The sequence below is a fragment of the Streptomyces sp. NPDC058758 genome (genome assembly GCF_042746075.1).
Classification (GTDB): domain Bacteria; phylum Actinomycetota; class Actinomycetes; order Streptomycetales; family Streptomycetaceae; genus Streptomyces.
In genome coordinates this window covers 46,586-102,317 of the sequence record NZ_JBHYPS010000021.1, presented here as the reverse complement: position 1 = coordinate 102,317, position 55,732 = coordinate 46,586, and the positions used below count along the sequence as shown (strand labels likewise).

Below are 55,732 nucleotides of genomic sequence, written 5' to 3'. Positions count from 1 at the left end.
TCGTCCGCTACGGCAGCTTCAAGCGGACCGAAGAGACCTCCCGCAAGGCCGAGCAGCTGAGCGAGGAGCTGGTGAAGGCGGGCTACCCCGCCCCCGACCAGGAGACCGCCGAGCGACTGCTCGGCACCGACGGCGGCCAGGTCTGCGAGAACCCGGGCAACGCCCTCAAGAAGGCGCTGTACCGGCTCCAGCAGCTCTCCAACGGCGCCACCGGCCCCGGCAGCCGCCCGGTCATCGCCGACTCCAAGGCCGTCGACGCCGAGCGGATCGTGCTCCAGGTCTACTGCCCCGACCAGGTCGCCGCCTTCGACGAGGCGGTCGAGGACCTCAAGACCGACGACACCGTCAGGCGCTGACGGGGCGCGGCCCCGCGCCCTACGGGGTGTCCGGGGCCGTGCGGACCGGGAAGCTGAAGGTGCGGCCCTGCTCCTTCAGCCAGGGCAGCACCTGCCGCAGCGCCGTGACGGTCTGCGAGCGGTCGCCGCCGCCGTCGTGGAGGAGGATCGTCGGCCCGTTGGACAGCTCGCCCTTGACGGTCGCCACGATGGCGGCGGCGCCCGGCCGCTCGAAGTCCTTGGTGTCCACGTTCCACCCCAGCGGCCGCATCCCCGCGGCGGCGGCTATCTTCCGGCTGTCGGGCGTGAACGCCCCGCCGGGGGCGCGGTAGTACTGCACCTCGACCCCGCCGGCGGCCTCCTCGATCATCTTCCGCGCGTCGAGGATCTGCCGCTTCTGGTACGCCACGGGCTTGCGGTCCATCGTCGTGTCGTGGGTCATGGTGTGGTCGCACAGCCGGTGTCCCTCGGCCACCACCCGCTTCACCAGGTCCGGGTGCTGCTTCGCCTGCGGCCCGATCATGCAGAAGACGGCCTTGACGTCGTTCTGCTTCAGGATGTCGAGCATCTGCGGGGTCCAGCGGGGGTCCGGCCCGTCGTCGATGGTGATGTTGACGGCCCGTCCGCCCGCCTCCGCGGCGTGCGCGATGCCCACCGGCACCCGCGTGGTCGGCTGCGCGGGCCGGCCCTTCCCGTCGGTCCGCAGGCCCGGCTCCTTCGGCGCGCCCGCCCCCCCGGCCCCGGCGGGCGAGTCCTCGTCGCCCCCGCCCACCAGCGCCGTCGCCCCCCACGCGGCCAGGCTGATGCCGACCGCCGACGCCAACACGGCCACGTGCGCGGTGTACTTGCCCATCCGGCGCATGCGCCCTCCGATCCTCGCGTTCCCGTTGCGACCCCGCGCCCTCCGGCGCGTTCCCGGGGGAGAGGACGACGCGGGACCCGAACAGGTTTCACCCGTTCGGCGGATGTGACAGAGCTACCGTTCGGCTTCGATTCCGCTGCTGTTCGGATGGTGCGCGGAACGGCCTTCCGGTGCAGACTGTGCACCACACCTGGTCGAGTTCCCGTCTGGAGGCCGGAAGAGTGAGCGGCGGCAGCGGCGGACGACGCCTGACCGGCAGGGTCTCGGCCGTGCGCGCCTCGGCGGTCCGGCGGTCGGCGGCGCTCCGCACCCGGCGTGACCGCGCCGGGGGGCACGGTCCGTTCGACCGGCCCGACGCCGAGGCCCGGCTCGCCTGGCTCAACGCCGCGAGCACCCGCATCGGCACCACCCTGGACCTGGAGAGCACCGCCCGGGAGCTGACCGAGTTCACCGTGCCCGACTTCGCCGACGGCGCCGCCGTCGACATCATGGAGAGCGTCCTGCACGGCGAGGAGGGCTCCCGCTGGACCGGCCGGGGCGTCCCGCCGATGCGCGCGGTCGCGCTCGCCGCCGTCGACACCATGGAGACGCTGGAGGCGACCCCGGTCGGCGAGACCTTCGTCCGCGACCAGAAGCGGCACGAGACGCTGCTCCACCAGTACTGTCTGCGGCAGGGCAAGCCGGTGCTGGTGGGCCGGATGCGCGAGGAGGACTTCGCCCTCGTCTCCCCCACCGCCAGCGGCGCGGCGAAGATGCGCGCCCTGGGCGTGCACAGCTACCTCGCGGTGCCGCTGATCGCCCGCGGCCTGCTGCTCGGCAGCGCCGACTTCGTCCGCGGCCCCGGCAGCCCGCCCTTCTCCCCCACCGACCTGGCCCTCGCCGAGCAGCTGGCGTCCCGCGCCGCCGTCTTCATCGACAACGCCCGGCTGTACGGCCGCGAGCGCGAGCGCGTCGTGTCGCTCCAGCGCAGCCTGCTGCCCCGCGCCACCCCGGTCACCCCCGGGCTGCGGGTGCACGCCGAGTACGCGCCCTCCTCGGCCCGCCACCCGGTGGGCGGCGACTGGTACGACGTGATGTCGCTGCCCGGCGGGCGTACGGCCCTGATGGCGGGCGACGTCATGGGCCAGGGGCTGCCCGCCGCCGCCACCATGGGCAGGCTGCGGGCCGTGGCCCGCACCCTGATGACCCTCGACATGGCGCCCGAGCGGGTCCTGGCCCGGCTCGACCTCGCCACCCGCGACCTGGAGGACGACCAGGTCGCCACCTTCCTCTGCGCGGTCTACGACCCGGCGGGCTCCCGCTGCACCCTGGCCGGGGCCGGTCTGCTGCCGCCGCTGCTGCTCGACGGGCGGGGCGGGGCCGAGTTCGTCCCGCTCCCGGCCGGGGCGCCGCTGGGCGCGGGGGTGATCCCGTACGACCCGGTGACGGTGACCGTCCCCGAGGGCGGCGGGCTCGTGCTGTACACCGACGGCCTGGTGAAGGAGCGCGGCGCCGACCTGGAGGAGCAGCTGGAGCGGCTGCGGTCGGCGGCGCTCGCCCTGCCGCCCGGCGCCCTGGAGGACGGCGGGCTGATCGCGGCGGCCCCGGCCGGGCCCGGCCGCTTCGACGAGGCGGTGCTGCTGACCGCGCGGGCCGTGCCGCTCGGCGCGGAGACCGGGCTGCGGGTGTGGCCGCTGTCGGCCGACGGGCGGGCCGCGTCCGAGGCGCGGCGGCTGGTCACCCGGCAGCTCGCCGACTGGGGTCTGGACGACCTCGCCGACGTGTGCGAGCTGGTCGTCTCCGAACTCGTCGGCAACGCCCTGCGGTACGGCAACGGGCCGGGCGAGCTGCGGCTGCTGCGCGGCGAGCGGCTGGTCGTCGAGGTCTCGGACACCGGTCCCGACCTGCCGCAGATCCAGCACGCGGACCTCAGCGACGAGGGCGGTCGCGGCCTCCAGCTCGTCAACATGCTGTGCCGCCGCTGGGGCTCCTGCCGCACCTCCGGCGGCAAGGTCGTCTGGGCGGAGCAGGACCTCCCCGTCTGAGCGCCTCCCCTCCCGGGTGCGGGCCCCGGGCCGTACGTCCCGGCCGCCGGGTGACCTCCGGCCCTGCCGACCGGCCCGCGCGGGCGGGCATGCTGGCCGTCGAAGGCCGTCGCGGTCCTCCGCCGCGCGGAAGTCCGACCGAGGAGAGCCCCATGCCCGCGGATCCGACCGCGACCGCGCCGCGGGCCCCCGCGCCCGGGGCCGCGTGCGATTCCCGCCCCGCCCCCGCCCGTCCGGCGCACCGCGCCGGGCCGCGCTACCGGCTCGGGCGGCTGCTGCCGTTCCTGGTGATCGTCCTCGCCGCCCTGGCGGACGTGCTGACCCCGCCGGAGGAACGGTTCGACCGCTTCCTGATCGCGGCCCCCGCGCTCGCCGCGGCGACCTGGACGGCCCGCGGCACGGCGGCGATCGGGGGGCTCGCGATGGCCGCGAGCGCCGCCCTCGCCGCCCTGCGCGGAGACTCCCTGCTCCCCGCGGCCCTCGCCAACCAGGTGGTGCTCGCCGTGGTCGCCCTCGCCGCGGCCGTCTCCAGCCGGGTCCGGCAGCACCGCGAGACCGAGCTGCGCCAGGTCAGCGCCGTCGCCGAGGCCGCCCAGTGGGCCGTCCTGCGCCCCCTGCCGTCCCGCCTCGGCACGGTCGACCTGCGGCTGCTGTACGAGGCGTCCGCCGCCGGCGCGCACGTCGGGGGCGACTTCTACAAGGCGCTCAAGGTCCGCGACGGGGTCCGGATCATGCTGGGCGACGTCCAGGGCAAGGGGCTGCCGGCCGTGGAGGCCGCGTCACTGCTCCTCGGCTCCTTCCGGGAGGCCGCGTACACCGCCCCCGACCTGCCGGCGATCGCCCAGCGGCTGGAGGCCAGCATGGCGCGGTACGCGGAGCGGGCGCCGGAGTCGGAGGCGGCCGACCGCTTCTCGACCGTGCTGCTCGCCGAGATCCCCGACGACCGGCCGGTGATCCGGCTGCTGAGCTGCGGCCACCCGGCCCCGGTGGTGCAGCGGGACGGGACCGTGGAGGCGGTCGAGTTCTCCGCCCCCTCGGTCCCGGTCCACCTGCCGGTGCCGGTGGACGCGCCGTTCACGGTGGAGGAGGTCCCCTTCGGCCCCGGCGACCGGCTGCTGATGTTCACCGACGGCGTCTCGGAGACCCGCGACGCCCACGGCGCGTTCTACCCGCTGGAGGAGCGGCTGGGCGCCTGGGCCGACGAGCCCGCCGACCGGATCCCCGGGCTGCTGAGGGAGGACCTCGACCGGTTCGGCGCCCACGGCCTGGAGGACGACACCACGGCCCTCCTCCTGGTCCGGGGCGGGGCCGGCGGCCCGGCCCCGGCGGTCCCGTCGCGGCCGCGCGCCGTCGCGGCCTGACCGGCGCCCGCCCCGCTCACCCCCCGGCGGCCGTCCAGCCGCGCAGCACGCCGCCGTCGGCGAGCCGCCCGTCGAGGACGACGGTGCCCTCCCCGGGGGCCCGGGCGGCGAGCACCCGGCCGCGCGCGCCGGCCCGCACGGCGCCGCCGGCGGTGATCCCGACGACGTGGCGGCTGCCCGCCGCGAGCAGATAGCGGACGCCGGACGGCGAGGTCCACGGGCCTCCGGCGAGGACGTCCTGGCCGAAGCGTCCGCACGCGGCGGTGTCGGGCACCGAGAGCAGGGGGCGTACGGCTCCGGGGGCGCGGGCCGGGGTCTCCAGGACGACGTCGGCCCGGCCGGTGCCCTCCCAGGTCTCGGCGCGGGCGCACACCCACAGCGCCCGCCCGGCCCGCTCGGGCAGCCGCTGCTCGGCGAACTCCCAGCGGTTGACGGAGCGGACCCCGGCGTCGTGGAGCGGGCCGAGGAGGCAGCCGGACCTGGCCCACGCCGCGAGCCCGAGGGGCCCGGTGGCCTCGCGGGGCTGCCGGGAGGGCACGCCGGGGGCCGGGAGCGGGGTCCAGCCGAGGTGCGCGGGTCCGAGTCCCCCGAGGTCGGCGACGAGGAAGGCGTGGTCCTCGACGATGCGGGCGGAGGAGCGCAGCTGGAGCACGGTGGTCCCGCCGCAGCCGTCCGGCCCGGCGGGCCGGGGGGCCGGCACGGGCGGGGTGACCCCGTCCGGCGCCACGGCCAGTTCCCGGGCCGCGGCGGCCGGGCGGGCCAGGTCCCGTACGCCCGCCTCGGCGATCCACGGGGCGAGGAGGTAGCGGGTGCCGGCGCCGGTGCGGGCCAGCACGACCGAGGCGGCGGTGGTGACGTCGGCGCCGTCCGCGCGGGCCAGGACGAGGACGGGCGCCCCGGCCGGCGGTTCGGTGTAGCGGGCGAGCCGGACGCCGTCGTGGAGGAGCACCACGGCCGCGCCGTCGGTATCGCCCGCGTAGAGCAGGGCGGGGGGACCGGCCGGCGGTGCGGCGGAGGTGCGGGGGGTGGTCTCCTTGCGGACGCCGTCGCCGGTCCACGCGGTGAGCGCGCGGCCGAGGAGGGCCGTGTCGCCGGTGCGGTCGCCGCGGGCGGGCCAGGCGGTGAAGTCCACCCGGGAGGTGTCGGCCCAGCGCTCGGGGTCGGCCCTGAGCAGGGTGGCCGGGTCGGCGGCCGGGTCCGGGGCGGAGGCCGTCGGGGCCGGGGCGGGCGCGTCCGGGCGCAGCGCTCCGGCGGCGGGGAGACCGGCGAGGAGCAGGACCGCCGCGAGGGCCGCGACCCGGCCGCGGCGCCGGCGCCGCAGCAGGTCGGTGGGGCGGAGGTGGACGGTGCAGGGGTCGAACTCGGGACCGCGCAGCAGGGCGGCCGGGTCGCCGGGGACGGTCGCGCGCAGCCGCGCGGCGGCGTCGAGGGCCCGGTCGGGGGCGGTCACCCCGGCCCCGGCCAGCAGGGCGGCGGTCTCCTCGGGGCCGAGCCCTTCGAGGACGGTGAGCGCGAGGGCGGCGCGGACCTCGGGGGCGACGGCGGCGAGGGCCCGGTCGAGGACGAGTTCGTCGCCGCCGCCGGCCCGGGGGAAGAGCCGCAGTCCGGTGACGCGGGGCAGGGCGAGGGCGGCGGGCCGGAGTTCCCGCGTGGTGAGGGCGCCGGCGACGACCCGGGCCCGGAGCCAGGCGTGGGCCTCCTCGCGGGGGCCGCGGGGCCGGGGCAGGGCGCCGGTCCCGGCGGGCCGGCCGCGGGGCAGGGTGCGCTGGACCACGGCGTGCGCGGCGAGGACGCGGCGCTGGCGGCCGAGCGAGGGCGGCAGGACGAGGTGGGCGAGGCGGACCAGGGCGGGATAGTGCTCGACGAGCGCGGCCTCCGCGGCGTCCCGGGAGGGACGCGGGACGGATATGGCGGCCGACGGGCCCTTGCGGGTGATACGGAGCTGCTGCACGCACCGAGAACGAGCGGAGCGGGCGGGGCGTCACTCCCCGGGCACCGGGGCGTCCGTCCGGACCGGGCTCCCTCGTCCCTCCGGACCGGGCCTCCGCGCCGGGACGATCTTCGCCGTGCTAAGAAGACCGGATGACGCTCACACGGGGCCTGCGGGTCCGTCTCGCGGTCGATCTGAGGGTGGCCGGCGCGGTCACGGTGGCCGCCGACCCGGCCGGGGAGCCGGCGGCGGTGGCCGGCGCGCTGCTGCTCGGGGAGGGGACGGAGGGGGTCGTCGAGCGGGTCGACGCGCCGGAGGAGCCCCGGCCGGACCCGGAGGCCGCGGAGTACGAGCGGCTGTCCTCGCTCCTGGAGTCGTTCGGGGCGCAGATGCCGGCGGCGAGCCGGGAGCGGCTGGCGGAGCAGGTGCGCGCGCTCGAACCGGCCTGGGAGGCGTACCGGGACCGGCGGCCGGTGGTCACGGCCCGGGTCCGGCTCGACGGCGGTCTCGTCCTGGAGCGGGTGCGCGGCGACGTGCTGACCCCCGTGTGAGGGGCGGGGGCCGGGCACCATACCAGGACGGACCGTCCGCTTCGGCGAAGTTCGAACACTCTCCACAGCCGGACGACTGCGTACGGTAGTCATGGGGCCAGGGAGGAAACACCTTGGTCTTCAGTCTGATCCGTCGCCGCGCGGTCGCTCCCGCCGGCGCCGCATGCCCCTACTCGGCCGCCGCCGCGGCCCCCGTCCCCGCCCCGGCACCGGCCGCCGCGCGCGAGCCGGACCGCGTGGACCGGCGGCAGGCCGAGGAGTTCGTCCGGCAGTTCCACGACGAGACCCCGGGCACCGGGGACGCGGACGCCCGGGTCCGCCGGGTGCGGGCCGAGATCGCCCGTACAGGCACCTACGAGCACACCCCCGAGGAGCTGGCCTTCGGCGCCCGGGTCGCCTGGCGCAACGCGGCCCGCTGCATCGGGCGGCTCTACTGGAGCAGCCTGGTCGTGCGGGACCTGCGCGGAGTGTCGTCCGCCGACGGGATCGCCGCCGCCTGCGCCGAGCACCTGCGGGCGGCGGGCAACGGGGGCCGGATCCGCCCGGTCCTCACCGTCTTCGCCCCGGACCGGCCGGGCCGCCCGGCGCCCCGGATCGTGAACGACCAGCTGGTCCGGTACGCGGGCCACCGCACCCCTTCGGGCCGCTGGGTCGGCGATCCGCGCGCGGCGGCGGCCACGGCCCTCGCCCGCGAGCTGGGCTGGAAGCGGGAGGAGGAGCCCTTCCAGGTGCTGCCGCTGATGGTGCGGGAGCGGCCCGGCGCGCGCCCGGAGTGGTACGAGCTGCCGGACGGCGCCGTGCACGAGGTGACGCTGCGCCATCCCGAGCACGCCTGGTTCGCCGGGCTCGGACTGCGCTGGTACGCGGTCCCGGCGATCAGCGACATGGTCCTGGAGATCGGCGGGGTGCGGTACCCGGCGGCGCCGTTCAACGGCTGGTACATGGGCACGGAGATAGGCGCCAGGAACCTCGCGGACGCGGACCGCTACGACCTGCTGCCGCTGGTCGCGGAGAAGCTGGGCCTGGACCGCTCGTCGGAGCGGACGCTGTGGCGGGACCGGGCGCTGGTGGAGCTGAACGTGGCGGTCCTGCACTCCTTCCAGGAGGCCGGGGTCACGATGGCGGACCACCACACCGAGTCGGAGCGGTTCCTGAAGCACATCGCGCGGGAGCGGCGGCACGGCCGACCGGTGCCGGCCGACTGGAGCTGGATCGTCCCGCCGTTGTCGGGCGCGGCCACGCCGGTCTTCCACCGCTACTACGACCCGGTCGACCCGGCCCTGCGCCCGGCGTTCGTCCCCCGGCAGGGCTAGGACGCCCGGCCCGGGGCCGCACCGCCGGGGTCAGTACCGTCCGCCGCCGCCCGCGCGGTTCCCGCGCCCGCCCCTGCGGGGGCGGCGGGCCGGGCGGGAGCCCGCGGGGTCGGCGGCGCCGCCCGCGGCCTCCGGGGAGGAGAAGAGCACCGGCACGCCCGGCCCGGAGGCGGCGGGAGCGGCCGGGGGCCCGGTCCGGGGCTCCGGCACCCGCTCCGCCCCCCGGGTTTCGGCCGGACTCGCGGCGCGCGCCACGATCCGGGCGTGGGTGATCAGCGGGGCGCACGCCTCGCAGATCTCGGCGAGCGTCCACACCTCGCCGACCGCCGGGTTGTGGATGAGGACGAGGAGGGTGCGGCCCGAGCACAGGGCCCGGGCCTGGTGGTGACGGCAGCCGGCCCCGCCGCAGGCGCACGCGGCGTGGGGGCGCGGGGTCGCCAGCCGGGCGTGCGCCCGGACGTGCTCGGCGGCGAAGGCGCGCAGCGCGCGCACGTCCTTGGAGCGGTCGGGCATGCGGCAGCCCGCGGTGGTGCAGCTGACCCGCGCCGAGTGGTCGTGGTGGCCGGTGAGGCGAATGGTCCAGGTCCTGCCTGGCACACGGGATCCGAGTGGCATGCTCAACGCGCACAAGTCCGTTCGGGAGAGGAGGCGTTCGGTCTCTGTTTACCCCGAAGTCGGGGCCCCGACGCGTCCGGCCGGGCGTGTCAGCGGGTGGCGTCGTCCTTCTGGTCGCCCCGGGGGGCGGGGACGGCGTCCTCCTTCCGCGTCGGCGCCCTCACCTCCGGGGCCCGGCCTCCGGCGCCGGGGCGGCGGGTCCCTGCGGGCGGACGGCGTCCGGTTCCGCCGCGGCCCGCCGCTCGGCCCAGGCGTCGAGGGCGGCGCGGGAGGCGTGGTCGAGGTGGGTGACGCCGGAGAGGTCGAGCTCGACCCGGCGGTCCCCGGGCAGCGCCTCCAGCGCGTCCAGCATCTGGGGCAGCCTCAGGAAGGTGACCGTGCCGAGCAGTCGGACCCGGACGGCGCCCCCTGCGTCGGTGTGCTCCACCCGGAGCTGCGAGCCCTCCCACGCGGCCTTCGCCACCGACAGGACGAGCCCGACGAGGACCCCCTCGAACATGCCGGCCGCGAGGATCGCCGCCGCCGTGACGACCAGGACCAGCGCCTCGCCGCGATGGCCCCGCCACAGCGTCAGCACGCCCCGGAAGGGGATCAGCTTCCAGCCCGCGTGGACCAGGACGCCGGCGAGGGCGGCGAGCGGGACGAGCGCGAGCACCTCCGGGAACAGCACGGCGAAGAGCAGCAGCCAGCCGCCGTGCAGCACCCGGGACGCCCGGGTCCTGGCGCCCGCCTCGACGTTGGCGGAGCTGCGCACGATGACCGCGGTGAGCGGGAGGGCGCCGAGCAGGCCGCAGACGGCGTTCCCCGCCCCCTGGGCGAGGAGTTCGCGGTCGTAGTCGGTGCGCGGGCCCGGGTGGAGCCGGTCGACGGCCGCCGCGCTGAACAGCGACTCGGCGGAGGCGATCAGGGTGAAGGCGAGCACCGTGCCCAGCACGGCCGGCGACGCGAGGGCGGCGAGCCCGTCCGCGCCCGGCGGGCGGACGGCCTCCAGCACGCCGTCGACCTCGACGGTGGCCACCGGCAGCCCGGTCAGGGCGGTGACGAGGGAGGCCAGGAGGACGGCGACGAGCGCGCCCGGCACGGCCCGCGCGCGCCGGGGCGCACGCCGCCAGGCCACCAGCACCAGAACCGTTCCTGCGGCGAGGGCGAGGGAGGCGAGCGCCTCGGTGCTGCGGACGGCCTGGGCCGCGGCGGCGGGCAGTCCGGTGAGCTTCCCGAGCCCCGAGGCGGGGGCGGGGAGCCCGGCTGCGGCGTACGCCTGGCCGGCGACGAGCAGCAGTCCGATCCCGGCGAGCATGCCCTCGACGACGGAGAGCGAGATGGCCCGGAACCAGCGGCCCCAGCGGAGCAGGCCCATGCAGGCCTGGAGCGCTCCGGTGAGGAGCACGATCACGCCGAGGGTGGCGAGGCCGAAGGCGTGGACGGTCTCCAGGACGAGGACGGTGAGTCCGGCGGCGGGCCCGGAGACCTGGAGGCTGCTGCCGCGCATCATGCCGGTGACGAGACCGCCGACGATGCCGGTGACCAGACCGAGTTCGGCCGGCACCCCGGAGGCGACGGCGACGCCGACGCACAGCGGCAGCGCGACCAGGAAGACCACGAGCGAGGCGGCGAAGTCCTGGCGGAAGTGGGGGAAGGAGCGGGTGGGGGCGAAGGGGACGGAAGGCACGGGCGGTTCCTCACTGGCGCGCGGTGGGGCGCGCGTCGGTCCGACGGGGCGTCACGGGGGCGTCGCCCCGGTCAGCACCGGAAGACCCGGAGGGCCGTCAGGTCGGGCGCGGTGGACGGCCCGGCCCCCGCGCCGGGACTCCCCCGGCAGCCGTCCGGCCCGCCCGCGGCGCGCCGGGCGGCCGGCGCCGGGACGCCCGGCGGACCGGGCGGCCCGGGAGGGGCGGTGCGGCGGTCGCGGTGCGGCACGGGGCCCCGCGCCGCCTCCGTCTCGCCCTCGCCGCGCGGGGCGGGTTCGTAGCCGTACGCGGGGCAGGACTCGGCGGGCGGCTGCGGTGCGGCGGCGCCCGGCGCGGCGGGCGGCCCGAGGGCGCCGCAGACCACGAGGAGCAGGACGACGAGGGTGCGCGCCAGGGCGCGCGGCCGGAAGGGCGACGACGCGGCCACCGTCCTCCTCTCCCTCGGGTTCCCGGCACGCCGGCGCGTGCCGCGTTCGCCCGTGCCACGTTCGCGCTCGGGTCAAGGAAGGGTAAACCGCGCAGGTGGGCGGTGTGGGCCGACAAGCGTGTGTGCGAACGGTTTTCGACGGGAACCGGTCACGGTTCGGCTCAAAGGGAGGCCAGCAGGCCGTCGAGCGGGGCCGGTACGCGGGCCGGGTCCAGGCCCTCGACGAGGACGCGGCCGTAACGGATCTTCCGTCCCGCGGTCGTGCCGAGGAAGCGGCGCATCCGCAGCAGCGGGCTCCGGTCGCGCTGGGCGGGCTGGTTCAGGAAGGTGCGCAGGGCGCGGCCCTCTCCCTCGGCCTCGACGAGTTCCCCGACCCGGTCCACGCCGAGGGCGCGGATCAGCTCGTCCTCCAGGTCGGCGACGCAGACGAAGAAGGCGTCCGGATCGGCTCCGGCGGCCGCCAGGCCGCGGGCGTAGTGGGCGCGTTCGGCCTCGTCGCAGAGGCCGGTGAGGCGCAGGCCGAGGCCGGACGGGCCGAGGAGCCGGGCGTGCCGGGCGGCGTTGGTGGCGCCGTTCATGGAGAGCGCGCAGACGCCCTCGGCGGCGAGGTCCCGGCCCCGGCGGCCGGCCAGCGCCTCGACGGCGGCGACGTCGCTGCGCCCTTCGAGGAGCACCACGGTGCGCACGGGCAGGCGGGCGGCGAGGTCGCGCGCGGTGTCGCCGGGTCCGCCGGCCGCCCAGGCGGCGACGGCGGTCCGGAAGGCGTCCATGTCGGTCATGGGAGGAGTCTGCGGGCCGGCCGGCCCGGAGGGTACCGGTTTTCCGCCGCGCGCGGCGGGGTCAGTAGCGCAGGGCGCTGGTTACCGAGGGGGTGACCGTGCCGGAGAGCTTGTGGGTGCTGCGGGCGGTGCCGTCGCCCGGCTTGCCGGCGGGCACGTCCGAGATCGTGAGGACGACGGCGTCGAGCAGCTTGCCGTCGCCGTCCTCGAACCGCACCTGGATCGCGAAGGACCGCGTCTTGTCGTCCGTGTTCCGCACGGTGACCGGGACGGTGGTGCGTCCGTCGGAGTCGGTGGCGGGGTCGCCGAGCTCCACCTCGTCCTTGGCGTCGACGCCGTCCTTGACCTCCGCCACCTGCCGCTCGGCCTTGTCGGCGGCCTCGGAGGCGGCGTCCGTGACGCCCTCGGCGGCGGAGGCGACCGCGGAGGCGGCCTCGCTGACCGCTCCCGACACGGGGTTGTCGCCGTCGTCGGAGCAGCCCGCCGCGCCCATCAGGACGGCTCCCGCCAGCAGGCCGCCGGCGGCGCCCCGTACCCAGCGTCCGGTCATGTCGTGGTCTCCCTCGGCTCGCCCGTGCTCGTCGGCCCCAGTCAACGGCAGCGCCCGGCGCTCCGCATCCCGGGATCCGCCCTCAGCGGCGGCCGAGGGCGAGGACGGCGATGTCGTCGTCGAGGTGGTGGGTCCAGTCGCGGACGTCGTCGTCGAGGTGGCGGACCAGGTCGTCGGGGGTGTGACGGCCGGCGGCCGCGAGCCGCTCGGCCAGCGGGTAGAACTCGCCGCTGGAGTTCCGCGCCTCGCTGAGGCCGTCGGTGTGGGTGAGCAGGGTGGCGCCGGGACCGAGGGCGACCCGGTGGGCCCGTACGGCTCCGGCCGCGTCCAGCAGGCCGAGGCCGAGCGGGAGGACGGCGGGGACGTCCAGCTCGCGGGTGCGTCCGGGGCCGACCTCCAGCGGGGCGAGGTGGCCGCAGTTCACGACGTGGAGCTCCTGGGAGGGGCCCGCGTGCTGGAGGAGGAGGGCGGTGGCGAAGAGTTCCTCGTCGCCGCGGGCCAGGGCGGCCCGCCGGACCTGGCGGTCCAGGGAGGCGGCGACCTCGCCGAGGTCCTCGGTCTCGTGGGCCCGGCTGCGGAAGCAGCCCAGGAGGTCGGTGACGGTCTGGACGGCCTGGAGCCCCTTGCCGCGCACGTCGCCGATGAGGACGCGGGTGCCGTAGGGGGTGTCGAGGGCTTCGAGGAAGTCGCCGCCGATCGCGGTGCCGGCGGTGGCGGGGCGGTACAGGCCGGCGAGGCGCAGGCCGCCCAGTCGCGGCGGGATGGGGTGGAGCACCGCGCACTGGAGGGCGGTGGCGGTCTCGCGGGTCCGGGTCAGCCGCTCGGTCTGCTCGCGGCGCGACCAGGCGACGGCTCCGGCGGCGGCGCCCACGACGAGGGCGACGACCACCCTCATGGGCTGGCTGGTGCCGGCGTCCACCATCACGTACTGGAGGACCGAGGCGGCGGCCACGACGACGGAGACGACGGGCCGGCCGAGGGCGAGCGCGGCGACCGCGACCACGACCGTGCCGACCCACAGCAGCTCGCGGGCCTCGGCCGGCAGCGGCAGGGGGCTCCGGGCGGAGGTGTAGGGCAGCGCCTGGGCGGCGGCGGTGCCGACGAGGATCGCGCAGGGCAGCAGGGCCGCGTGCACGCCCAGGTGCGGGCGGGGGACGGCGGCGAGGAAGCGGGCCATCTGCGGGGCGGCGGCCAGCATGGTGCCGAAGCCGACGAGGGTGACGACGGCGAAGCCGCCGGCCAGGGCGTGCGAGGCGTGGTCGACCAGGGCGTGCAGCAGGGCGAGCCCGAGGGCGGCGAGCGGCAGCCCGAGGGAGGCCCCGGCCAGCGGGGAGACGTTCCGGTGGCGGATCAGGAGGCAGGCGGCCGCGCCGCCGACGCCGAAGGCGGACAGCACGAGCGCGGTGGTCCCGCCGGAGAGGCCGACGGCGGAGACGAGCGCGGGCACGGCCATCGTGAGGACGACCTGGGTGAAGCCGAGGGCGAGGCCCGCGACGAGCGCCCCGGTCCACACCGCTCCGGGCACCCGTTCGGAGCGGCGGCGCTCGGGGGCGCGCCGCAGCGTCCGGGCCCGGGCCGCCGCGCAGGCGAGCACGGCAACGGTGAGCAGGGCGCCGACCCGGGGGTCCTGCCAGCCCCAGAGCGGGGCGAGCTGGAGGGCGGCCGCGAGGCCGACGGCGCACAGGACCTGGGAGAGCGTGCGGGCGGCGTCCGGCAGCGCCTCGCGGGCGGGCGGCCCGGCCTCGGGGAGGAGCCGGCGGACGAGCACCAGGGCGCCGCCGGCCGCGGCGGCCATGAGGGCGGCGGTGATCCGCCAGCCGGTGAGGGCGGCGGCGTGCGGGGCGAGGTTGACGGCGAGCACGAAGCCGGCGGACATCGCGGCGAGCCAGCCGCCCATGATGCGGCGGATCCGGCCGGGCATGGAGACGGTGGTCAGGAAGGCGAGGCAGGAGACGAAGACGGCGGCGAGGGCGGCGGCGACCACGATCCGGCCGAGCACGTAGGTGGCGGGGCCACAGGAGGCGGCGAGGACGACGGAGCCGAGGCAGAGCACCGCGAGCGAGGCCGAGAGGACGGTCCGGCGGCCCTTGAGGTCGCCGGCCCGGCCGGCTGCCGCGAGGACGCCGATGGCGAGGCAGGCGCCGGCGATCTGGGCGACGGCGCCGTCCTCGGCGGTGACGCCGAGATCGGTGTGGACGAGGGGCGCCACGGCCGCGTTCATGGCGGGGGCGACGACGTACAGGGCGGCGACCAGGGCCAGGACCAGCCCGATCACCCGGGGGGATGCGGCAGGGCCGCTCCCCGGCGCCGGTGCGGCACCCGCCCCGTACGGCGTGGTGGTGCCGGTCATCGACAGGACCTCCTCGTGTTCCCCCGTGGACTTCCCCACCCACGAGGCTCCCAGCGAAGAGATGTGCCGATATAGGGACAAAAGACCTTAAAGTCACATCAATGCCCGCCGGCGCTGTCGTCCGTGTCGGTGTCCGCGTCCGACTCCCACGCCGCCCGGAGCGCGGGCAGCAGGGTGGTGCGGGCCCATTCCAGGAAGGGGCCCTGGTGGTCGCCGCCGATCTGGACGAGCGCGAGGTCGGTGAAGCCGGCCCGGCGGTAGGCGTCGGCGGCCTCGACCACCGCGTCGGGGTCGTCGCCGCAGGGGATCGCCCCGGCCACGTCCTCGGGGCCGAGGTGCTCGGTGGCCTGGGCGAAGCCCTCCGGGAGCGGCAGCTCGGGGTTGACCCGCCAGCCGCCGAGGGACCAGCGGAACTGCGCGTGGGCGCGGGCCACGGCGGCGTCCCGGTCGGTGTCGTAGCAGAGCGGGAGCTGTCCGACCCTCGGCTTTCCGGCGCCGCCGTGCCGGTCGAAGTCCTCGGTGAGCTCCCGGCGCGGTTCGACGGCCACGAGGAGGTCCGCGCGGCGGCCGGCGAGCGCGCAGGAGCGCGGGCCCGAGGCGGCGATGCCGATCGGGGGCGGCCGGTCGGGCAGGTCCCAGAGGCGGGCGGCGGTCACGTCGAAGTACCGCCCGTGGTGGGTGACGTACCCGCCGGCGAAGAGGGCGTCGATGATGTCGACGGCCTCCTCCAGGCGTTCCAGCCGGTCCCGGGCGGTGGGCCAGCCGGCTCCGGTGATGTGCTCGTTGAGGTTCTCGCCGGAGCCGAGGCCCAGCCGGAAGCGGCCCTCGGAGAGCAGCTGCACCGTCGCCGCCTTCTGCGCGATCACGGCCGGGTGGTAGCGGAAGGTCGGGCAGGTCACGTAGGTCATCAGCGGGATGCGGCTGGTGGCCTGGGCGGCCGCCCCCAGCACGCTCCAGGCGTACGGGGAGTGCCCCTGCTCGTCGAGCCAGGGGAAGTAGTGGTCGGACACCACGGAGAAGTCGAAGCCGACCCGTTCCGCCTCGACCACGTGGTCGACCAGCTCACGGGGGCCCGCCTGCTCGGTCATCATCGTGTAGCCGAAATGTGTCATGCGCGGCGCCTTGCCGGGGTCGCCCGCCCGTAAACGGAAGCCGGGCGACCGGACGGCGGCCGGGGCCGCCCGGCCGCCCGGCGGGACGGGCTACTCGCGGAGCGGGGCCGCCGCGACCGTGACCGGGCCGACGACGGTGAGGGGTATGCGGACGTTCTCGCAGAAGCGGCGGACGCGGGAGAGCACGCTCAGGGAGGCGGGCGAGGGGTCGGCGGTGGTGAGCTGGACCCGGACGAGCCGGGGCCGGTGGGCCAGGGCCAGGGCCTCGGCCTCCAGGTCGGCCGCGGATCGGCTGGCGAGGGCGAGGTCGCCGGGGAGCGACAGGTGCAGGACGCCCTCTTCGAAGGCGTGGCCGATGAGCATGACCGCCTCCTTCCGTCGTACGCCGTCCCACCGCACCGAGGCGGTGGGACGGACGGTTTCCGTCAAGGCGTTGTGCCGGGCACGCTGGCACCAGGCTGGCAGACGCGGACCGTGTCCGCACCCGCACGGCCCGCAGCCCCCGGACCGGTCGGCCGGGCGAATCCGCTGGTGGGAGGGGGCGCGCGGGTCAGCGGGACACGGTGGCCCCCGGCCCGGTCCGATCGCCGCCCGCCCCGGCGGCGTCGGCCTCGGCGTCCTCGAGGAAGCCGCCCGACTGGTGGCGCCACAGCTTGGCGTAGGTGCCGTCCGCGGCGAGCAGCTCGTGGTGGCCGCCCTGCTCGACGATCCGGCCGCGGTCGAGGACGACGAGCCGGTCCATGCCGGCGACGGTGGAGAGCCGGTGGGCGACGACGAGCGCGGTGCGGCCCTCCATCAGCCGCCACAGCGCGTCCTGGACGAGGAGCTCGCTCTCGGAGTCGAGGGCGCTGGTCGCCTCGTCGAGCAGCAGGACCGGCGCGTCGCGCAGGATCGCCCGGGCGAGGGCGACCCGCTGCCGCTGTCCGCCGGAGAGCTTCACCCCGCGCTCGCCGACCAGGGTGTCGAAGCCCTCGGGCAGCGCGTCGGCGAACTCCGTGACGTGGGCGGCCTCGGCGGCCCGGCGGACCTCGGCCTCGGTGGCCCCGGGCCGGGCGAAGGCGATGTTCTCCCGGAGGGTGCGGTGGAACATCGCCGGGTCCTGCGGTACGGAGGCGATGAGGCCGCGCAGGTCCGACTGGCGCATGCGGCTGATGTCCTGACCGCCGATCAGGATCCGCCCGCCGTCGACGTCGGTCATCCGCAGCAGCAGCCGGGTCAGGGTCGTCTTGCCGCCGCCGGAGCGGCCGACGAAGCCGACCTTGGTGCCGTCGGGCACGTCCAGGTCGAGCCCTTCGAAGAGCGGTTTCGCCCCCCGGTGGGCGAAGTGCACGCCTTCGAAGCGGACCGCGCCGGACCGGCCCGCGAGGGGTTCGGGGGCGGGCGGGTCGACGACGGTCGGCGGCTCCAGGAGCAGCTCGGTGAACTGGGCGGCCTCCGTCATGGAGCTCTCCAGCCGCCGGTAGATCTGGTTGAACTCGAACATGATCCGGGTGGCGTTGGCGTAGTACGTGAACGCCACGATGATCGCCTCCACGCCCCGGTCCCCCGCGCCGAGCATCAGCGCGAGCACGAGCCCGAGCACGTTGGTGACGACGGAGAGGGGGGCGACGAGGGTGTCGATGCGCAGGTTGCCGTAGTCCCAGGAGCGCAGGGTGATCCGCCGGGACTCGGCGACCCGGGAGCGGTGCTCGGCGGCCTCCCGCCGCTCGGCGGCGAAGGAGCGGACGCTGTCCATGTTGGTGAGCACGTCGGCGACGTGCCCGGACACCCGGGCGATGGCCTGCTCGCGGTCGGCGACGATGCGCTGCCGGCGCCGCACCAGCGGGAAGACGCAGACGCCGGTGAGCGTGATCATGACCAGCAGTCCGACGACGAGCATCGGGTCGTACTGCCAGAGGACCACCGAGGCGAACAGCAGCGGGACGAGGCTGCCCATCACCTGGAAGGTCAGGGTGTCGACGAAGTCCTCGAACCGGGAGGCGAAGCTGATGACCCGCTTGGTGAGGGAGCCGGCGAAGTTGTCGTGGAAGAACGCCGCGTCCTTGGCGAGGAGTTCGTCCATGCCGACGACGTAGAGGTGCTCGATGCCCCGGGCGTCGAGCCGGTTGAGGCAGTGGAAGCCGGCCCGCCACAGCGCCTCGCCGAGCAGCAGGACGCCGGCGAACCCGAGGGCGTAGGGCAGGACCGCGGAGAGGGTGGCGGGGCCGCCGTCGGCGACCCGACCGACGAGTTTGGCGACCACGAGGGGGGCGAGGTACTGGATCCCGATGTTGCCGAGCGCCGGCAGCAGCAGCGCGGGCACGGCCACCCGCCGGAGCCGGAGCAGCTCTCCCCCGTAATGGCGGAGCGCGAGGCGGACGGAGCCCTTGCCCGGTCCGCCGCCGCGTTGTCCTGACGTTCCCATCACGACCTTCCGTCGTCGTGCCGATACGTTCGGTGACGGAGTGTGGCGGAGGGCGGGCGGGCCGGTCCACGGGTTTTCCGGCGGGGCGGAGGGGCCGGGGCCGTGCGGTCAGCGGCGCAGCGCGGCGGCGAAGGCGGCGAGTTCGCGCACGACCCGCTCCGGGTCCTCCCAGTACACGACGTGGCCGGCGCCCTCGTGGACGAGGAGGCGGGAGTCGGGGATCGCGTCGAGGATCAGCTGCTGGTCCGAACGGGTGAGGAGGGGGTCGCGGTCGCCCCAGACGACGAGGGTGGGGACGAGGATCCCGGTGAGCGTGGCCGCGAGGTCGGTCTCCAAGAGGCCGCGCAGGGTCTCCCGCCAGACGCGGGCCGGGGCCTTCAGGCTCTCGTCGACGACGGTCTCCAGGAAGCCGGGCGCCACCCTGCCGACGACCAGCCCGCGGGTGAACTCGGCGGCGAACGCCCGGTCCACGGGATCCTCCAGGGCCTGGACGGCCTCCCGGATCCCGGTGACGCCGGGCTTGTCGGCGAGCAGGGCCGGGACGCCGAGGAGCACGAGCCCGGCGACCCGGTCGGGCCGCCTGCCGGCGACGATCCGGGCCTGGACGCCGCCGCTCGACCCCCCGACCAGGACCGCCCGCTCGATGCCGAGGTGGTCGAGGAAGGCGACCAGGTCGTCGGCGAAGTCCTCCGGGAGGTAGCCCTCCTCGGGTTTGCCGGCGTCGCCGTGGCCGCGCTGGGTGGGCGCGTAGGCGTGCAGGACGGACGGCATGGCCCGCAGCACCGGCTCCCAGGTCCACCAGGAGTCGGCGTAGCCGTGGACGAGAACGAGCGGCGGCCCGCTCCCGGGCCGTCCGGTCTCCGCGTACGGCAGCGTGGGGCGCCCGTCGCCGAGGACGGCGCGGTGCACGGCGACGCCGGCCATCGGCACCTCCTCGTCGCTCGCCCTTTTCCCGAACCGCGGACTTTCCCAGCGTAGGGAGGCGATTCCGGGGGCTCAACAGGAAAGCGCCCGCGGGGGCGGACGGCCGTTCCGGTGATTTCCGCGCGACCCGGCCCTGCGTGTTCGCATGGCCGCGGGCACCCCGGTGCGCGACCATACGGACGCGCCGTCGTGAGAATCCCGGCCGGCGGCGGGAAAGAAGCACGCACACAGGAAGAAGGCCGTACGTGACCGGCAGCGAGAGCGAGAACCCGGTAATTCCCTCCCCCAGCCCCAAGGACACCCGGCCCCGGACCAATCGGGACTGGTGGCCGAACCAGCTGGACCTCTCCGTGCTCCATCGGAACGATCCCCAGGCCGACCCCCTCGACCAGGGCTTCGACTACGCGAAGGAGTTCGCCGGCCTCGACGTCGAGGAACTGCGGCGGGACGTCATCGCCCTGATGAAGGATTCGCAGGAATGGTGGCCCGCGGACTACGGCCACTACGGTCCGCTTTTCATCCGGATGAGCTGGCACGCGGCGGGCACGTACCGCATCGCCGACGGCCGGGGCGGCGGCGGAAGCGGCGCCCAGCGATTCGCGCCGCTGAACAGCTGGCCGGACAACGCGAGCCTGGACAAGGCGCGCCGGCTGCTGTGGCCGGTCAAGCAGAAGTACGGGCAGAAGATCTCCTGGGCCGACCTCCTGGTTTTCGCCGGCAACTGCGCGATGGAATCCATGGGGTTCAAGACCTTCGGATTCGGATTCGGCCGCGAGGACATCTGGGAGCCGGAGGAGATCTTCTGGGGCCCGGAGGACACCTGGCTCGGGGACGAGCGCTACAGCGGCGACCGGGAGCTGTCGGGCCCGCTCGGCGCGGTCCAGATGGGGTTGATCTACGTCAACCCGGAGGGTCCGAACGGCAATCCGGACCCGCTGGCCGCCGCCCGCGACATCCGCGAGACCTTCGCCCGGATGGCGATGGACGACGAGGAGACGGTCGCGCTCATCGTCGGCGGCCACACCTTCGGCAAGTGCCACGGCGCCGTGGGGCCCGAGTACATCGGCCCGGAGCCGGAGGCCGCGCCGATCGAGCAGCAGGGCCTCGGCTGGCGGAACAGCCAGGGCACCGGCACCGGCGCCGACGCCCTCACCAGCGGTCTGGAGGGGGCCTGGACGAACCGTCCGACCGTCTGGGACAACGGCTTCCTCGACAACCTCTTCCGGTACGAGTGGGAGCTGACCACCAGCCCGGCCGGCGCCCGGCAGTGGAAGCCCACCGACCCGGCCGCCCAGGACACCGTCCCGGACGCGCACGACCCGTCGAAGCGGCACGCGCCGATGATGCTGACGACCGACCTGGCGCTGCGCATGGACCCGGTGTACGGCCCGATCGCCCGCCGCTACCACGAGAACCCGGAGCTGCTGGCGGAGGCGTTCGCCAAGGCCTGGTACAAGCTGCTCCACCGCGACATGGGCCCGGTCTCCCGCTACCTCGGCCCGTGGGTGCCCGAGCCGCAGCTCTGGCAGGACCCGGTGCCGCCGGTCGACCACGGCCTCGTCTCCGACGAGGACATCGCCTCCCTCAAGGAGCGGATCCTCTCCTCCGGGCTGACCGTGCCCCAGCTGGTCACCACCGCCTGGGCGTCGGCGGCGAGCTTCCGCGGCACCGACAAGCGCGGGGGCGCCAACGGCGCGCGGATCCGGCTCGCGCCGCAGAAGGACTGGGCGGTCAACGACCTGCCCGAGATCGGCGAGACGCTGGGCGCCCTGGACGCGATCCGCGAGGAGTTCGCCGCCGGGCGGAGCGACGGCACCCGGATCTCGCTGGCCGACCTGATCGTGCTGGGCGGCTGCGCCGCGGTCGAGAAGGCCGCGAAGGACGCCGGCCACCCGGTGACCGTGCCGTTCGCCCCCGGCCGGACGGACGCCACGCAGGAGCAGACGGACGTGGAGTCGTTCGCGGTCCTCGAACCGCGCGCCGACGGCTTCCGCAACTATCTGCGGCCGGGCGAGAAGCTGTCGCCGGAGACGCTGCTGCTCGACCGGGCCGGCATGCTCACCCTCACCGCGCCGGAGATGACGGTGCTCCTCGGCGGGATGCGGGCGCTCGGCACCGGCCACGGCGGCACGCGGCACGGGCTCCTCACCGACCGCCCGGGCGTCCTGACCAACGACTTCTTCGTCAACCTGCTCGACATGGGCACGGAGTGGAAGGTCTCGGAGCGGGACGAGAACGTCTACGAGGGCCGCGACCGGGCCACCGGCGAGCCGCGGTGGACGGGCACCGCCGTCGACCTGGTCTTCGGCTCCCACGCCCAGCTGCGGGCCCTGTCGGAGGTGTACGCCTCGCGGGACGCGGGCGCGAAGTTCGTCCGCGACTTCGTCTCCGCCTGGTCCAAGGTGATGAAGCTGGACCGCTTCGACCTGCGCTGACGGCCTCCGCCGGCACCAAGTCCGGAAGCGGGCCAGGAAGCGGCCCCGGACACGGGCCGGCGCCCGGACGGCCGTGCTGCGGCCGTCCGGGCGCCGGAAGCGCGGTGTGCCCGCGGAGCGGGAGGGGCGTCAGGTGGAGATCTCGGGGAGCAGCCCGGTGACCGGCGCGGCCTGGTCGGTGAGCTGGTGCAGCTGGTGGAGTTCGTTGACCCGGCTCAGGCCGCCGAGCTGCTCGCCGACGCCGGGGTAGCCGGCGCGGGCCTCCTCCGTCATGCCGGTGGTGGCGAGGGCGTCCAGTTCGGCGATCGGGCTGATCGGCGGGCCGAGCGGGCCGGCGGGCGCGGCGACGGCCTGTGAGGCGGCACCGCCGAGGCAGGTGAACGCGGCGGCGACGGCGAGGACCGAGGAGATGCGTCGAGGTGAGGTCACACCCTCACAACGGAACGTTCCGCCGGGGGGACACGCGACCGGCCCCGGCGTCCTCCGAACGGGCCACGCCTCCGCCGGGGCCTCCGGCCCCTCCGGGGGGCCGGAACCGCGCTGTAGGCTGGCCGTTCGAATCGAGGCCGACCCGCGTGCGGAGGACAAGTGGCCGAGCTCGTCCGCGGGACGCCCGGACTCGTGCGGGCGGTCAACGACCGCGCCGCCCTCCACCTGCTGCTCCGTCAGGGGCCGCTCACCCGGCCGGAGATCAGCCGGCTCACCGGCCTCTCCAAGCCCACCGCCTCGCAGGTCCTGGCCCGGCTCGAAGGCGCCGGGCTCGTGGTGGGCAACGGGCTGCGGACCGGCCTGCCCGGCCGCGTCCCGGAGACGTACCGGGTGAACCCCGCGGCGGCCTACGCGACGGCGCTCGACGTGACGCCGGACCGGATCGCGGTGCGGACCGCCGACGTCACCGGCGCGGTGCTCGGCGAGGCGGAGGCGCCCGTGCCGGCCGGGCCGGGCCGGGAGGCGCTGGTGGAGGCGCTGCGGGCGGCGCTCGCCCTGGCGCCGGCCCCCCGGCCGCCGCGGCGGGTCGTGGTGGGCGTGCAGGGGGCGGTGGACCCGACGACCGGCCGGCTCGGCTACGCCAGCGAGGAGGACATGGCCGCCTGGCTCTTCCCCGACGTGGAGCGGACCCTCGGCGAGGCCCTCGGGCTGCCCGTCCGGATCGAGAACGACGTGAACCTCGCCGCCGTCGCCGAGCGCGCCCACGCCGCCGCCGACTGCCCGGACTTCGTCCTCCTGTGGGCCGACGAGGGCCTCGGGGCGGCCCTCGTGTTCGGCGGCCGTCTCCACCGCGGTCACTTCGGCGGGGCCGGCGAGGTCGGCTACCTCCCCCTCCCCGGCGCCCCCACCGCCCGCGAGGCCGGCGGCCGCTACGGCCGCCACGGCTACCAGGAACTCGCCGGCGGCGAGGCGGTGCGGGACCTGCTGCGCGCCCACGGGGTGCCGGGCGAGGACTTCGCCGAGGCGGTCGCGGAGGCCGTGCGGCGGGCGGGGCACGACGAGGCGGCGCGGGCGGGGCTCGGGGTGGTGGCGGGGCGGCTGGCCGCCGGTCTGGCCTCCATCGTGACCGTCGTCGATCCGGGCGTCGTCGTGCTCGCGGGGCGGCTCTGCGCGGCGGGGGGCGAGCCGCTGCGGGCACTGGTCGAGAGCGAGCTGCGGGTGCTCGCGCACTCCCGGGCCCGGATCCGGCTGTCGGCCGTGGCCGGGAACGCGGTGCTCGACGGCGCGCTCGACCTCGCGCTGACGGCGGCCCGCGACGAGGTCTTCGGCGGGCCGCCGCCCGTCACGCACTGCCCCTGACGCCTCCTCAGCGGCCGCGGGAGAGCCAGCCCTTGCGCCCGGCCGGGGGCGGGGTCTGCCAGGGGCTCACCGGGGTGTCGTCCCCGAACAGCGGGCGGGTGCGCGGCTGGACGCGTTTGAGGCGGGCCCGCCACGGCCCGTCCGCCATCTCGAACTGGACGACGAGGGGCCCTTCGGTGAGCGGCACGGTCTCGCGCCGCTTGCCGATCTCGTTGACGACGTTCTCGTCGTCCGGCAGGACGGTGTGGTCGTCGTGGCCGGCCAGCTCGAAGACGTTGACGATGAGGTTGTCGTCGCCCCGGTAGTGGATCGCCAGATCGGCGACCCCGCCGGTGTGCAGCAGCACGTCCGGCCCCTGGAACTGCGCCTCCTCCTCGGTCAGCCGCCGGGCGGTGGCGAGCGGCGAGACCTCCACCCGCCAGTGCCCCTCGGCCTCCAGGCGGAACCGCAGGGTGCCGTGGGAGGGGACGGTGGCGAGGACCCGGCCGAAGTAGTGGTCCTCGGTGCTGTTGACGAGGTTGTCCTTCTCCTTGTTGCGCCGGTCGAGGACCGTGAGCCCGGTGTACCCCGCCTCGGGCACCTCCAGCTGCACGATGACGGGCCCCGGCGGCAGCCCCTCCACCGTGATCACCTCGTTGTCCCGCCCGGTCTCCGTGTACGGGGCGAACACCGGTCCGTACGCCCACGCCTCGTCCCGCCCGGCCGCCGCGGGCACGGGCGCCGGGGCCGGGGCCGGGTGCTGCGGGGGTACGGAGGCGGGGACGGAGACGGGCGCGGGCGGCGCGAACGCGGCGGGCGCCACGGGCGCGGGCCCGGGCCCGGGCGGCGGCGCGAAGGCCGGAGCGGGGGCGGGGGCCGTGAAGGCGGGTGGTGCCGAGAAGGCGGGCGGCATCGGTGCCCGCGGCTCCGCGGCAGCGGGCGGCACCGGCGCCGGCGGCGTCTGCGGCTCCGCACCGGCCACGTGGACGCCGTGGTCGGTGGCCAGGCCCTCCAGACCGTCGGCCCAGCCCTGTCCGACGGCCCGGAACTTCCAGCCGCCGGCCCGCCGGTAGAGCTCGGCGAGGACCATCGCGGTCTCCCCGGCCGCGTCGGTCACCTCGTAGTGGGCGACCGGGGTGCCGTCGGGGGCGAAGGCCTCGACGCCGAGGCCGGGCACGTCGCGCAGGGAGCCGCGGTCCGTGGAGCCGACCACGAGGACCCGGGCGACGTTCGGTTCGAGGGTCGGCAGGCCGAGCTCCAGCCAGTCGGTGCCGTCCTCGGCCCGAAGGAGGCGCACGGCGCCGTTCGGGTGCGCGGGCTGCCCGTGGAAGACCACGTCGGCGTCGCCCCGGACGAGCCCCCGCTCGGTGAGGAGGAGCGCCATCGCGTCCGTCCCCCGGCCGCGTACGGCGATCCGCAGCGGCACCGAGGGCACGAAGCCATTGCCCCCCTTGATCAGCGTCGTCATCGTGCTCGAACCCTTCCCCTCGTCTCCCCACCCGGTCGAACAGGAAAGATCCTCCGCGACACACGCCCCGCCGACAAGTACCGTCCCCCCGGCAGCCGCCCGCCGGAGCCGCCTTCGGCGTTTCGGCCGGTGCGGTTCCCCTTCAGCGCGCCGGCGAACGTGACGTGTCGGCGGGACGCTCCCCGGGCAGTGGGAGGCGCTGTTGTCGAAGCGGTTCCGGGGCGGGCAGGAGCTGTCCGGTGGGCAGTGGGCCAAGGTGGCGGTGGCGCGCGGGCTGTACAAGGACGCGGCGCTGCTCCTGCTCGACGGGCCGACGGGCCGACGGGCCGACGGCGAGCATGGACCCGCCGTCCGAGCACGCGGTGTACGAGGCGGTCCTGCGGGACCGGGGGCGTACCGACCGGATCACGGTGCTGGTCTCCCACCGGCTGGCGAGCGTGGCGGCGTGCGACCGGATCCACGTCTTCGACGGGGGCGCGTCGTCGAGGCCGGCCCCCACGAGGAGCTGCCGGCGCTCGGCGGCACCTACGCGGGGATGTTCGCGCTCCAGGCGGGCGGCTACCGCGGCCGCGGGGACGGCGGGGACGGGGACGGGGACGGGGACGGGGACGGCGTCGGCGGCGGCGGCTGAGGGACGCGGTCCGGGCTTTCGCGAGTGCTCCGCGCGACGCGGGGCACTCGCGGGGGTGTGACCCCGGCTCCGTCCGGGCGCCGAGGAGGTGAGGACGTGCTGCACGACACGATCGGGGTCGACGCGCCGCTGCGGCGGGTGTACGACCAGTGGACGCAGTTCGAGGAGTTCCCCCGCTTCATGCACGGCGTGGTGGCGGTGGAGCAGACCGACGAGCGGCACCTGCGCTGGCGGACGGGGATCGCCGGAATCCGGCGGGAGTTCGACACCGAGATCGTCGACCAGCTGCCGGACGAGCGGATCGCCTGGCGGACCGTGGGCGGCGGGATCTGCCGGCGGGGCGTCGTCACCTTCGCGCCGGTCGACGCCGGCCACACGCGCGTGCGGCTGGCGATGGAGGTGGAACCCGAGGGGCCGGCGGAGCGGGCGGCCACGGCGCTGGGCATCGTGTCGAGCCGGGTCTCCGGTGACCTCCGGCGGTTCAAGGACTTCGTCGAGGACCGTCACGCGGCGACCGGCGCCTGGCGCGGCCGCCTCCGCCCGGCGGACGCGGCCCGGTCACCGGCCCCGGCGACCGGGCCCGTCCCGCCCGGGTCTTCTCCGTCTCCGCCTGCGGGCCCGGCGCCGCCGTCGCCCCCGTAACCGGACTTCCGGTCCGGGCGGCAGTCGCTGCCGCCCCGCCGGCCCGCCCCTCCTGGCACCCGAAAGGCTTCGTCATGGTCCCCCTTCTGCTCGTCCTCCTGCTCATCCTGGTGCTCTTCGGCACCGGCTTCGCCGTCGAGGCGCTCTGGTACATCGCCATCGCTGTGCTGGTGCTGTGGGTGCTGGGCTTCCTGTTCCGCAGCTCGGGCTCGCGGTGGTACCGCTGGTGACCCGCGCCCCCGTCCCCGGAGCCCGTCGCCCCGTCCGGGCGGCGGGCTCCGGCACGCACCCCCCGCTTTAGTTTGATTTTCAACTACCTTTCGGGGGAAGATGACCCCACGCCCCGCCGCACGCGCGGGACGACGGTGAAGGAGCGGACAGTGAGCGACGTCGTGGCGGCATCGGCCGGGCAGCGCATCTTCCTCGACAAGCAGACCCCGGAGGCCTACAAGGCCTTCGTCCGCGCGGCGCAGACGGTCCGGGGGGCCGCCGACGACGCGGGACTCGACCGGATCCTGGTCGAGCTGGTGAACCTGCGGGTGTCCCAGCTGAACGGATGCGCCTACTGCCTCGACACCCACACCCGCGCCGCCCTCCTCGCCGGCGAGACCCCCCGCCGCCTGGGAGTGCTCGCCGCCTGGCGGGACACCGACGTCTTCACCCCGCGCGAGCGGGCCGCGCTGGCCCTCGCCGAGGCCACCACCCACCCGGCCGAGGCCGACGCGCAGGAACGCGCCTACGCCGAGGCCCGCGAGGTCCTGGACGACGCCGAACTCTCCGCCGTCGTCTGGGTGGCCATCACCATCAACGCCTTCAACCGGGTCTCGATCCTCAGCAAGCACCCCGTACGACCGAGCTGAGCGCGGCCCGCCGCACCCGGGAGGTCCGGCCGCGCGGGCCGACCAGGCTGAACGGATCGACCGGGCTGATCTGGCCGACCTGGCCGACCAAACTCTCAGGGTCCGCCGGACCAGCAGGACCGTCCAGATCGATCGGCCGACCGGGCCGACCTGGCCCGAACTCCCGGGGCGGTGGGTGGAGGGGCCGGTGGCCGGGCGAACAGGTGAGCGGGCCGGCGGGGGCGGGCGGGTAAAGTCGACTGGTCTCCCCGGCCCGCCGGGCCATCGCCCGGGCGGCCGCCCTCCCCCGTACGACAGGTCGCCCTTCCTTGCCTTCCCCCGCCGCTTCCACGCCCGCACCCGCCCCCGCTCCGCCGGCTCCGGCCGCGTCCCGGCTCCGCGCCCTGGTGCCCGCCTGGACGCGCGACCCCCGGGTGTGGCGGACGGAGGTGCTGGCGGGGCTCGTCGTCGCCCTGGCGCTGATCCCCGAGGCCATCGCCTTCTCGGTGATCGCCGGTGTCGATCCGGCGCTCGGGCTCTTCGCGTCGTTCACGATGGCCGTCACCACCGCGATCGTCGGCGGCCGACGGGCGATGATCTCGGCCGCCACCGGCGCCGTGGCACTCGTCATCGCGCCGGTGAACCGGGAGCACGGCGTGCAGTTCCTGATCGCCACGGTCATCCTCGCCGGCCTCTTCCAGATCGTGCTGGGGCTCGTGGGGGTGGCGAAGCTGATGCGGTTCGTCCCGCGTCCGGTCCTGGTCGGCTCGGTGAACTCGCTGGCCGCGCTGGTCTTCCTCGCCCAGCTGCCCGAGACCCGGAACGTGCCCGTGGCGGTGTACGGCCTGATCGCGGCCGGGATCGTCCTGCTCGTCCTCTTCCCCCGGGTGACGACGCTGGTGCCCGCGCCGCTCGTCACGATCGCCGTCCTGACCCTGGTCACGGTGGCCGCCGGAATCGCCGTGCCGACCGTCGGCGACCGGGGCGCGCTGCCGTCGGCGCTGCCGGTGCCGGGCCTGCCCGACGTGCCGTTCACGCCACACACGCTGATGACGATCGCCCCGTACGCCTTCGCCGTCGCCCTCGTCGGCCTGGTGGAGTCGCTGCTCACCGCGAAGCTCGTCGACGAACTCACCGACACGCCGTCGAGCAAGACCCGCGAGTCGGTCGGGCAGGGCGTCGCGAACGTCGTCACCGGCCTGTTCGGCGGAATGGGCGGCTGCGCGGTGATCGGCCAGACGATGATGAACGTGAAGGTGGCGGGCGCCAGGACCCGGGTCTCCACCTTCCTGGCCGGCACGTTCCTGATGGGCCTGTGCGTGGCCCTCGGGCCGGTGGTCTCGCGGATACCGATGGCCGCGCTGGTGGCGGTCATGGTCATCGTGTCGGTCGCCGCCTTCGACTGGGAGTCGGTCGCACCGCGCACCCTCCGGCGGACCCCCGTCGGGGAGACCGTCGTCATGCTGGTCACGCTCGCGTGCGTCCTGGTCTCCCACAACCTCGCCCTCGGCGTGATCATCGGCTCCCTCACCGCCGCCGCCGTCCTCGCCCGGCGGTCCGCAGGGCGCACGGCCGCCACCTCGGCCACCGCCCCACGCACCCGCCCGGGCGACGCCCCCGCTCCGGACCCGGCCGCCGCTTCGGCCCCGGCCTCAGCCTCGGCTTCCGCTTCCGCACCCACCTCCGCCGGCTAGGGGGCCGGGGCGTCGCCGTCCGGCAGCGAGCGGGCCGCCACGCGGCGCAGATGGCCGGCGAAGACCTCGGGCGCGTCCGGGGTGAGGGTGCGCAGCGCGACCATGGCGGTGATGACGACGTCGCAGAGTTCGGCCTCGACGTCCTCCCAGCTGTGGCTGGTGCCCTTGCGGGGGTTCTGCCCAGTGGCCCCGATCACCGCCTGGGCCGCCTCCCCGACCTCCTCGGAGAGCTTGAGGACCCGCAGCAGGATCTCCTGCCCCGGCGGCAGGGACTGATGGCGCGCGAGCCAGTCGTGGAGGCGGGTGACGGTGGTCCAGGTCTCTTCGTCGCTCATGCCCGCAGCCTGCCAGGTGCCCCGAGGGGGCGGAGCGGGGGCGGTCCCGGGGACCGTCCCGGCGATCGCGGTACGCGGCGGGTGATCGCGGTACGCGGCGGGCCGTGGGCGCGGGCGGCGCTACTCGGTCTCCGCCGGAAGGTCCTGGGGGTACCAGCGGAGCTCGACGGTGTTGCCGTCCGGGTCCTTCACGTAGACGGACTGGGCCGAACCGCGGGCGCCCCAGCGCGGGACGGGGCCCTCGACGACGTCGAAGGCGCCGGAGCCGATGACCTCCTGCCAGTCGAGCGGGTCGACGACCAGGCAGATGTGGTCCACGTTGGACTCGCCCCGGGGCCGGGAGAAGAGGTCGATGACGGTGCCCTCGTCGATGCGCACGGACGGGAACGGCACCTTCCCCGCCCGCCACTCCTCCACCCGCTCCGGCGCGAGGCCGAGGGGGCCGGTGTAGAAGGCGAGGGACCGCTCGACGTCGGTGACGTTGAGGACGAGGTGGTCGAAGGCTTTCACGCGCATGCGGTGTCTCCCGTGTTTCCGTTCGATGGTGCCGGTCGTACGGGGGCGATGACCGCGGCGGCGTCCGGCCGCGCCCGCCCGCCGGACCCCCGTGCGCGCGTACGCGCCCGTGACCGGCCCGCACCTCCCCCGTGCAGGTAGTGCCTATCACGGCGGACCGACCGCCACCCACCCGTTTCCGGCGGGTCGTCAGGTCGCACCCCGTCATGATCCACCTGCCGCCGTCACGCCCCGGCCCACCCGCCCCCGCCGCTGCGGCAGAAACGCCGCGAACCACTCCCGCACCACCGGAGCCATCCCCCTCGGGCGCCGTCCGACAGGCCGGGTCCCCACCGCTCCAGGGCCTGAGGCCGTAGGGGGTGCGGAGGCCGGATCCCACATTCGAGGTTCCACATCCGAGGTTCCACATCCAAGATCCGAATCCACGATCCGGGAGCCGGGATCCGGCCCCTCCCCCGCGTGAGCAGGCATTCCCTGGGAGCGCTCCCGCACCCTCCCCGCCCCTCCGGGGACCCGCCGCGTTCCAGCCGTGTCCGAAGTCTTGTCAGGTACGCGATCGCACCCCTATCGTCACCCGCCAGAAAGCGCTTTCTAGCGCTTCTTCCCAGGGACGGGACTCACGACGACACGTCACGCGCCGCCACCGAACGGCGCGGACGCCAACGAAAGGGCAGGCGAGCATGGGACGACGCTCCCCCTCCAGGCGACTCCAGGCGGCCACGGCCGCCCTGGCGGTCGCGGCCGCCACCGGCGTGATCCTGACCGTCCCGGAGGCCTCGGCCGCGGTCGCCGGCGGCGCCACCGGCTACGCGAGCCAGAACGGCGGCACCACCGGCGGCGCCGGCGGCCAGACCGTCCGGGCGACCACCGGCACCGAGATCCACGCGGCCCTCTGCGGGCGCGCCTCCAGCAGCACCCCGATCACCATCCAGGTCGAGGGCACCATCAACCACGCCAACACCGCCAAGGTCTCCGGCGACAGCTGCAACACCGCCGCCGGCGTCATCGAGCTCAAGCAGATCAGCAACGTCACGCTCGTCGGCGTCGGCGCGGGTGCCGTCTTCGACCAGGTCGGCATCCACATCCGCGAGTCGAGCAACATCATCATCCAGAACGTCACCGTCAGGAACGTCAAGAAGTCCGGCACGCCGATCTCCAACGGCGGCGACGCCATCGGCATGGAGAGCGACGTCCGCAACGTCTGGGTGGACCACAGCACCCTGGAGGCGTCCGGCGGCGAGTCCGAGGGCTTCGACGGGCTGTTCGACATGAAGGACAACACCCAGTACGTCACGCTCTCCTACAGCGTGCTGCGCAACTCCGGGCGCGGCGGGCTCGTCGGCTCCAGCGAGACCGAGCTGAGCAACGGCTTCATCACCTACCACCACAACCTGTACGAGAACATCGACTCCCGCGCTCCGCTGCTGCGCGGCGGAACCGCCCACATGTACGACAACCACTACCGGCAGCTCAACGAGTCGGGCATCAACTCCCGCGCCGGCGCCCACGCCAAGGTGGAGAACAACTACTTCGAGGACTCCAAGGACGTCCTCGGCACCTTCTACACGGACGCGGCCGGATACTGGCAGGTCGCCGGGAACGTCTTCGACAACGTGACCTGGTCCCCGAAGGGCACCGACTACAACCCCGCCGGTCCGAACCCGACCTCCAACACCACCGTCTCCGTCCCGTACGCCTACACCCTGGACAGCGCCTCCTGCGTCCCGGACGTCGTCGCGCGCACGGCCGGCGCCGGCAAGGGCCTGCTGGTCTCCGACGGCTCCTGCACCCCGCAGACCCCGAGCCCGACGCCCACCGCGACCGCCACCGCGTCGCCCACGCCCACCCCGACCCCCACGGCCACCACCGCCCCGCCGTCCGGCACCAACCTCAGCATCGGCGCCGGTGCGGACGGCTCCAGCAAGGCCGACGGGACGAGCTACGGCAACGTCCGCGACGGCAGCCTCTCCACCTACTGGTCGCCCGCCGGCACCACCGGCTCGGTGTCGGTCAAGTGGGGCTCGCCGACGAAGATCTCGTCGGTCCGCGTCCGCGAGGCGGCCGGGGCGGGCACCGTCACCGGCTGGCGCCTGCTGAACGCCGACACCGGAGCCGTACTCGCCACGGGCGGCGCGGCCGGCACGATCACCTTCCCGGCGACCACGCTGAGCAAGGTCACCTTCGAGATCACGGGCGCCACCGGCACCCCGCGCGTCGCCGAGTTCGAGACGTACGCGTAACGGCACGACGGAAGGGCCCGGCTCCCGCGCGATGCGGGAGCCGGGCCCTTCCGTCGTGGTGGCCCGAATTCACCGGACCGGGACCGGCGGACCGGCGGACCGTGACCGGCGGACCGGAATCAGCGGACCGGGGTCGCGTGGGCCGTCTCGAAGGCGGCGAAGGCGGCCTCCTGGCGCCATTCGAGGGCGGCCTTCGGGCTGCCCTCGACGAGCCGGCGGCAGGCCGCGGAGCGGACCGGGGTGCCGGGGCGCTCACCGCGGCAGGCGGGGACGGTGCGGTAGCCCTCGGCCGTCGGGTTGCCGCGCCACAGGCTGGCGCCCGGGACGAAGGCGTACTCCAGCGAGGCGCGGGCGAGGTCCTTCAGCTCCGGGTACGACAGGCCGTAGGTGCTGGCCGCGTACCGGTACTCGTGGCTGATGTCGATCCGGGACACGCCGGGGTCGTCGGTGGCGAGCACCACCGGCACGCCGTAGGCGCGGTACGTCTCGAAGGGGTGGTCCGCGCCGCGGACGCCGAGGATCTGGGCGTTGCTGGTGAAGGGCACCTCGACGGCGACCTCGCGGGCGGCCATGGTGCGGGCGGTGGCCTGCCAGTCGTCCTCGTGGACCAGGTCCACGCCGTGCCCGACGCGCTCGGTGCGGGCCACGCCGACGGCCTCGGCGATGTGGAAGGCGAGGTCCTCGGGCTTGACCAGGCCGGGCCACAGCTCGCCGGCGTGCAGGGTCACGTGCGCCCCGGGGTGGACCCCGCGCAGGTGGGCGAGCATCCGCATCTGGAGGCCGTAGTTCTTGAGGGAGCTGTCCCAGTCCTCCGGCTGGACCAGGTTGACGGCGACGAAGCGCTCGTCCCGCTCGGCCAGCCGCATGCCGAGCGCCATCTGCGTGAAGACCCGGACGGGCGTGCTGCCGCGCGACACCTGGGAGATCCAGCGGACGGTGAGCCCGCAGGCGGGCCGCTCGCGCTCGGTGCCGCAGCCGGCCGCCTTCCGGAACTCGGCGTCGCCGTCGTCGGCCTCCTTCACCGCCTCGTCGACGAGGGCGTCGAGGCGGCCGCCGGCCGTGAGCTTCTTGTACAGCGCGGCGAGGTCCGGGTCCCAGCCGACGCTGTCGGCGAGCTTGTTGGCGCTCCAGGAGGCCGGGCTGACCATCGTCTCCAGGTACGACTGGTTCTGCGCGGCGACGTCGTCGGCGAACTCGGCGAGCAGCTTGCCCCGGTGACGCCACGTCACCTCGCCGAACTTGCCGAAGGTGTCGAAGAAGTGGTCGTGGCCGTTGCCGTCCGGCGGGAAGTCCTCCATGGACCAGGCGCGGACGAGGGCGTCGTGGAAGGCCCCGTCGCCCGCCGCGTCGGCGGCGGGCCGGGTGCCGGGGCCGCAGGGCGGGACGACCGCCGTCATGGTGGCGGTGTCGACGCAGAGGCCGTCCTCGGCGGCGAGGGTGATCAGGTACTCGGTGGAGACGGCTCCGGAGAGGTGGTTGTGGAGCTCCCCGCCCTTGGGCATCATCCGGAAGAACGCGTCGAGCCGGGCGGGCTGTTCGCGTACGGCCTCCAGGTAGGCGTCGGTACGGGCCTCGGCCGGGGTCGGCACCCGGGGCGCGGCGGCGGGCCCCGCGGCCGGGAGGGCGGCGGTGGCCGCCGGCGCGCCGGCGGGGTGGGCGGAGGCGGGGAGGGCGGCGCTCAGCGGCAGCAGGCCGAGCGCGGCCACGGCGGCCGGGAGGAACCGGCGGCGCGTGGCGGATCGGTGGGGCGTAGTCACCCGGGCATGATCGTGAACTCCGTGCGGTCCTCGGGGCCGTTGAAACGCCGTACCGGACCCGACCACCCGACCGAGTGACCGGTTCCACCTCGAACGAGTGATCCTGGGGAACACGTTCGGGTGCCCGCCTCCGCACACGCTGCCGGGCGGGACAGGTCCGGGCCTCGCCGAACCGGCCCGAACCCTGCCGGGCCGGGGCGGGCAGGGCCGAACCGAGCCCGGGCAAGGCCGAGCCCGGCCGAGCCGGCCGGGCAGGGCCGAACCAGGCAGGACCCAGCCTGGCAGGGCCCGGCCCGGCAGGACCACACAGAGCCGGGCTCGGCCGGGCTCGGCCGTCAGAGGCGTCGCAGGGCGCCCTCCGCTCGCAGGTCGGCCAGGGTCGGGTAGCCGTCCACGGCCATGAGGAGGTCCGCCTCGGCGAGGAGGGAGCGCAGGACGTGCACGATGCCGTCCTCGCCGCCGGCCGCCAGGCCGTACGCGTAGGGGCGGCCGACGCCGACGGCGGTGGCGCCGAGGGCGAGCGCCTTCACGACGTCGGCGCCGGTGCGGACGCCCGAATCGAAGAGGACCGGCAGTCCGTCGGCGGCCTCGACGACGCCGGGGAGCGCGTCGAGGGCGGGCAGGCCGCCGTTGGCCTGCCGGCCGCCGTGGTTGGAGCAGTACACGGCGTCCACCCCGCCGTCGCGGGCGCGGCGCACGTCCTCCGGGTGGCAGAGTCCCTTGAGGATCAGTGGCAGGTCGGTGAGGGAGCGCAGCCACGGGAGGTCGGCCCAGGTCAGGGGGTTGCCGAAGACGCCGACCCATTCGAGGATCGCGGCCCCGGGGTCCTCCTCGGGCGCCTTGGCGAGGCGGGCCCGGAAGACGGGGTCGGACGTGTAGTTGGCGAGGCAGTGGCCGCGCAGCTGCGGGAAGTTGCTCGCGGCGAGGTCGCGGGGGCGCCAGCCGGTGACCCAGGTGTCGAGGGTGACGACGATCCCCTTGAACCCGGCGGCCTCGGCGCGCCGGACCAGGCTCTCCGCGAGGTCCCGGTCGGTGGGCGTGTACAGCTGGAAGAAGCCGGGGGTGTCGCCGAACTCGGCGGCCACCTCCTCCATCGGGTCCACGGTGAGGGTGGAGGCGACCATGGGCACGCCGGTGCGGCGGGCCGCGCGGGCGGTGGCGAGGTCGCCGTGGCCGTCCTGGGCGCAGAGTCCGATGACGCCGACGGGGGCCATGAAGAGCGGTGAGGGGAGCCGGAGTCCGAAGAGGTCGACGCCGAGGTCCCGGGTGGTGGCCCCGACCATCATCCGGGGGACCAGGCCCCACCGCTCGAAGGCGGTCACGTTCGCCCGCTGGGTGAACTCGTCGCCCGCGCCGCCCGCCACGTAGGAGACGACCGACGGGGGCAGCGCGGCGCTCGCCCGGGCCTCCAGTTCGGCGTGGGTCATGGGGAGGCCGGGGAGCACTCCGCCGAGCCCGGCGAGGTAGATCTCGTTCTGGTAGTCGCCGTACCGCCCGCCGAACGCGCCGCTCATCCTGGGCCCCGCCCTTCCGTCGCCGTCCCGGGCCGGGCCCGCCCCGGCCGCCGGTGGCGCCCACGGTGCCAGTCGGCGGGCCGGAACGCCATGGTCGGGAGGGGGATGCGGGGGCCCGGGGCTCCACGGCACCGCCGTTCCCCGCCGTCGCGGGGGTGCGGGGCCGGGCCCGGCGGCCGGACGCGGGCATATTCCGGTGCGTCCGGGGCGGTCCGGTGGTGGAATCGCCGGATGCGCGAGAACGACGAACGGACGACCGTGGTGGACCGGGGCCGGTTCGCCGACTCGGTGACCCCCTGGGACGACGCGGCGTGGCGGAGGGACGTCCTCGGCTGGGCCGAGCGCGCCCTGGCCGGACACGGGCTGGTGGAGAGCGGCGCGCGCGAGGTGCGGGTGCGGCCCTGGTCGGTCCTCGTCCGGTTCCGCACCGGCGCGGGCGAGCGGGACGCGGTGTGGCTGAAGGCCGGCGCCCCGTCGAACGCCTTCGAGGCCGGGCTGTCGGCGGCGCTCGCCGCGTGGACGCCGGAGCACGTGATGACCCCGCTGGCGGTGGACGCCGGGCGCGGCTGGTCGCTGCTGCCCGACGGCGGGCCGCTGTTCCGCGGCGTCCTCGACGCGGGCGCGGCGGGCCCGGAGTCGTGGGCCACGGCGCTGGGCCGGTACGGCGAGATGCAGCGGCGGCTCGTCCCGTACGCCGACCGGCTCGACGGACTGGGGGTGCCGGGCGCCCGAACGCGGGAGCTGCCGGAGGCGTTCGAGGCGCTCGTCACCGGCAACCCCCTCTTCGACGCCGACGAGCGGGCCGCGCTGCTGCGCCGGCGGCCCCGGCTCGTCGAGCTGTGCGCCGAACTCGACGCGTACGGCCTGCCCGACTCGCTCGACCACTGCGACCTGCACGACGGGCAGATCCTCGCCCCCGCCCCCGGCCGCTTCACCTTCTTCGACTGGGGCGACGCCTGCGCCGCGCACCCCTTCGGCAGCCTGCTGGTCCCGGTCCGGGAGGTGCGGCTGCGGTACGGCCCCGAGCACGTGGCCCCGATGGTCGACGCGTACCTGGAGCACTGGACCGGGCTGGGTCCCTCGGCGGCGGAGCTGCGGCGGGCCGCGAGGCTGGCGGTGCGGCTGGCGGCGCTGGGCCGAGCGGGCTCGTGGTTCCGGCTCTTCCCCGGCACGCCGACCGGCGACAGCGAGGAGGCGAGCGCGTACTGGGTGCGGGAGCTCTTCGCCGCCGCCGACGAGCTGTGAGCGGGCCCTGGCCCCGCCGGCCCTGACGGCCGGGGCCCGGCGCCCCGGGCCCGCGGGCCCTCACGGGACTTCGCGCCGGGCCGGTGGGCGCCTGCCTTCTCGGTGTCCGCGCCGGGCGGCCCGGCGACGGTCATGCGGCGGTCCCCCTGGCGCCGAAGCCGAAGCCGAAGCGCCGGGCGCACGGCGTCCCGGGGTACGGGGGCGCCGCCGGGGATCCGGGGGCGGCGGGCGAGGGCTTGGCCGGTGTGGGCGTCCGGGTGACGGAGGCCGGAGTGACGGGAGCCGGGGTGGAGGGGGCCGGGGTGTAGGGGGCCGTGAGGGTCGGGTCGATGGTCAGGGTGCGGACGCCGAGGGGGCGGGCGAGGGCGCGCAGGGCGGACTCGGAGAGCGGTGTCCAGGGCTGGCCGGCGCCGAGGGTGGCGCGGAGCCGTTCGGGGCTGGTGAAGGCGACGGCCGTGCGGGCGCCGACGGGCGTGCGGTAGAGGCGGACGGTGACGCCGCGGGCTCCCGGCCGGACGGGCACGCAGAGGCGTCCGGCCGGGGCGGGTTCGGCGGGTTCCGGGTCCGTGGGACCGGCGGCCGGCCGCGCGGGGTCGCGGTCGTCGGCGAGCGGGGTGCGGGGCATGGGGTCCTCCGGTCGGTCCGGCCCCGGCGACGGTTCGGCGGGGCGCGTCCTCGCAGCCTTGCCCCGCTCGGGGCCGGCCGACCGTCTCCCTGACGCGGTCCTGACGCCGGCCCCGGCGACTCTTGACGCGTTCGTCACGCCCCGGCGGCCGGAGGGGCGTTCGGGAGGCGGGAGCCGTGCCCGGCGAAGGCGGCGAAGGAGGCGAAGAGCGCCTGAGGGACGCCTGGGGATTACCGGGGGAACGCCCGGCGGAGCCGGTCGGGCCGTCGGCGGGGCACCCGGACGCACATTGCTACTAATCCTCTAAGCTGCTTAGTATTCGCGAGCCTTCGCACCCGCGGCCGCACCTCGGCCGCCCCCCGAGGAAGAGGGAGCTCCGCCGTGCCGTCGCACCGCCGCCCGAAGCAGCCGCACCCCCGTTACGCCGGCGTCGCGACCGCCACGGCGGCGGCCGCCGTCGCCCTCTCCGCCCAGCAGGCCACGGCCGACCCGCTGCCCGACCCCACCAAGAAGGGCGTCCAGGCGCAGGTGGACCGGCTGTACGAGGAGGCGACGCAGGCGACGGAGAAGTACAACGGCGCCAAGGAGCGGGCCGACGCGCTCCGCAGGCAGGTCGGCCTCCTCCAGGACGGGGTGGCGCGCAAGCAGGCCGAACTCAACGAACTCCGGGACGGCATCGGCCTGCTGGCGGCGGACCAGTACCGGGCGGGCGGCCTCGATCCCGCGCTGCGGCTCTTCCTCTCCTCCGACCCCGACGCGTACCTCGACCGCGCCACCGCCCTCGACCGGGCCGGCGAGCGGCAGACGGCGGCGCTCCGGCGCTTCCTCGACGAGCAGCGGACGCTGCGGCAGCAGCGCGGCGAGGCGTCGGAGCGGCTGCGCGACCTCGGCGCCGTCCAGCGGGAGCTGGGCGAGCGGAAGGGCGAGATCCAGGGGAAGCTGCGCGAGGCCCAGCGGCTCCTCAACACCCTGTCGGCGAAGGAGCGGGCACGGATCGCCGAGGCGGAGCAGCGGGCGAACCGGGCGAGCGCGCGGGTGGAGCTCGGGAACCAGCCGAGCGCCTCCGGGCGGGCGGCGGCGGCGTTCGCCGCGGCGAAGAGCCGCGTCGGACTGCCGTACGTGTGGGGCGCGAGCGGCCCGTCGTCCTTCGACTGCTCGGGGCTGACCTCCTGGGCGTTCCGCCAGGCGGACGTCGCACTCCCCCGCACCTCGCAGGCGCAGGCGTCGGCGGGGACCCGCGTCGACCGCCTGGCCGACCTGCGGCCCGGGGACCTGATCGTGATGCGGACCGACCTCAGCCACATCGGCTTCTACGCGGGCAACGGCCAGATCCTCCACGCCCCCAAGCCCGGCGCGCAGGTCCGCTACGAGTCGATCGCCCGCAGCGGGATGCCGTTCATGTGGGGCGTGCGGATCGGCTGACACCGGACGGCCCCCTCGCGTGCGCGGGCCGCTCGCGTCCGCGGACCGCTCCCGCGACCGGCGCGGCCGGGGCGGGGGCGTACGGCTCCGAGCAGCGGGATACCCGGCCCCGGGCTGGCACTTCGTGTCTCCGGCCGGTACCGCGGCCCAGCCTCCACGGCCGTCCGTGATACGGGGCGGGGGTATGGGATTCCCCGGGAGGCCGGGGCCGTCGGGGTCCGGCCCGACCGGGCGGGCCGGATGGCACCGCGTGCCTGGTCGGAGGGGACCGGGAAGTCGGCTGGACGGGGGGCCGGGGAAGCTGGAAACCTCGGCGATTGAGGACCCGATCACCGGTCCCGTACGTGCGCCGCCGCGAGGGGAGCGTGGCGCGGGCCCGTGATCGTCGCGTCCTCGAAGGCGCGTCCGCCGCACCCGTACGCGCCGGTACCGCGAGGAGGAGGACCACCGATGACCGCCGCCCGGGAAGAACGGCTGCAGCTCGACGCCGCGAGCGTCGACAACGCGAGGACGACGCTGCTCCAGCTCCTCGCACGGGCGGGGGTGTACTCCGGCGACGCCGAGGAGCTGATCGGCCTCGTCGAGGCCGGTGCCCTCGCCGTCGCGCACGAGGAGCTGTCCGGCACGGGACGGCAGGCCCCGCCGGGCAGCGGCGAGCCGTACGCGGCGGGCTGGCGCGACGGTTCACGGGCCGTCACCGAAGGACTCGCGGGCCTCGCCGACCGGGCGCTGGGCAAGGCCGTCGCCGCGGACGCCGAAGGGGAGCCCGACCCCCGGACGCGGGTCGGGCGGATGGAGGTCGAGCGGGCCAAGGTGGCGGTCGTGCCGCTGTACCTCACCTTCTCCGAGGAGTCCGACCTCGACCCCGAGGTCACCGAACAGGTGCTCGCCTCCGCGCTCGCGACGATGGGGGCCCGGCAGCGGGCCGCCTATCCGGGGCGGCTGACGGCCTTCGCCACCGACCACCGGTCCCATCTGGAGCGGCTGTACGCCACGTACGGACCGGGCAGCGCGATCGCCATCCACGGCCGTTACACCCTGGTCCACTCCCCCACCAGCCTCGCCGTCCTGGAACGGCTCGCCGTCCACCCGGCGGAGCTGCGGGAGGAGTGGGACGCCGCCGAACTCCCCCCGGCCTGGCTGGACGGCCTGACCCGCGCCTGGGACGCGACGGGCTGACCCCGGGCCACCCGCCCTTCACGGGCCGGCGGGCGCGGGCGCGGCGGCCGGCGCGGCGTGCGGGTCGGGGAAGGGGTGGAGGCGTACGGGGTGGGGCCCGGCGGCGGCGTGCCGTTCGGCCCACGCGGTCACCGCGGCGCGGCAGGCGTGGTCGAGGTGGTGCAGCCCCGACAGGTCCACCTCGACGGGCCGGTCTCGCGGCAGCGCCTCCAGGACGTCGAGGAGCTTCGGCAGCCGGAGGAAGGTGGCGCCGCCGCTGAGCCGGACGCGGAGCACGCCCACGGCGGGCGGGCCCGGCTCGCCGTGCGCGAACGGCTCGCCGGAGGCGGGGCGCCGGTCGGACGGGGACGGCTGATCGGGCAGGGACGGCCGGTCGGGCAGGGACGGCCGGGCGGACGGGGACGGCCGGGCGGGCGGGGGCGGTTCGTCGGTGTGGTCGACGCGGAGGTGGGACGCCTCCCAAGCGGCCTTCGCGACGGCGAGACCGAGACCGGCGAGCACCCCTTCGAGCATGCCGACCGCCACGATCGCCGCCGCCGTCGCCCCCAGGACCGCCGCCTCGCCCCGGTGACCGCGCCACAGGGCGACGATCCCCCGGAAGGGGATGAGCTTCCATCCGGCGTGGACGAGGATCCCGGCGAGCGCCGGCAGCGGTACGTACGCGAGCGCGCCCGGCAGCAGCGCGGCGAAGACCAGCAGCCACACGCCGTGCAGCACCCGGGAGACCCGGGTCCGCGCGCCGGCCCGGACGTTCGCCGAGCTGCGGACGATCACGGCGGTCAGCGGCAGGGCGCCGAGCAGGCCGCACAGGGTGTTCCCGGCGCCCTGGGCTAGGAGTTCGCGGTCGTAGTCGGTGGGCGGGCCGTCGTGCAGCCGGTCCACGGCCGCCGCGCTGAACAGGGACTCGGCGGAGGCGATCAGCGCGAAGGCCAGGACGGTCCTGAGGACGGCGGGCTCGGCGAGCAGGAGGAAGGCGGCGGGGTCGGGCGTCCTGACCGCGGCCAGGACGCCGTCGACCCGGACGGTCGCGACGGGCAGCCCGGCGAGGGCGGTGACGAGCCCGGCGAGCAGGACGGCCACCAGGGCACCCGGGAGCGCGCCCGCCCGGCCCGGCAGCCGGGGCCAGCCGACGATCACCAGGACCGTGCCGGCGGCGACGGCCACCGACGCGACGGCACGCGGGTCGGCGAGCGCTCCGGCCAGCGCCGCCGGCAGCGCGGCCAGCCGGGCGACGCCCCCCTCCGGCGCGGGGACGCCGGCGGCCGCGTACAGCTGTCCGGCGACGATCACCAGCCCGATCCCCGCGAGCATGCCCTCCACGACGGAGAGCGAGATGGCCCGGAACCAGCGGCCCCAGCGGAGCAGGCCCAGCGCCGTCTGGACCAGCCCGGCGGCCAGCACGATCACACCGAGCCCGGCCGGGCCGAAGGTCCGCACCGTCTCCAGGACGAGGACGGTGAGTCCGGCGGCGGGCCCGGAGACCTGGAGGCTGCTGCCGCGCATCATGCCGGTGACGAGACCGCCGACGATGCCGGTGACCAGACCGAGTTCGGCCGGCACCCCGGAGGCGACGGCGACGCCGACGCACAGCGGCAGCGCGACCAGGAAGACCACGAGCGAGGCGGCGAAGTCCTGGCGGAAGTGGGAGGGAAGGCGGCGGAGCCGCCCGGGCGGCGGGGAGGACGGCATGCGGAGGAACCCCTCACGGTCGGACGACGGATCGGACGGCGATCAGGCGACGGATCGGACGGCAATCGGACGGCGATCAGGCGACGGATCAGACGGTGATCAGGCGACGGATCGGACGGTGATCAGGCGACGGATCGGACGGTGATCAGGCGACGATCGGGTGTGCGGGCGGCACGACGGGAGTGCGCGGGTGCGCTGCGAGAAGTGCGGGGCACCGGGGGCCTGGTGACGAGGCCGGCGCGGGGCCGCGGGACGGCCCCGGGGCGGGGCGGCGAGGGGCGTTGGCCGCAGGCTAGCGGGGCGAACGGCACGGCCGGCGCGGGTGGGTGGCGGGGGCAGGTTTCCGGCCGGAAGCGAGCGGTACGTGACGCGAACCGCCGTGGGAGCGGCGCGGGGGCGCTCCTGCACGAACGGCGCATCGGCCGCGGGCGCCGCGCACCCGGGCACCGGCGGGGCGCGCGGGGGGGGTGCGGGTACGCGGGGGCGTGCGTACACGGGCGCGTGGGCGCGTGGGTGTGGGCGCGCGGGGCGCGAACGGGTGGGCGTCGACACGGCCGGCGCGGCATGGCCATGCGGCGGCCGACGGGGGCTCACGGTCGGCGCGGGGTGCGGGAGAGAGGGGACAGGGAGGATCAGGGGGGATCAGGCGTGCGAAAAGGGGTGCGGGCAAGGGTTCGAGGAAGTGGGTGCAATGCGTCACACGGCGGGTGACAGGGGGGTGGTCGGGTAGCGCGGGGGGCGGGGGGCGCGCATAGGGTGGCAGCATGCCCAGAACATCTCCGGCCCTTGCCCTCGACGCCCTCCTCGAAGGCAACCGTCGCTTCGTCTCGGGCACGCCCGAGCACCCGAACCAGGACGCCGCCCGTCGCGCGGAGCTCGCGCCCGGCCAGGACCCGTTCGCCGTCATCCTCGGCTGCTCCGACTCACGGCTCGCGGCCGAGATCATCTTCGACCGGGGGCTCGGCGACCTGTTCGTCGTCCGCACCGCCGGTCACGTCATCGGCCCCGAAGTGCTGGGAAGCGTCGAGTACGCGACGAGCATCCTCGGCGCGCGGCTCGTGGTCGTCCTCGGCCACGACTCCTGCGGCGCGGTCGCCGCGGCCCGCGCGGCCGTCGAGGAGGGCTTCACCGCCAACGGCTTCGTGCGGGACGTGGTGGAGCGGGTGACGCCGAGCATACTGGCGGCCCGGACCGCCGGCCTGACGGCCGACAGCGACATCATCGACGAGCACATCCGGCACACCGCGAACCTGCTCCTGGACCGCTCCCGGCTGCTGTCCGACCAGGTGGCGGCCGGCGAGATCGCCGTCGTCGGCCTCGGCTACGAGCTGGCCGGCGGCAGCGCCCGGCTGGTGAGCACGCACGGCGCCGTGGCGGAGGAGGGCGCTGCGGCGTGACGTCCCGTTTCGACTGCTCCGACCCGGCGGCCCGCGCGGCGGGCCTCGACGAGGCCGCGGCCGCGGTCCGCCGCGGCGAGCTCGTGGTGCTGCCGACGGACACCGTGTACGGGGTCGGGGCCGACGCCTTCGACCCGAAGGCGGTCGCGTCGCTGCTGGCGGCGAAGGGCCGCGGCCGTCACAAGCCCTCCCCCGTCCTGGTCGACTCGGCCGCGGCGCTCGGCGAGCTGACCGACGAACTCCCCGACGCGGCACGGGCGCTGATCGACGCCTTCTGGCCGGGCGGCCTGACCCTGGTGGTGCGCCACCGGGCGTCGCTCGACTGGGACCTGGGCGAGACCGGCGGCACGGTGGCGGTCCGGATGCCGGACCATCCGCTGACCCTGGACCTCCTCGCGGAGACGGGCCCGCTGGCCGTGTCCAGCGCCAACCTCACGGACCACCCGTCCCCGCAGGACTGCGACGCCGCGCAGGCGATGCTCGGCGGGTCCGTCGCGGTGTACCTCGACGGCGGCCGTACCGCCGGCGCGGTCTCGTCGTCGATCGTCGACCTCAGCGGCGCGACCCCGGTCCTGGTCCGCGACGGCGTCCTGCCGGTCGCCGAACTCCGCGCGCTCGTCCCGGACCTGATCGTCCCCTGACCCCCTCATACCCCTCGTACCCCCTCTCCGGCCCCGGCCTCCGCGGAAAACCGCGTTGTCCGGGGCCGGAGCGCCGACCGGCGTCCGTCGTCAACGCCGCGCGGCTCGGCAGCAGAGCTCCGGGCGCGGCGACCGACGGGCCGGACGGTGTCGGGGTACTGGCCGCGGCCCGGCCCGTGGAGGTCACGGCGGGTGCGTGACCGCGCCCCGGCACCTGGAGGGGTGCCGGGGCGCGGTCGTGGCGTCCGGGGTTACGGAACGAGGCGGAGGAGGCGGTTCGGGGAGCCGCTGCCGGGGGTGGTGACCTTGTCGGGGGTGGCGCCGTTCACCAGGGCGGTGGCGACCTGGGCGGGGGTGGCCGAGGGGTGGCCCGCCAGGTAGACGGCGGCGGCTCCGGCGACGTGCGGGGCGGCCATGGAGGTGCCGGAGATGGTGTTCGTGGCGGTGTCGCCGGTGTGCCAGCCGGCGGTGATGGAGACGCCGGGGGCGAACAGGTCGAGGACGGCGCCGTAGTTGGACCAGCTCGCCTTGGCGTCGGCGTTGTTCGTGGCGCCGACGGTGAGGGCCTCGGTGACGCGGGCGGGCGAGGAGTTGCGTGCGTTCACCCCGGAGTTGCCGGCGGCGACGGCGTAGGTGACGCCGTCGGCGATGGAGCGCTTGACGGCGTTGTCGAGGGTGGTGGACGCGCCGCCGCCGAGCGAGAGGTTGGCGACGGCGGGGGCTCCGGCGGTGTGGTGGGAGGTCACCCAGTCGATGCCGGCGACGACGCCCGCGGTGGTGCCGGAGCCGTTGGCGTCGAGGACGCGGACGGCGACGACCTTGGCGGCCTTGGCCACGCCGTAGGTGGAGCCGGCGATGGTGGTGGCGACGTGGGTGCCGTGGCCGTTGCCGTCCTGGGCGACGGTGTCGCCCTCGACGGCGTCGTAGCCGTTGACGGCCCGGCCCGCGAGCTCGCTGTGGCTGATCCGCACGCCGGTGTCGATGACGTACGCGGTGACTCCGGCGCCCGCGCTGTCCGGGTACGTATAGGTGCCGGAGAGCGGCAGGGCGGCCTGGTCGATGCGATCGAGGCCCCACGGCGCGTTCGTCTGGGTGGCGTCGGCGCGGACGACGCGGTTCTGCTCGACGGTGGCGACGGCCGGGTCGGCGGCGAGGCGGCGGGCGGCCGCCGCGTCGAGGGTGACGGTGTAGCCGTTGAGGGCGGCGCCGAAGGTCTTGCCGACCTTGCCGCCGTAACCGGCTATGAGCGCGCGGCCCTTGGCGGAGCCTGCGGCGAAGCCGGCGCCGGGCTTGAGGCTGACGAGGTAGCTGTCGGCGACGGCGTCGGCCGAGCCTGCGGCGACGACGACGCCCTCGGCGGGGGCCTGGGCGGCCTGCGCGGGGGCCACGGCGAGGCCGGTGGCGAGCGCGGCCACGGTGGCGGCGGAGGCGATCAGCGTGCGGCGGGCGGTGCGGTGCGGGAGTGCCATGGTGAGTGGTTCCTCCTGGGAGCGGCGCGCCCCGGTTCGGGCGGCGCGGTGGGGGTCGCGTGCGGTCGCACGCACTGCCGGGGAGGGGGTCCTCCGCTCGGCGTGGGCAGAAGCCTGTGCCTCACCGGCCGGGCGGATCAAGGAAGTTGGCCTCCTGTCATGTATCTGCCATGTCGTGGACACGGAGACTCCCCCGATCCCCTGCCGAACCCCCGCGAACCGCCCCGCCCGCGCCACCGTCGCGTTCCGGCCGCCACCCGCGAGGACCGGCCACCGGACGGCACCGCACGAAAGCCGGACGGCCGGGGAGGGAGGGGCGGGAGGAGAGGGAGGGGGAGGGGGAGGTGGCGGCACGGTGGTGCGGGCGGTACGACGGCGGGTGCGGGGGCGGGTGCGGCAGCGGACGCGGACACGAATGCGGATGCGACGGCACGGCCTCGGGCGCGTCCGCTCCGGCGTCGGCTCCGGGGAGGGGCGGGTCACTCCTCCGCGGGAGGGCCCGTCATGATCGGGGCATGCGAAGCACGCCCGCGCCGGACGACGGCGCCCCCGCCCTCTCCCCGTACCAGGCGGGACTGCGCCGCCGGCTCCTCGCCGCCCCGGTCGTCCCGGCGCCGGCGCCCTGGCGGAACGTGTTCGGCGACCGCGCCGCCGTCGGCGGCCTCACCGGCGTCGGCTTCGGCGTGGACCCCGCCACCGGCCACGACCTGGTGATGGTCGTCTCCCACCAGGGTTACGGCGTCTTCGACGCGGTGACGGGCGAGCGGGTCGCGCGGGACCGGGACCCGGAGGACGACGGGCCGGACGGCACCCCGGACCTGTCGTGCCCCGGGATCGGCCCGCTCGCCGGGCGACGGGTGCGGATCGCGGGGCTGTTCGGCGGCGGTCTGCACAGCACGAGCGGCGACGGCTGGACGGTGGACGTCGAGGCCCCCGACTGGCCGAACCACCGGATCCTGCTCTCCGCCAACGGCGGGAACTGGCACCGTCCGCCGCACACCGAGGGCTGGTGGCACGTCCTGCACTCCACCTGGTCGACGCTGCGCGCCGCCGGCTTCTCCCCGTCGGGGCGGACGCTCGCGGTCGCCACGTCCAGCGACCTGACCCTGTGGACGCGCTCCGGGTGAGGCGCGGTCAGGCGTCGAGGACGGCGGCGACGGCCTCGATCTCGACGAGCTGGTCGTGGTACCCGAGCACGGTGACGCCCATCAGGGTGCTCGGCACGTCGTGGTCGCCGAAGGCGTCGCGGACCACCTGCCAGGCGGCCACCAGGTCGGGCTGACGGGTCGTCGCGACGAGCACGCGGGTGCTGATGACGTCCTCGATGCCGGCCCCGGCGTCCTTCAGCGCCGTCCGCAGGTTCGCGACGCAGGCCGCCGCCTGCCCGGCGACGTCCCCGACCGCCACGGTGGCGCCGTCGGCGTCGAGCGGGCAGGCACCGGCCAGGAAGACCAGCCGGGCCCCGGCGGGCGCGGTCGCGGCGTACGCGTACTCGGCGACGTCGGACAGGGTGGCGGAACGGATGAGGCTGACGGCGCTGGGCACGGGGGATCCTCTCGGCTGCGACGGTCCGGGGGCCGCACCGGCCCGGCCGGGGCGGGAAAAGCCCCACCTTCTCAAGTCCGCCCCGGAACCTCGACCGCTTTTCCGACGGCCGAACGGGCCGGGCGGGGCGTCCCGCCCGCTCAGCCGGTGGGGGCCGGGCCGGGCGGGGCCGGCCAGTGGCGGTGCAGGGCGTCGATCCGGAAGGCGTGGACGTGCCGGTGGCCGGGGCCGGTGCCGGCGGCCGTGTGGGGGTGCCCGGCGGGGAGTTCGGGGTGGGCGTGCTCCAGCTCCTCGGGGTCGCGGCGCGGCCAGAGCCGGGCGGCCGCGACGGTGGCGGCCAGGGCGACGGCGGTGAGGGCGGCGGCCGAGGCGGCGGGTCCCGCGCGGGACGCGAGCCAGCCGGCGAGCGGGTAGGTGAGCAGCCAGCAGCCGTGCGAGAGGGAGAAGCGGGCGGCGAAGAGGGCGGGCAGGTCGGGGTCGGCGGCGGACCGGCGCAGCAGCCGCCCGCCGGGCGTGAGGACCGTCGAGGTGGCGGCGCCGAGGCAGGCCCACAGGACGAGCAGGACGGGCCAGGCGGCGGCCCGGTGCGCGGCGGCCCAGCCGGAGGCCAGTCCGGTGGCCAGCAGGCCGAGTCCGGCGGTGAGGGCCCCGGCGGCCGGGAGCATGAGGGCGCGGTCGCCGGTCCGGCCGAGGAGGCGCGGGAGCGCCAGGGCCGCGGTCATCGAGCCCGCCCCGTACGCGGCGAGGGCGAGGGACACGTCGCCCGCCGTGCGCCCCAGTCCCTCCCGGACGAGGACGACGGTCTCCACGAGCACCATGGCTCCGGCGGCGGCGACGGCCAGGTCGAGCGCGAGCAGGGCGCGCAGCCGCGGGGTGGCGAGGAGGAGCCGGGCGCCGGGGACCCGTCCGGCGGCCGGGCCGGGGCCGGTGTCCGCCGGGAGCCGCAGCGGCAGGACGAGGAGCGCGGAGAGCAGGAACCCGGCGGCGGTGCCGGTGAAGAGCCACCCGTACGGCACGAGGGCGAGGAGCGCGGCGGCGAGGACCGGGCTGACCAGGCTCTCCAGGTCGTAGGCGAGCCGCGAGAGGGCGAGGGCCCGGGTGTAGTCGCGCTCCTCGGGCAGGACGCGCGGGATCGTCGCCTGGAAGGCCGGGGTGAAGACCGCCGAGGCCGCCTGGAGCAGCAGCACGAGCCCGTACACCTGCCACACCCGGTCCACGAACGGCAGGGCCAGCGCGGTGGCCAGCCGCACGAGGTCGGCGCCGACGAGCAGGGTCCGGCGCGGCACCCGGCGGGCCAGCACCCCGGCGAGCGGCGCCAGGCCGACGTACGCCGCCATCTTGAGCGCGAGCGCGGTGCCGAGCACGGCGGTCGCGTGCGCGCCGGCGAGGTCGTACGCGAGGAGGGCGAGGGCGACGGTCGCCAGGCCGGTGCCGGTGAGGGCGAGGGCCTGGGCGAGGAAGAGGTGCCGGTAGGTGCGGTCGCGCAGGACGGACAGCATGGGGACGCCCTCGTTCGGCAGCGGGGTGCGGTCCCCCTCACCGTAGCGGACATGTGCACGCGTGCGCACATGTACACGGAACATCGCGTGCGCCCCGGCGCCCTCGGCCTCCGCGGCGCGCCCCGCCGGTGCCCGGGCCCCGCCGGCTCAGTCGTGCCAGGGCTCCCCCGTCACCATGTGGTCGGCCCGGTTCAGCGCCTCGACCACCAGCCGCTTCAGGTGCCCGTCCGGCAGGGCGTACACCACCCGCCGCCCGTCCTTCCGCGCCTGCACGAGCCCGCTCAGCCGCAGCTTGGCCAGGTGCTGGCTCACCGCGGGCCGCGCGGCCCCGCACGCCGCGGTCAGCGCGCCGACGTCGGCCTCCCCGCGCGTCAGCACCCACAGCAACTGCAACCGCGTGGGATCGCCGAGCAGCCCGAACACCTCGGCCGCCGCCGCGAGCTCCGCCGCCCCCGGGGTCCTCGGATGGACGGGGGACACGACCTGTTCACGCACGGGATCCGCCATGCGCCCATCGTAGGGAGGCGGCGCCGACGGGCGTCCGCGCTCCGGGGCCGGGGCCGTTCCCTCGATGCGGGTGCGGCCCCGGGACGAGGCGGCCCGAGGGTGGCGGGGTTCCGGGGCGGTGACCGCTCCGTGGACCGTTGTGCGCGGGGGTGGGGTCTCGGGTGAGGATGCTGCGGACGGCCGGGACATGGCCGGGAGCGAGGAGAGACGACGATGACCATCGAGTGGCGCTACACCATCCACCCCGGGCTCGGTGTGCTCTCCCTGGCCGGTTTCCTGGGGCAGGAGGCCGTGGGGCGGTTCCAGGGAGCCGTCGGCTGGGCCCTCGCCCGGGGCACCGGGCCCGTCGTGCTGGACCTGACCGGGCTGCGCGGGTGGTCCGACGGGGGCCGCCTCGCCGTGTCGGAGGCCGCGCTGCGGCTCGCGGCGGAGGGGCGGGGCCTCGAACTGGCCGCCGTGCCGGAGGGCGGGGCGCCCCCGGCCGGCGCCGGTTTCGGGGACGGGAAGGTGGCCGTCGCCGTGCACGGCGACCTCGCCGCCGCCCTCGCCGCCCACCGGGACCGGGGCGTCGAGGAACGCGAATGGCGTAGCGACGCCTGGCCCGGGGACGCCTGAGGTCCCGTGTGCCGCCCGCCCTCAGAACCAGTGCGGGCAGTGCGGCGGGCGCTCCGTGCGGAAGAGGGCGTCGGCGCGGGCGGCGGCCTCGGGATGGTGGGCCCGTACGTGGCCGGCGCGGACCAGGGTGCTGGGGGCCGTACCGCCCAGGTAGAGGGAGCCCAGGTCGGAGACGTCCAGGGAGAGGTCGGGCTCCCGGTCCGTCGGAGCGCAGTCGGCCTTGCCGTCCCGGACGGTCAGCAGGTGGCGGCCGCGCTCGCCGAGGAACGGGTCGTCGACGTCGAGGACGAGCTCGCCGTCCGCGAGCCAGCCGCCGCGCGCGGTCAGCGCGCCCGGGACGTCGAGCAGGCGCACCCAGAGCCAGTCGGTGTCCTCGGTCAGCCGGCCGGCGCGGAAGTCCTCCAGCCAGTGGCGCAGCGGATGACCGGGCGGGACCTGCTTGAAGACGACCTCGGTGACGAGGTCGTGGCCGAGCGCGAACCGGGCGAGCTCCGCGAAGACGGCGTCGTCGTCCGTGATGACCTCGTCGATCGTGAGGGTCCCGGAGTCGACCGCGTAGGAGGCGTAGCCGTCCGCCGCGCCCTCTGCGTCCCGGTGGACCGCCACGTAGCGCGGCGCCCCCGCGACCGGCGGCTGGCCCGCGCCCCGCGCCCACCAGCGGTGCGGCCGCGCGAGCGCGCCAGGCTGGGCGCGGCGGTACCGCTCGTAGACCTCTTCGAGGAGGGGGCCGCAGTCGGCCCGCCGCAGCAGCTCCACGGAACCGGCCGCGTCGGCCGCTCCGAGCGCCCGGGGCCGGGCGAAGGCCCCCTGGTGCCGGGAGACGGCCACCCGCTGCGTGAAGGTTGCGGGCCCGTAGCCGAACCGGCGGTAGATGACGGCCTCGGACGCCAGCAGCACGGCGGCGACCTCTCCGCGCGCCCGCAGGTCGGCGAGCTGACGCCGCATCAAGGAGGTGAGCACGCCCTGCCGTCGGTGCGTGGGCAGCACGCCCACGGCGGTGACGCCGGAGACGGGGACGACGTTCCCTCCCGGCAGGGTGAGTTCGAAGGAGTACGCGCCGGCCGTGCCGACCGGACGGCCGTCCTCGGCCAGCGCCAGCAGGTTCCGGTCCATCTCGAACGCCGACCACCAGACCCCCGAGCCGTCCTCTCCCGGGGTTCCCGGGACAAGTCCGAACGCGCGATGCAGGGTGTCGACGAAGACGTCCAGGTCCTCGTCCCCGGTGGACCGAATATCCGTCACTGCCGCTTCCTCCCCATGTGCCGGCACCGCACGTCGCGGCACCCGTCCCGCACCCAGTGCAGCGGCGCTCCGGGCCCGGGTCAAACGGTTAAACCGGCGGGGCGCCCGCACGTCGGCGGGGGCGTGCGGTGCCGGCGGGACGTCCGTGTGCCGGCGGGGGGGCAGCTGGGCGGACACCGCGAGATCGGCGGGGCCTGCGGACGGCCGGGCAGTGCCTCGGCCCGGCCGGCCCCGAGCGGGGAGCAGGACGCGGTCACACGAACCGTTCCACCGTGTGGGGGAAGAGTTTTGACGGCTCGTCAGTCGAGACAGAACTCGTTGCCCTCGATGTCCCGCATCGCGATGCAGGACTCGTTCTCCTCGTCCGCGTACAGCGTCTGGTCGTGGGTCGCGCCGAGCGCGACCAGGCGCGCGCACTCGGCCTCCAGTACGGCCAGGCGCTCGTCGCCCACGAGGCCCGTGCCGGCCCGCACGTCGAGGTGCACCCGGTTCTTGGCGACCTTGCCCTCGGGCACGCGCTGGAAGAACAGGCGCGGCTCGTCGCCCACCGGAGGGATGGCGGCCCAGTCCGCGCCCCGCCGTCCGGGGGTCCCGCGGTCGAACTCGTCCCAGGAGTCGAAGCCCTCCGGAGCCGGCGGCGCGTCGTACCCGAGCACCGCGCGCCAGAAGCGGGCGACGCGCTCCGGTTCCGCGCAGTCGAAAGTGATCTGGACCTTCTTGATCGACAGCATCGGGTCATCATAGGGGCGGGGCCTCCCCTGCCTCCTGGATTATTCGCGGCGGGGGGCATGTGCGATGCGGGCCCCTCCGGTCGCCCAGCCCCACCCTGGTCGCCACGGCCGCCACGGCCACTCCGGCCTCCCGACGCCCGCCCCGGCCACCCGCGACCGCCCTCGACCGTCCCGGCCGCCCAGTCGCCACGACCGCCCGCCCCCCGGTCCCCGGTCCCCGGCCTCCGGCCTCCGGTCCCCCAACGACCGCCCGGCCGCCTCGGTCGTCGCGCCCGGCGGAGCGCATGCGCGATCATCGCCGGCATGGATGCCCACTTCCTCGCCATCTCCCAGATCCGCCAAGTCCCCTCCGTCGCGGTCGTGGTGGACGTCATGCGCGCGTACACCGTCGCCGCCTGGGCCTTCGCCCGGGGCGCCGAGAAGATCGTGCTCGCCGAATCGCAGGCCGCCGCGCTGGCGCTCACGGCCCGCCACCCGGACTGGGCGGCGCTGAAGGACGGGCCGCCGACCCCCGGCTTCGACCTCGTCAACTCGCCGGGCCTGCTGCGCTCCGCCGACCTGGCCGGCCGCACCGTCGTGCAGAAGACCACGGCCGGGACGGTCGGCGCCCTCGCGGTGAAGCACGCCCCGCTGGTGCTCTGCGCCGGGTTCGTGGTGGCCGAGGCGACGGCGCGGGTCCTGCGGGACGGCGGGTACGGCGAGGTGACCTTCGTCGTCACGGGGGAGGACGGGCGGGCCGACGAGGACCTGGCCTGCGCCCAGTACATAGCCCGCAGGGCCGCCGGACCCGACGCGGACGCCGACCCCGGCGCGACCGCCTCCGGAACCGCCGCCCCCTACCTCCGCCGCGCCGCCGCGTCCCGTGCCGCCGCCGAGCTGGCGAGCGGGGTGCGCGAAGGCGCGCACCCCGACGACGTCGCGCTCTGCCTCGAACTCGACCGTTTCCCCTTCGCCATGGCGGCGACCCCGCAGGACGGCTTGATGGTCCTGCGCCCGCACGCGCCCCGCTGACCCCCGTCCCCCTCGCTCCCCTTCGCCCCCTTCCCTCCCCTTTCACCCCCTCCCACCACACGGCCCGCGTTCACAGGCACGGACAAAAGTCGTTCATGTCCGTGAACAGCAATCACGTACGCGCATATTGACGCGTCTCCGACACTCGCCCTAGCGTCGGCGTCCGTACGGAGAAAGCGCTTTCCCGCCGTGTCCGAGCCGCCTCCCCCACCAGGAGACACCGATGCGCACCACTCCCCTCGCCCTCAGCGTGGGCCTCGTCGCCGGCACCCTCGTCGCCCTGTCCGCCGCCGGTGGCGCCCAGGCCGCGACCGGGCGGTACGAGGCCGAGACCTCGCCCGCCGTCTGCACCGGCACGATCGATTCCGACTGGACCGGGTTCTCCGGCAGCGGTTTCTGCAACGGCACCAACGCCGTGGGCGCGTACGCGCAGTTCGCCGTCACGGCGCCCGCCGCCGGGACGGCGACGCTCACCGTACGGTTCGCCAACGGCGCCACCGCGGCCCGCCCGGCCGACGTCGTCGTCAACGGATCGACGGTGGCGGCGGGGGCCTCCTTCGAGTCCACCGGCACCTGGACCGGGTGGACCTCCAAGACCTTCACCGTGCCGGTCGCGGCGGGCACCAACACCGTCCGGCTCAGCCCGACGACCGCCGCCGGGCTGCCCAACGTCGACCACGTCGAACTCTCCACCGCCGACACCCCCGCCCCCTCCGGCCCCGCCCTCTACGTGTCGCCCACCGGCACCGCGGGCGCCGCCGGCACCCAGGCCGACCCGACGACGCTCGCCTCGGCGATCACCCGGATCGGGGCGGGCGGCACGATCCACCTGCGCGGCGGCACGTACGCGCTCGCGCAGACCGTCACCGTCGCGGCGGGCAACGACGGCACCTCCGCCGCCCGCAAGACGATCGCCGCCTATCCGGGCGAGACCCCGGTCCTCGACTTCTCCGCGATGGCCGAGTCCTCCGCCAACCGGGGACTGGTCCTGAACGGCGACTTCTGGCACGTGAAGGGGCTGATCGTCCAGCGGGCCGGCGACAACGGCATCTACGTCGGCGGCAGCGACAACGTCATCGAGCGCACGGTCACCCGCTTCAACCGCGACACCGGCCTCCAGCTGGGGCGGATCGGCTCCACCACCCCGCGCGACCAGTGGCCGGCCCGCAACCTCATGGTGAGCGTCGAGTCGCACGACAACGCCGACGCGGCCGGCGAGAACGCCGACGGCTTCGCCGCCAAGCTGACCACCGGGCCGGGGAACGTCTTCCGGTACGCGGTCGCCCACCACAACATCGACGACGGCTGGGACCTGTACACCAAGCCGGACACGGGCCCGATCGACCCGGTGACGGTGGAGTACTCCCTCGCGTACACCAACGGCACGCTCTCCGACGGGACGGTGAACGCCAACGGCGACCGCAACGGCTACAAGCTCGGCGGGGAGTCCATCGCCGTCGACCACGTCGTGCGCCGGAGCATCGCCTACCGCAACGGCAAGCACGGCTTCACCTACAACAGCAACCCGGGTTCGCTGAAGGTCTCCGAGAACGTCTCGGTCGACAACGCACAGCGCAACTACACCTTCGAGGCGGGCACGTCGGTCTTCCGCGGCAACACGTCCTGCCGGAGCACGAGCGGCGGCACCAACGACAAGCTCGTGGGCGACGTCGACGCGTCGAACCAGTTCTGGTCCGGGACGAACGGCTCGCGGTGCACGGCGTACGCCGGCGCCCTCGGCTGGTCCTTCGCCGCGAACGGCTCGCTGGCCGTCACCTTCGGGGGCAAGCCCGTCACCTGGTGACCCGCGAACCGCGCGCCCGCACCCGGCCGTTCAGGTGCGGGCGCGCAGTTCCCTGCCCAGGGCGTACGCGACCCGCAGGTCGTCCCCGTCGTAGCCGGCGGCGGCCAGGGCGCGGAGGCCGGGCGCGGCGTTGACGGCGACGGTGTGGCGCAGGACGGAGAAGAGCGGCACGTCCGAGCCGGAGTCGCCGTAGGCCACGCACGCGTCGCGGTCGAGGCCGAGGACGGCGAGGAGGCGGTCCACGGCGGTCACCTTGTCCGCGGGGACGAGGATCCCGGCCGGGTCGGGCGCCGAGCGGAAGGGCGGCGGCGGGAAGCCGGAGGCCACCACGTCGTCGACGCCGAGGCCGCGCAGCCGGCCGGCGAAGAAGTCCGGCGACATGGTGACGACGACGGCCCGGTCGCCCCGGCTCCGGATGTCCGCGAGGACCTCCGCCAGCCCGCCGATCCAGGGCGCCCCGTCGAAGGCCTCGGCGACGACGGCGGGGGTCAGCTCCCGCCACAGTCCGTACAGGGCGGCGGCGAAGCCGCGGGTGTCGATGACCCCGGCGGCGAACTCCGCCTCCAGATCCCGGAGTTCCCCGAGGCAGCCGAGCCGGGCGGCGATCTCCAGACTGGCCGAGGTGTCCCTCAGCAGAGTGCCGTCCATGTCGAAGACGTGCAGCAGCCGGCCGTCCACCTCCGCCTCCCTCCGGGTCCGGTGGTCAGCGTACGCCGCGGACGAAGAGCACCGACACCGCGCCGGCCAGGGTGACGAGGGCGGCGATGACGTACAGACCGTCGTACCCGAGGAAGCCGACGATCGCCGAGGCCAGGAACGGGGCGATGATCTGCGGGCCGGCGTTGGCGACGTTGAGGACGCCCATGTCGCGGGCGGCGTCGCCGGCGGACGGCAGGACGAGGGTGACGAGGGCGGTGTCGACGGCGAGGTAGGAGCCGAAGGCGAGGCCGATGAGCACCGTGAAGACCAGCATGCCGTCCCAGTCCGGCTTGACGACCGGCACGAGCATGGCGGCCGCGCACAGCGCGGAGGAGACGAAGACCAGCGGCTTGCGGCGGCCCGCCCGGTCGGAGAGGACGCCGCCGAGGACGGTGGCGAGAAGGGTGACGCCGGCGTCGATGGGAGCGATGAAGGCGACGGCCTCCTCCGGCTCCAGGCCCGCGGGCAGCTCGATGTGGTCCTGGAGGATGTAGATCTGGAAGAGGGAGACCGCGAAGAAGCCCAGCATCATCAGGAAGCGGCCGATGAAGACCCAGCGGAAGTCGGCGGACTTCATGGTGCCGGCGAAGGCGCGGAACCGGCCGCCCGGCGGGGGCGGGGCGGCCGCCGGGCGGCGCAGGTCGCGGACGACCGCGGTGAAGAGGACGGCGGCCCCGGCGATGACGGCGCCCATCACGAGGTAGCCGAGGGCGATGTCGCCGGGGACGAAGAGGGCGGCGGTGGAGATGCCGACGGCAGTGCCGATGGGGGTGCCGATGCCGACCATCGCGGAGGCGAGGCCGCGGCGCTCCACGGGCACGCGGTCGGGGACCACCGCGGTGAGGGCCGCCTGGTAGACGTTCGCCATCGCCTGGACCAGGCACCAGCCGATGGCGACGAGAAGGACACTGCGGGCCTGGCCCAACAGGGCCAGCGCGCCGAGGGCGGCGAGACCGCCGCCCAGGATCCACGGGTTGCGCCGGCCGGAGCGGTCGGAGAGCACGCCCGCGAGGGGGTTGAAGAGGGTCGCGAAGACCGCCGCGACGCCGGCGACCAGCCCGAAGGCGGCGACCTTGTTCGCGGGGTCGATCTGCTCGACCTGGAGCGGGAGGAGCACCGCCCCGACGCCCATGTAGACCATGTACATCGCCGCGTTGGCGACGGTCAGCATGGGCATCAGGCGGAGCAGGGAGCCCTTGCCCGGGGTCACGGCGGCGTCGGCGGGCTCCCCGACGGGTCCGCCGGGGGCGGGCGGCGCGGTCTCCGGGGTGGTGTCCATGGTGGTGCTCCTCGGCCGCGGGGGCGGGGGGGGGGGGGGCGGGGCGCGGGCGGGGCGGGGGGGGGGGGCG

The 55,732-nt window shown here is 76.0% G+C and carries 50 protein-coding genes and 1 pseudogene (1 of these 51 only partly in view); 23 read left to right on the top strand and 28 right to left on the bottom strand.

Annotated elements, in window-relative coordinates; all coding sequences use genetic code 11:
* Window positions 1–356, top strand: partial view of a hypothetical protein gene (locus ACFW6A_RS23590; RefSeq protein ID WP_351852540.1) — the 3' portion only. 85 nt of this gene lie to the left of the window's left edge; the window shows 356 of its 441 coding nt (coding positions 86–441); its start codon lies off the left edge, out of view; it ends in the stop codon at window positions 354–356.
* 19 nt (window positions 357–375) lie between these two features.
* Here the strand turns inward: ACFW6A_RS23590 and ACFW6A_RS23585 are convergent, their stop codons facing one another.
* Window positions 376–1,197 (bottom strand): polysaccharide deacetylase family protein, encoded by an 822-nt coding sequence (locus tag ACFW6A_RS23585; RefSeq protein ID WP_386642542.1) that lies wholly within the window; start codon window positions 1,195–1,197, stop codon window positions 376–378.
* A gap of 221 nt (window positions 1,198–1,418) precedes the next feature.
* Here ACFW6A_RS23585 and ACFW6A_RS23580 point away from each other — a divergent pair, with 221 nt between their 5' ends.
* The gene (locus tag ACFW6A_RS23580; protein WP_351852592.1) at window positions 1,419–3,221 is read left to right on the top strand and encodes a SpoIIE family protein phosphatase; all 1,803 of its coding nucleotides are present in this window, start codon (window positions 1,419–1,421) and stop codon (window positions 3,219–3,221) included.
* A 152-nt stretch (window positions 3,222–3,373) separates the two neighbouring features.
* Window positions 3,374–4,582: a PP2C family protein-serine/threonine phosphatase gene (locus tag ACFW6A_RS23575; protein WP_351852535.1), complete on the top strand. Its 1,209-nt coding sequence runs from the start codon at window positions 3,374–3,376 to the stop codon at window positions 4,580–4,582.
* A 16-nt stretch (window positions 4,583–4,598) separates the two neighbouring features.
* On the opposite strand, the gene ACFW6A_RS23570 is transcribed toward ACFW6A_RS23575, so the two are convergent.
* Window positions 4,599–6,533, bottom strand: a complete 1,935-nt coding sequence (locus ACFW6A_RS23570) for a hypothetical protein (RefSeq protein WP_386642538.1) — start codon at window positions 6,531–6,533, stop codon at window positions 4,599–4,601.
* Window positions 6,534–6,664: 131 nt separating this feature from the next.
* On the opposite strand from ACFW6A_RS23570, the gene ACFW6A_RS23565 reads away from it, so the two are divergent.
* Window positions 6,665–7,063 (top strand): hypothetical protein, encoded by a 399-nt coding sequence (locus ACFW6A_RS23565; protein WP_386642535.1) that lies wholly within the window; start codon window positions 6,665–6,667, stop codon window positions 7,061–7,063.
* 113 nt (window positions 7,064–7,176) lie between these two features.
* Window positions 7,177–8,376: a nitric oxide synthase oxygenase gene (locus ACFW6A_RS23560; RefSeq protein ID WP_386642532.1), complete on the top strand. Its 1,200-nt coding sequence runs from the start codon at window positions 7,177–7,179 to the stop codon at window positions 8,374–8,376.
* 30 nt (window positions 8,377–8,406) lie between these two features.
* Here the strand turns inward: ACFW6A_RS23560 and ACFW6A_RS23555 are convergent, their stop codons facing one another.
* From ACFW6A_RS23555 to ACFW6A_RS23510, 10 genes are all read right to left on the bottom strand, one after another.
* Entirely contained in the window at window positions 8,407–8,973 is a 567-nt protein-coding gene (locus ACFW6A_RS23555) for a hypothetical protein (RefSeq protein ID WP_386479991.1), read from the bottom strand.
* A gap of 178 nt (window positions 8,974–9,151) precedes the next feature.
* Entirely contained in the window at window positions 9,152–10,660 is a 1,509-nt protein-coding gene (locus ACFW6A_RS23550) for a SulP family inorganic anion transporter (RefSeq protein WP_386642529.1), read from the bottom strand.
* A gap of 71 nt (window positions 10,661–10,731) precedes the next feature.
* Complete coding sequence (locus ACFW6A_RS23545) at window positions 10,732–11,106, bottom strand: hypothetical protein (protein ID WP_386642526.1); 375 nt, start codon at window positions 11,104–11,106, stop codon at window positions 10,732–10,734.
* A 161-nt stretch (window positions 11,107–11,267) separates the two neighbouring features.
* Window positions 11,268–11,885, bottom strand: coding sequence for a TOPRIM nucleotidyl transferase/hydrolase domain-containing protein (locus tag ACFW6A_RS23540; RefSeq protein WP_351856881.1), 618 nt, complete (start codon window positions 11,883–11,885; stop codon window positions 11,268–11,270).
* A gap of 61 nt (window positions 11,886–11,946) precedes the next feature.
* Window positions 11,947–12,435 (bottom strand): hypothetical protein, encoded by a 489-nt coding sequence (locus ACFW6A_RS23535; protein WP_386642523.1) that lies wholly within the window; start codon window positions 12,433–12,435, stop codon window positions 11,947–11,949.
* An 82-nt stretch (window positions 12,436–12,517) separates the two neighbouring features.
* On the bottom strand, window positions 12,518–14,824 hold the full coding sequence (locus tag ACFW6A_RS23530) for an MFS transporter (RefSeq protein ID WP_386642520.1): 2,307 nt from the start codon (window positions 14,822–14,824) through the stop codon (window positions 12,518–12,520).
* Between the two features lie 59 nt (window positions 14,825–14,883).
* The gene (locus ACFW6A_RS23525) at window positions 14,884–15,897 is read right to left on the bottom strand and encodes a TIGR03557 family F420-dependent LLM class oxidoreductase (RefSeq protein ID WP_351856875.1); all 1,014 of its coding nucleotides are present in this window, start codon (window positions 15,895–15,897) and stop codon (window positions 14,884–14,886) included.
* A 90-nt stretch (window positions 15,898–15,987) separates the two neighbouring features.
* Window positions 15,988–16,260 (bottom strand): hypothetical protein, encoded by a 273-nt coding sequence (locus tag ACFW6A_RS23520; RefSeq protein ID WP_351856873.1) that lies wholly within the window; start codon window positions 16,258–16,260, stop codon window positions 15,988–15,990.
* A 187-nt stretch (window positions 16,261–16,447) separates the two neighbouring features.
* Window positions 16,448–18,301: an ABC transporter ATP-binding protein gene (locus ACFW6A_RS23515; protein WP_386642517.1), complete on the bottom strand. Its 1,854-nt coding sequence runs from the start codon at window positions 18,299–18,301 to the stop codon at window positions 16,448–16,450.
* A 108-nt stretch (window positions 18,302–18,409) separates the two neighbouring features.
* Window positions 18,410–19,225: an alpha/beta hydrolase gene (locus tag ACFW6A_RS23510; RefSeq protein WP_351856869.1), complete on the bottom strand. Its 816-nt coding sequence runs from the start codon at window positions 19,223–19,225 to the stop codon at window positions 18,410–18,412.
* A 245-nt stretch (window positions 19,226–19,470) separates the two neighbouring features.
* Between ACFW6A_RS23510 and katG the strand changes: the two genes are divergently transcribed.
* Complete coding sequence (katG, locus tag ACFW6A_RS23505) at window positions 19,471–21,660, top strand: catalase/peroxidase HPI (RefSeq protein ID WP_386480010.1); 2,190 nt, start codon at window positions 19,471–19,473, stop codon at window positions 21,658–21,660.
* 129 nt (window positions 21,661–21,789) lie between these two features.
* Here the strand turns inward: katG and ACFW6A_RS23500 are convergent, their stop codons facing one another.
* Window positions 21,790–22,089, bottom strand: a complete 300-nt coding sequence (locus ACFW6A_RS23500) for a hypothetical protein (RefSeq protein WP_351856910.1) — start codon at window positions 22,087–22,089, stop codon at window positions 21,790–21,792.
* Window positions 22,090–22,248: 159 nt separating this feature from the next.
* Here ACFW6A_RS23500 and ACFW6A_RS23495 point away from each other — a divergent pair, with 159 nt between their 5' ends.
* Window positions 22,249–23,448 (top strand): ROK family transcriptional regulator, encoded by a 1,200-nt coding sequence (locus ACFW6A_RS23495; RefSeq protein WP_351856908.1) that lies wholly within the window; start codon window positions 22,249–22,251, stop codon window positions 23,446–23,448.
* A 7-nt stretch (window positions 23,449–23,455) separates the two neighbouring features.
* On the opposite strand, the gene ACFW6A_RS23490 is transcribed toward ACFW6A_RS23495, so the two are convergent.
* Window positions 23,456–24,895, bottom strand: a complete 1,440-nt coding sequence (locus tag ACFW6A_RS23490) for a TerD family protein (protein ID WP_386642512.1) — start codon at window positions 24,893–24,895, stop codon at window positions 23,456–23,458.
* A 202-nt stretch (window positions 24,896–25,097) separates the two neighbouring features.
* Here ACFW6A_RS23490 and ACFW6A_RS23485 point away from each other — a divergent pair.
* The 6 genes and pseudogenes from ACFW6A_RS23485 to ACFW6A_RS23460 all read left to right on the top strand — a co-directional run.
* Window positions 25,098–25,199 (top strand): annotated as a pseudogene (locus ACFW6A_RS23485) (hypothetical protein); the annotation flags it as partial.
* Window positions 25,200–25,340: 141 nt separating this feature from the next.
* Window positions 25,341–25,526, top strand: coding sequence for a hypothetical protein (locus ACFW6A_RS23480; RefSeq protein ID WP_386642578.1), 186 nt, complete (start codon window positions 25,341–25,343; stop codon window positions 25,524–25,526).
* Between the two features lie 96 nt (window positions 25,527–25,622).
* Window positions 25,623–26,168 carry an SRPBCC family protein gene (locus ACFW6A_RS23475; RefSeq protein WP_386642509.1) on the top strand — a complete coding sequence of 182 codons (546 nt, stop codon included), beginning with the start codon at window positions 25,623–25,625 and terminating at the stop codon, window positions 26,166–26,168.
* A gap of 74 nt (window positions 26,169–26,242) precedes the next feature.
* On the top strand, window positions 26,243–26,398 hold the full coding sequence (locus ACFW6A_RS23470; RefSeq protein WP_351856901.1) for a hydrophobic protein: 156 nt from the start codon (window positions 26,243–26,245) through the stop codon (window positions 26,396–26,398).
* Window positions 26,399–26,548: 150 nt separating this feature from the next.
* On the top strand, window positions 26,549–27,028 hold the full coding sequence (locus ACFW6A_RS23465; protein ID WP_351856899.1) for a carboxymuconolactone decarboxylase family protein: 480 nt from the start codon (window positions 26,549–26,551) through the stop codon (window positions 27,026–27,028).
* A gap of 308 nt (window positions 27,029–27,336) precedes the next feature.
* Window positions 27,337–28,701, top strand: coding sequence for a SulP family inorganic anion transporter (locus ACFW6A_RS23460; RefSeq protein WP_386642506.1), 1,365 nt, complete (start codon window positions 27,337–27,339; stop codon window positions 28,699–28,701).
* Here ACFW6A_RS23460 and ACFW6A_RS23455 read toward each other — a convergent pair.
* Both ACFW6A_RS23455 and ACFW6A_RS23450 read right to left on the bottom strand, forming a co-directional pair.
* Entirely contained in the window at window positions 28,698–29,036 is a 339-nt protein-coding gene (locus ACFW6A_RS23455; protein WP_351856896.1) for a MazG-like family protein, read from the bottom strand. The two genes, ACFW6A_RS23460 and ACFW6A_RS23455, sit on opposite strands and share 4 nt — an antisense overlap.
* 120 nt (window positions 29,037–29,156) lie before the next feature.
* On the bottom strand, window positions 29,157–29,552 hold the full coding sequence (locus tag ACFW6A_RS23450) for a VOC family protein (RefSeq protein ID WP_351856894.1): 396 nt from the start codon (window positions 29,550–29,552) through the stop codon (window positions 29,157–29,159).
* Window positions 29,553–30,232: 680 nt separating this feature from the next.
* Between ACFW6A_RS23450 and ACFW6A_RS23445 the strand changes: the two genes are divergently transcribed.
* Window positions 30,233–31,792, top strand: coding sequence for a polysaccharide lyase family 1 protein (locus ACFW6A_RS23445; RefSeq protein ID WP_386642503.1), 1,560 nt, complete (start codon window positions 30,233–30,235; stop codon window positions 31,790–31,792).
* A 119-nt stretch (window positions 31,793–31,911) separates the two neighbouring features.
* Here ACFW6A_RS23445 and ACFW6A_RS23440 read toward each other — a convergent pair whose 3' ends face one another.
* The gene (locus tag ACFW6A_RS23440) at window positions 31,912–33,549 is read right to left on the bottom strand and encodes an adenosine deaminase (RefSeq protein WP_386642500.1); all 1,638 of its coding nucleotides are present in this window, start codon (window positions 33,547–33,549) and stop codon (window positions 31,912–31,914) included.
* 335 nt (window positions 33,550–33,884) lie between these two features.
* On the bottom strand, window positions 33,885–35,063 hold the full coding sequence (locus ACFW6A_RS23435) for an alpha-hydroxy-acid oxidizing protein (protein ID WP_351855345.1): 1,179 nt from the start codon (window positions 35,061–35,063) through the stop codon (window positions 33,885–33,887).
* Between the two features lie 231 nt (window positions 35,064–35,294).
* On the opposite strand from ACFW6A_RS23435, the gene ACFW6A_RS23430 reads away from it, so the two are divergent.
* Entirely contained in the window at window positions 35,295–36,308 is a 1,014-nt protein-coding gene (locus ACFW6A_RS23430; protein WP_351855342.1) for an aminoglycoside phosphotransferase family protein, read from the top strand.
* A 130-nt stretch (window positions 36,309–36,438) separates the two neighbouring features.
* Here ACFW6A_RS23430 and ACFW6A_RS23425 read toward each other — a convergent pair whose 3' ends face one another.
* A complete protein-coding gene (locus ACFW6A_RS23425) occupies window positions 36,439–36,933 on the bottom strand; it encodes an SAV_915 family protein (protein WP_386483881.1) in 495 nt (164 codons plus the stop codon).
* Window positions 36,934–37,314: 381 nt separating this feature from the next.
* On the opposite strand from ACFW6A_RS23425, the gene ACFW6A_RS23420 reads away from it, so the two are divergent.
* Together ACFW6A_RS23420 and ACFW6A_RS23415 are read left to right on the top strand one after the other, a co-directional pair.
* Window positions 37,315–38,355 carry an NlpC/P60 family protein gene (locus ACFW6A_RS23420; RefSeq protein ID WP_386642496.1) on the top strand — a complete coding sequence of 347 codons (1,041 nt, stop codon included), beginning with the start codon at window positions 37,315–37,317 and terminating at the stop codon, window positions 38,353–38,355.
* Window positions 38,356–38,805: 450 nt separating this feature from the next.
* Window positions 38,806–39,534 (top strand): hypothetical protein, encoded by a 729-nt coding sequence (locus ACFW6A_RS23415; protein WP_386483885.1) that lies wholly within the window; start codon window positions 38,806–38,808, stop codon window positions 39,532–39,534.
* Window positions 39,535–39,552: 18 nt separating this feature from the next.
* On the opposite strand, the gene ACFW6A_RS23410 is transcribed toward ACFW6A_RS23415, so the two are convergent.
* Window positions 39,553–41,223, bottom strand: coding sequence for a SulP family inorganic anion transporter (locus tag ACFW6A_RS23410; protein ID WP_386642493.1), 1,671 nt, complete (start codon window positions 41,221–41,223; stop codon window positions 39,553–39,555).
* Between the two features lie 764 nt (window positions 41,224–41,987).
* On the opposite strand from ACFW6A_RS23410, the gene ACFW6A_RS23405 reads away from it, so the two are divergent.
* Window positions 41,988–42,620, top strand: a complete 633-nt coding sequence (locus ACFW6A_RS23405) for a carbonic anhydrase (RefSeq protein WP_351855331.1) — start codon at window positions 41,988–41,990, stop codon at window positions 42,618–42,620.
* Window positions 42,617–43,261, top strand: coding sequence for an L-threonylcarbamoyladenylate synthase (locus tag ACFW6A_RS23400; RefSeq protein WP_386483889.1), 645 nt, complete (start codon window positions 42,617–42,619; stop codon window positions 43,259–43,261). The genes ACFW6A_RS23405 and ACFW6A_RS23400 overlap by 4 nt, the downstream gene beginning before the upstream one ends.
* Window positions 43,262–43,512: 251 nt before the next feature.
* Here the strand turns inward: ACFW6A_RS23400 and ACFW6A_RS23395 are convergent, their stop codons facing one another.
* The gene (locus ACFW6A_RS23395; protein WP_351855326.1) at window positions 43,513–44,730 is read right to left on the bottom strand and encodes a S8 family peptidase; all 1,218 of its coding nucleotides are present in this window, start codon (window positions 44,728–44,730) and stop codon (window positions 43,513–43,515) included.
* A 515-nt stretch (window positions 44,731–45,245) separates the two neighbouring features.
* Here ACFW6A_RS23395 and ACFW6A_RS23390 point away from each other — a divergent pair.
* The gene (locus ACFW6A_RS23390; protein WP_351855324.1) at window positions 45,246–45,857 is read left to right on the top strand and encodes a hypothetical protein; all 612 of its coding nucleotides are present in this window, start codon (window positions 45,246–45,248) and stop codon (window positions 45,855–45,857) included.
* 7 nt (window positions 45,858–45,864) lie between these two features.
* Here the strand turns inward: ACFW6A_RS23390 and ACFW6A_RS23385 are convergent, their stop codons facing one another.
* The 3 genes from ACFW6A_RS23385 to ACFW6A_RS23375 all read right to left on the bottom strand — a co-directional run bounded on the left by ACFW6A_RS23385 (window position 45,865) and on the right by ACFW6A_RS23375 (window position 48,281).
* Window positions 45,865–46,275, bottom strand: coding sequence for a Rid family hydrolase (locus ACFW6A_RS23385; RefSeq protein WP_351855321.1), 411 nt, complete (start codon window positions 46,273–46,275; stop codon window positions 45,865–45,867).
* Between the two features lie 140 nt (window positions 46,276–46,415).
* Window positions 46,416–47,774 (bottom strand): MFS transporter, encoded by a 1,359-nt coding sequence (locus tag ACFW6A_RS23380; protein WP_386483892.1) that lies wholly within the window; start codon window positions 47,772–47,774, stop codon window positions 46,416–46,418.
* Window positions 47,775–47,921: 147 nt separating this feature from the next.
* A complete protein-coding gene (locus ACFW6A_RS23375) occupies window positions 47,922–48,281 on the bottom strand; it encodes a metalloregulator ArsR/SmtB family transcription factor (protein WP_351855318.1) in 360 nt (119 codons plus the stop codon).
* A gap of 213 nt (window positions 48,282–48,494) precedes the next feature.
* Between ACFW6A_RS23375 and ACFW6A_RS23370 the strand changes: the two genes are divergently transcribed.
* Complete coding sequence (locus tag ACFW6A_RS23370) at window positions 48,495–48,896, top strand: anti-sigma factor antagonist (RefSeq protein ID WP_386642489.1); 402 nt, start codon at window positions 48,495–48,497, stop codon at window positions 48,894–48,896.
* Window positions 48,897–48,917: 21 nt separating this feature from the next.
* On the opposite strand, the gene ACFW6A_RS23365 is transcribed toward ACFW6A_RS23370, so the two are convergent.
* The gene (locus tag ACFW6A_RS23365; protein WP_386642486.1) at window positions 48,918–50,138 is read right to left on the bottom strand and encodes a GNAT family N-acetyltransferase; all 1,221 of its coding nucleotides are present in this window, start codon (window positions 50,136–50,138) and stop codon (window positions 48,918–48,920) included.
* 299 nt (window positions 50,139–50,437) lie between these two features.
* Window positions 50,438–50,869, bottom strand: a complete 432-nt coding sequence (locus ACFW6A_RS23360; RefSeq protein ID WP_351855312.1) for a VOC family protein — start codon at window positions 50,867–50,869, stop codon at window positions 50,438–50,440.
* Between the two features lie 303 nt (window positions 50,870–51,172).
* On the opposite strand from ACFW6A_RS23360, the gene ACFW6A_RS23355 reads away from it, so the two are divergent.
* Both ACFW6A_RS23355 and ACFW6A_RS23350 read left to right on the top strand, forming a co-directional pair.
* On the top strand, window positions 51,173–51,880 hold the full coding sequence (locus ACFW6A_RS23355; RefSeq protein WP_386642483.1) for a 2-phosphosulfolactate phosphatase: 708 nt from the start codon (window positions 51,173–51,175) through the stop codon (window positions 51,878–51,880).
* A gap of 223 nt (window positions 51,881–52,103) precedes the next feature.
* Window positions 52,104–53,684 (top strand): carbohydrate-binding protein, encoded by a 1,581-nt coding sequence (locus tag ACFW6A_RS23350; RefSeq protein ID WP_386642480.1) that lies wholly within the window; start codon window positions 52,104–52,106, stop codon window positions 53,682–53,684.
* A gap of 30 nt (window positions 53,685–53,714) precedes the next feature.
* Here ACFW6A_RS23350 and ACFW6A_RS23345 read toward each other — a convergent pair whose 3' ends face one another.
* Both ACFW6A_RS23345 and ACFW6A_RS23340 read right to left on the bottom strand, forming a co-directional pair.
* The gene (locus tag ACFW6A_RS23345; protein WP_386642477.1) at window positions 53,715–54,362 is read right to left on the bottom strand and encodes an HAD family hydrolase; all 648 of its coding nucleotides are present in this window, start codon (window positions 54,360–54,362) and stop codon (window positions 53,715–53,717) included.
* 25 nt (window positions 54,363–54,387) lie between these two features.
* Complete coding sequence (locus tag ACFW6A_RS23340; protein ID WP_386642474.1) at window positions 54,388–55,662, bottom strand: MFS transporter; 1,275 nt, start codon at window positions 55,660–55,662, stop codon at window positions 54,388–54,390.
* Window positions 55,663–55,732 lie beyond the last annotated feature (70 nt).

What these genes read in the sequence shown, in the direction of transcription:
- ACFW6A_RS23585 (WP_386642542.1), bottom strand. Translation starts at nt 1,197, where the DNA reads ATGCGCCGGATGGGCAAGTACACCGCGCACGTGGCCGTGTTGGCGTCG.
- ACFW6A_RS23575 (WP_351852535.1), top strand. Translation starts at nt 3,374, where the DNA reads ATGCCCGCGGATCCGACCGCGACCGCGCCGCGGGCCCCCGCGCCCGGG.
- ACFW6A_RS23565 (WP_386642535.1), top strand. Translation starts at nt 6,665, where the DNA reads ATGACGCTCACACGGGGCCTGCGGGTCCGTCTCGCGGTCGATCTGAGG.
- ACFW6A_RS23540 (WP_351856881.1), bottom strand. Translation starts at nt 11,885, where the DNA reads ATGACCGACATGGACGCCTTCCGGACCGCCGTCGCCGCCTGGGCGGCC.
- ACFW6A_RS23535 (WP_386642523.1), bottom strand. Translation starts at nt 12,435, where the DNA reads ATGACCGGACGCTGGGTACGGGGCGCCGCCGGCGGCCTGCTGGCGGGA.
- ACFW6A_RS23525 (WP_351856875.1), bottom strand. Translation starts at nt 15,897, where the DNA reads ATGACACATTTCGGCTACACGATGATGACCGAGCAGGCGGGCCCCCGT.
- ACFW6A_RS23520 (WP_351856873.1), bottom strand. Translation starts at nt 16,260, where the DNA reads ATGCTCATCGGCCACGCCTTCGAAGAGGGCGTCCTGCACCTGTCGCTC.
- ACFW6A_RS23515 (WP_386642517.1), bottom strand. Translation starts at nt 18,301, where the DNA reads ATGGGAACGTCAGGACAACGCGGCGGCGGACCGGGCAAGGGCTCCGTC.
- ACFW6A_RS23510 (WP_351856869.1), bottom strand. Translation starts at nt 19,225, where the DNA reads ATGGCCGGCGTCGCCGTGCACCGCGCCGTCCTCGGCGACGGGCGCCCC.
- ACFW6A_RS23490 (WP_386642512.1), bottom strand. Translation starts at nt 24,895, where the DNA reads ATGACGACGCTGATCAAGGGGGGCAATGGCTTCGTGCCCTCGGTGCCG.
- ACFW6A_RS23470 (WP_351856901.1), top strand. Translation starts at nt 26,243, where the DNA reads ATGGTCCCCCTTCTGCTCGTCCTCCTGCTCATCCTGGTGCTCTTCGGC.
- ACFW6A_RS23455 (WP_351856896.1), bottom strand. Translation starts at nt 29,036, where the DNA reads ATGAGCGACGAAGAGACCTGGACCACCGTCACCCGCCTCCACGACTGG.
- ACFW6A_RS23450 (WP_351856894.1), bottom strand. Translation starts at nt 29,552, where the DNA reads ATGCGCGTGAAAGCCTTCGACCACCTCGTCCTCAACGTCACCGACGTC.
- ACFW6A_RS23445 (WP_386642503.1), top strand. Translation starts at nt 30,233, where the DNA reads ATGGGACGACGCTCCCCCTCCAGGCGACTCCAGGCGGCCACGGCCGCC.
- ACFW6A_RS23435 (WP_351855345.1), bottom strand. Translation starts at nt 35,063, where the DNA reads ATGAGCGGCGCGTTCGGCGGGCGGTACGGCGACTACCAGAACGAGATC.
- ACFW6A_RS23430 (WP_351855342.1), top strand. Translation starts at nt 35,295, where the DNA reads ATGCGCGAGAACGACGAACGGACGACCGTGGTGGACCGGGGCCGGTTC.
- ACFW6A_RS23425 (WP_386483881.1), bottom strand. Translation starts at nt 36,933, where the DNA reads ATGCCCCGCACCCCGCTCGCCGACGACCGCGACCCCGCGCGGCCGGCC.
- ACFW6A_RS23415 (WP_386483885.1), top strand. Translation starts at nt 38,806, where the DNA reads ATGACCGCCGCCCGGGAAGAACGGCTGCAGCTCGACGCCGCGAGCGTC.
- ACFW6A_RS23410 (WP_386642493.1), bottom strand. Translation starts at nt 41,223, where the DNA reads ATGCCGTCCTCCCCGCCGCCCGGGCGGCTCCGCCGCCTTCCCTCCCAC.
- ACFW6A_RS23405 (WP_351855331.1), top strand. Translation starts at nt 41,988, where the DNA reads ATGCCCAGAACATCTCCGGCCCTTGCCCTCGACGCCCTCCTCGAAGGC.
- ACFW6A_RS23395 (WP_351855326.1), bottom strand. Translation starts at nt 44,730, where the DNA reads ATGGCACTCCCGCACCGCACCGCCCGCCGCACGCTGATCGCCTCCGCC.
- ACFW6A_RS23390 (WP_351855324.1), top strand. Translation starts at nt 45,246, where the DNA reads ATGCGAAGCACGCCCGCGCCGGACGACGGCGCCCCCGCCCTCTCCCCG.
- ACFW6A_RS23380 (WP_386483892.1), bottom strand. Translation starts at nt 47,774, where the DNA reads ATGCTGTCCGTCCTGCGCGACCGCACCTACCGGCACCTCTTCCTCGCC.
- ACFW6A_RS23375 (WP_351855318.1), bottom strand. Translation starts at nt 48,281, where the DNA reads ATGGCGGATCCCGTGCGTGAACAGGTCGTGTCCCCCGTCCATCCGAGG.
- ACFW6A_RS23370 (WP_386642489.1), top strand. Translation starts at nt 48,495, where the DNA reads ATGACCATCGAGTGGCGCTACACCATCCACCCCGGGCTCGGTGTGCTC.
- ACFW6A_RS23360 (WP_351855312.1), bottom strand. Translation starts at nt 50,869, where the DNA reads ATGCTGTCGATCAAGAAGGTCCAGATCACTTTCGACTGCGCGGAACCG.
- ACFW6A_RS23355 (WP_386642483.1), top strand. Translation starts at nt 51,173, where the DNA reads ATGGATGCCCACTTCCTCGCCATCTCCCAGATCCGCCAAGTCCCCTCC.
- ACFW6A_RS23350 (WP_386642480.1), top strand. Translation starts at nt 52,104, where the DNA reads ATGCGCACCACTCCCCTCGCCCTCAGCGTGGGCCTCGTCGCCGGCACC.
- ACFW6A_RS23340 (WP_386642474.1), bottom strand. Translation starts at nt 55,662, where the DNA reads ATGGACACCACCCCGGAGACCGCGCCGCCCGCCCCCGGCGGACCCGTC.